Source organism: Enterobacter sp. Acro-832 (genome assembly GCF_011752745.1).
Classification (GTDB): Bacteria; Pseudomonadota; Gammaproteobacteria; order Enterobacterales; family Enterobacteriaceae; genus Enterobacter; species Enterobacter quasiroggenkampii.
Genome location: NZ_VWWX01000005.1, coordinates 229255 through 270301 on the forward strand (window position 1 = coordinate 229255; position 41047 = coordinate 270301).

At 56.2% G+C, this 41047-nt stretch carries 36 protein-coding genes and 1 tRNA gene (1 of these 37 cut by a window edge); 24 read left to right on the forward strand and 13 right to left on the reverse strand.

What is annotated here, in order from left to right; genetic code table 11:
• The 5 genes in view from fimI to sfmF are tightly spaced (at most 34 nt apart) and all read left to right on the forward strand, a layout consistent with a single transcriptional unit that may run on beyond the window.
• Positions 1 to 313 carry the 3' portion of a type 1 fimbrial protein subunit FimI gene (gene fimI, locus F3J31_RS18290; RefSeq protein ID WP_023310642.1) on the forward strand. It extends 233 nt beyond the left edge of the window, so 313 of the gene's 546 nt are visible here — the last part of the coding sequence; the start codon falls outside the window, past its left edge; the stop codon is at positions 311 to 313.
• A 34-nt stretch (positions 314 to 347) separates the two neighbouring features.
• On the forward strand, positions 348 to 1040 hold the full coding sequence (gene fimC, locus F3J31_RS18295; RefSeq protein WP_048030144.1) for a type 1 fimbria chaperone FimC: 693 nt from the start codon (positions 348 to 350) through the stop codon (positions 1038 to 1040).
• Positions 1041 to 1054: 14 nt separating this feature from the next.
• Entirely contained in the window at positions 1055 to 3616 is a 2562-nt protein-coding gene (locus F3J31_RS18300; protein ID WP_167214566.1) for a fimbrial biogenesis usher protein, read from the forward strand.
• On the forward strand, positions 3609 to 4616 hold the full coding sequence (gene fimH / locus F3J31_RS18305; protein WP_045909723.1) for a type 1 fimbria D-mannose specific adhesin FimH: 1008 nt from the start codon (positions 3609 to 3611) through the stop codon (positions 4614 to 4616). The genes F3J31_RS18300 and fimH overlap by 8 nt, the downstream gene beginning before the upstream one ends.
• A gap of 9 nt (positions 4617 to 4625) precedes the next feature.
• Positions 4626 to 5147, forward strand: a complete 522-nt coding sequence (gene sfmF, locus F3J31_RS18310) for a fimbria assembly protein (RefSeq protein ID WP_045909722.1) — start codon at positions 4626 to 4628, stop codon at positions 5145 to 5147.
• 51 nt (positions 5148 to 5198) lie between these two features.
• Here sfmF and fimZ read toward each other — a convergent pair whose 3' ends face one another.
• The 3 genes from fimZ to F3J31_RS18325 form a co-directional block, all read right to left on the reverse strand.
• Positions 5199 to 5831, reverse strand: a complete 633-nt coding sequence (gene fimZ, locus F3J31_RS18315) for a fimbria biosynthesis transcriptional regulator FimZ (RefSeq protein ID WP_008499339.1) — start codon at positions 5829 to 5831, stop codon at positions 5199 to 5201.
• 800 nt (positions 5832 to 6631) lie between these two features.
• On the reverse strand, positions 6632 to 7360 hold the full coding sequence (locus F3J31_RS18320) for a response regulator transcription factor (protein WP_167214569.1): 729 nt from the start codon (positions 7358 to 7360) through the stop codon (positions 6632 to 6634).
• A 24-nt stretch (positions 7361 to 7384) separates the two neighbouring features.
• Positions 7385 to 8083 carry an EAL domain-containing protein gene (locus tag F3J31_RS18325; RefSeq protein ID WP_167214572.1) on the reverse strand — a complete coding sequence of 233 codons (699 nt, stop codon included), beginning with the start codon at positions 8081 to 8083 and terminating at the stop codon, positions 7385 to 7387.
• 278 nt (positions 8084 to 8361) lie between these two features.
• Between F3J31_RS18325 and F3J31_RS18330 the strand changes: the two genes are divergently transcribed.
• The 6 genes from F3J31_RS18330 (at position 8362) to yahO (ending at position 13803) form a co-directional block, all read left to right on the forward strand.
• Positions 8362 to 8438, forward strand: a tRNA-Arg gene (locus tag F3J31_RS18330).
• A gap of 102 nt (positions 8439 to 8540) precedes the next feature.
• A complete protein-coding gene (locus F3J31_RS18335; RefSeq protein ID WP_167214575.1) occupies positions 8541 to 9371 on the forward strand; it encodes a CPBP family intramembrane glutamic endopeptidase in 831 nt (276 codons plus the stop codon).
• Between the two features lie 358 nt (positions 9372 to 9729).
• The gene (locus tag F3J31_RS18340) at positions 9730 to 10746 is read left to right on the forward strand and encodes an iron ABC transporter substrate-binding protein (protein ID WP_048026887.1); all 1017 of its coding nucleotides are present in this window, start codon (positions 9730 to 9732) and stop codon (positions 10744 to 10746) included.
• A gap of 24 nt (positions 10747 to 10770) precedes the next feature.
• A complete protein-coding gene (locus F3J31_RS18345) occupies positions 10771 to 12345 on the forward strand; it encodes an iron ABC transporter permease (RefSeq protein WP_167214578.1) in 1575 nt (524 codons plus the stop codon).
• Position 12346: 1 nt separating this feature from the next.
• Entirely contained in the window at positions 12347 to 13378 is a 1032-nt protein-coding gene (locus F3J31_RS18350; protein WP_048026888.1) for an ABC transporter ATP-binding protein, read from the forward strand.
• A gap of 149 nt (positions 13379 to 13527) precedes the next feature.
• A complete protein-coding gene (gene yahO / locus F3J31_RS18355) occupies positions 13528 to 13803 on the forward strand; it encodes a DUF1471 family periplasmic protein YahO (RefSeq protein ID WP_048225977.1) in 276 nt (91 codons plus the stop codon).
• A gap of 2 nt (positions 13804 to 13805) precedes the next feature.
• On the opposite strand, the gene F3J31_RS18360 is transcribed toward yahO, so the two are convergent.
• The 3 genes from F3J31_RS18360 to F3J31_RS18370 form a co-directional block, all read right to left on the reverse strand.
• On the reverse strand, positions 13806 to 14669 hold the full coding sequence (locus tag F3J31_RS18360) for an EAL domain-containing protein (RefSeq protein WP_048026889.1): 864 nt from the start codon (positions 14667 to 14669) through the stop codon (positions 13806 to 13808).
• Positions 14670 to 14722: 53 nt separating this feature from the next.
• Positions 14723 to 16660 carry a methyl-accepting chemotaxis protein gene (locus tag F3J31_RS18365; RefSeq protein ID WP_167214582.1) on the reverse strand — a complete coding sequence of 646 codons (1938 nt, stop codon included), beginning with the start codon at positions 16658 to 16660 and terminating at the stop codon, positions 14723 to 14725.
• A 129-nt stretch (positions 16661 to 16789) separates the two neighbouring features.
• Positions 16790 to 17230, reverse strand: coding sequence for a winged helix-turn-helix domain-containing protein (locus F3J31_RS18370; protein WP_045416609.1), 441 nt, complete (start codon positions 17228 to 17230; stop codon positions 16790 to 16792).
• A 569-nt stretch (positions 17231 to 17799) separates the two neighbouring features.
• On the opposite strand from F3J31_RS18370, the gene F3J31_RS18375 reads away from it, so the two are divergent.
• From F3J31_RS18375 to pheP, 4 genes are all read left to right on the forward strand, one after another.
• The gene (locus tag F3J31_RS18375) at positions 17800 to 18591 is read left to right on the forward strand and encodes a winged helix-turn-helix domain-containing protein (RefSeq protein ID WP_167214585.1); all 792 of its coding nucleotides are present in this window, start codon (positions 17800 to 17802) and stop codon (positions 18589 to 18591) included.
• Positions 18578 to 19042, forward strand: coding sequence for a hypothetical protein (locus F3J31_RS18380; protein ID WP_045416603.1), 465 nt, complete (start codon positions 18578 to 18580; stop codon positions 19040 to 19042). The genes F3J31_RS18375 and F3J31_RS18380 overlap by 14 nt, the downstream gene beginning before the upstream one ends.
• Positions 19043 to 19208: 166 nt before the next feature.
• Entirely contained in the window at positions 19209 to 21392 is a 2184-nt protein-coding gene (locus F3J31_RS18385) for a TonB-dependent siderophore receptor (RefSeq protein WP_167214588.1), read from the forward strand.
• 103 nt (positions 21393 to 21495) lie between these two features.
• A complete protein-coding gene (gene pheP, locus F3J31_RS18390) occupies positions 21496 to 22884 on the forward strand; it encodes a phenylalanine transporter (RefSeq protein ID WP_045909674.1) in 1389 nt (462 codons plus the stop codon).
• Positions 22885 to 23018: 134 nt separating this feature from the next.
• Here the strand turns inward: pheP and F3J31_RS18395 are convergent, their stop codons facing one another.
• Positions 23019 to 24260: a mechanosensitive ion channel family protein gene (locus F3J31_RS18395; protein ID WP_167214591.1), complete on the reverse strand. Its 1242-nt coding sequence runs from the start codon at positions 24258 to 24260 to the stop codon at positions 23019 to 23021.
• Positions 24261 to 24325: 65 nt separating this feature from the next.
• The gene (locus tag F3J31_RS18400) at positions 24326 to 25762 is read right to left on the reverse strand and encodes an MFS transporter (protein WP_167214594.1); all 1437 of its coding nucleotides are present in this window, start codon (positions 25760 to 25762) and stop codon (positions 24326 to 24328) included.
• A gap of 107 nt (positions 25763 to 25869) precedes the next feature.
• On the opposite strand from F3J31_RS18400, the gene F3J31_RS18405 reads away from it, so the two are divergent.
• The 3 genes from F3J31_RS18405 to F3J31_RS18415 all read left to right on the forward strand — a co-directional run bounded on the left by F3J31_RS18405 (position 25870) and on the right by F3J31_RS18415 (position 27476).
• A complete protein-coding gene (locus tag F3J31_RS18405) occupies positions 25870 to 26739 on the forward strand; it encodes a helix-turn-helix transcriptional regulator (protein WP_045909671.1) in 870 nt (289 codons plus the stop codon).
• A gap of 139 nt (positions 26740 to 26878) precedes the next feature.
• Entirely contained in the window at positions 26879 to 27208 is a 330-nt protein-coding gene (locus tag F3J31_RS18410) for a type II toxin-antitoxin system RelE/ParE family toxin (protein ID WP_048026897.1), read from the forward strand.
• Entirely contained in the window at positions 27189 to 27476 is a 288-nt protein-coding gene (locus F3J31_RS18415) for a helix-turn-helix transcriptional regulator (RefSeq protein ID WP_045909670.1), read from the forward strand. Before F3J31_RS18410 ends, F3J31_RS18415 begins: the two co-directional genes overlap by 20 nt.
• 35 nt (positions 27477 to 27511) lie before the next feature.
• On the opposite strand, the gene nfsB is transcribed toward F3J31_RS18415, so the two are convergent.
• The 3 genes from nfsB to F3J31_RS18430 form a co-directional block, all read right to left on the reverse strand.
• Positions 27512 to 28165, reverse strand: a complete 654-nt coding sequence (nfsB, locus tag F3J31_RS18420) for an oxygen-insensitive NAD(P)H nitroreductase (protein WP_024906901.1) — start codon at positions 28163 to 28165, stop codon at positions 27512 to 27514.
• Between the two features lie 120 nt (positions 28166 to 28285).
• Positions 28286 to 28654, reverse strand: coding sequence for an MmcQ/YjbR family DNA-binding protein (locus F3J31_RS18425; protein WP_023293103.1), 369 nt, complete (start codon positions 28652 to 28654; stop codon positions 28286 to 28288).
• Complete coding sequence (locus F3J31_RS18430) at positions 28644 to 29234, reverse strand: TetR/AcrR family transcriptional regulator (RefSeq protein ID WP_045909668.1); 591 nt, start codon at positions 29232 to 29234, stop codon at positions 28644 to 28646. Before F3J31_RS18430 ends, F3J31_RS18425 begins: the two co-directional genes overlap by 11 nt.
• 190 nt (positions 29235 to 29424) lie before the next feature.
• On the opposite strand from F3J31_RS18430, the gene F3J31_RS18435 reads away from it, so the two are divergent.
• Positions 29425 to 30528 (forward strand): MBL fold metallo-hydrolase, encoded by a 1104-nt coding sequence (locus tag F3J31_RS18435; protein WP_167214596.1) that lies wholly within the window; start codon positions 29425 to 29427, stop codon positions 30526 to 30528.
• Between the two features lie 32 nt (positions 30529 to 30560).
• Entirely contained in the window at positions 30561 to 30902 is a 342-nt protein-coding gene (locus F3J31_RS18440; RefSeq protein WP_010428317.1) for a RamA family antibiotic efflux transcriptional regulator, read from the forward strand.
• Between the two features lie 54 nt (positions 30903 to 30956).
• Here F3J31_RS18440 and F3J31_RS18445 read toward each other — a convergent pair whose 3' ends face one another.
• Entirely contained in the window at positions 30957 to 31205 is a 249-nt protein-coding gene (locus F3J31_RS18445) for a DUF1158 domain-containing protein (RefSeq protein WP_013097677.1), read from the reverse strand.
• Between the two features lie 479 nt (positions 31206 to 31684).
• On the opposite strand from F3J31_RS18445, the gene F3J31_RS18450 reads away from it, so the two are divergent.
• The 3 genes from F3J31_RS18450 (at position 31685) to F3J31_RS18460 (ending at position 38742) form a co-directional block, all read left to right on the forward strand.
• Entirely contained in the window at positions 31685 to 34393 is a 2709-nt protein-coding gene (locus F3J31_RS18450) for a cation-transporting P-type ATPase (RefSeq protein WP_167214599.1), read from the forward strand.
• A gap of 122 nt (positions 34394 to 34515) precedes the next feature.
• The gene (locus F3J31_RS18455; protein WP_167214601.1) at positions 34516 to 35577 is read left to right on the forward strand and encodes an efflux RND transporter periplasmic adaptor subunit; all 1062 of its coding nucleotides are present in this window, start codon (positions 34516 to 34518) and stop codon (positions 35575 to 35577) included.
• Between the two features lie 9 nt (positions 35578 to 35586).
• Entirely contained in the window at positions 35587 to 38742 is a 3156-nt protein-coding gene (locus F3J31_RS18460; protein ID WP_167214604.1) for an efflux RND transporter permease subunit, read from the forward strand.
• On the opposite strand, the gene F3J31_RS18465 is transcribed toward F3J31_RS18460, so the two are convergent.
• Positions 38672 to 39793, reverse strand: coding sequence for a YbdK family carboxylate-amine ligase (locus tag F3J31_RS18465; RefSeq protein ID WP_045416563.1), 1122 nt, complete (start codon positions 39791 to 39793; stop codon positions 38672 to 38674). The two genes, F3J31_RS18460 and F3J31_RS18465, sit on opposite strands and share 71 nt — an antisense overlap.
• A 104-nt stretch (positions 39794 to 39897) precedes the next feature.
• On the opposite strand from F3J31_RS18465, the gene F3J31_RS18470 reads away from it, so the two are divergent.
• Positions 39898 to 40788 (forward strand): oxidoreductase, encoded by an 891-nt coding sequence (locus F3J31_RS18470; protein WP_167214606.1) that lies wholly within the window; start codon positions 39898 to 39900, stop codon positions 40786 to 40788.
• The last annotated feature ends 259 nt before the right edge of the window (positions 40789 to 41047 follow it).

A 41047-nucleotide genomic window follows, 5' to 3' on the forward strand; every position in this document is an offset into this window, starting at 1 on the left:
GTTACTGGACTGCAGCGTTGATGTTTCGCGCACCGTGGGGATCCAGTTTCAGGGCGTTACACCCGCAGAGGATCCGCAGGTCTTTCTGGCGACATCGCGGCCAGGTGAAACGCCTGTCAGCAGCGGCGTCGGGCTGGCGCTCTTTGACGAACAGCAACGTCAGATTATCCCGAATGCCACGGCCGTCAGCTGGCTGCCGATCGATACCCGCGAGCTGGCGTTCCATTTTAGCGCCCGCTATCGGGCTATTTCCGAACACCTCGAGCCAGGCAAAATTCAGTCGGATGTCTGGTTTACGTTGATTTATCCATAACACCTGCGAACACATTATTAAAGGTACGGTTGTGATGAATACCCTAATTAAACCAGGACTTTTTTTATCGTTTATTTTAATGATGGTTTCTGCATGCGCGAATGCATCCGGCGGTATTGCACTGGGAGCCACCCGCGTTATTTATCCCGCAGAGGCGAAGCAAACGTCGCTGGCAATCACCAACAGCAATAAACAGGAACGCTATTTAATTAACGCGTGGATTGAAAATGCAAACGGGCAAAAAGAAAAAACGTTTGCCGTCACGCCGCCCCTGTTTGTTAGCGAGCCGGACAGTGAAAACACGCTGCGCATTATTTACGCCGGTCCTGCGCTGCCTGCCGATCGTGAATCGCTGTTTTACATGAACGTGAAAGCGATCCCGTCAGTGAACAAAGCCAAAACGGAAAACAATAACGTGCTGCAGCTGGCTATCCTCTCGCGCATCAAGCTGTTTGTGCGCCCGAACAACCTGGCGATGCAGCCGGAAGAGGCGCTTTCCCAGCTGCGGTTTGAGCGCGCCGGCAACCATCTCAAAGTCAGCAACGCGTCCCCGTACTACATCACCCTCGTCAATCTTAAGCTGGGCGGTCAGACGCTGGATAACCTGATGGTTGCGCCGAAAAGCGCGGCTCAGCAGGTGCTGCCAGCTGGTGCCAGCGGCACGCTCTCCTGGCAGAGCGTGAATGACTACGGTGCTATCACGCCGGCGCGTAGCGTCAACCTGTGAGCAGAGTCAGGGCGATGAAAAAACACCAGAGACGTTACTGCCCGGTTGCGCTGGCGCTGATGGCTGCGCTCTGGCCACAGGCTGGCTGGAGCGAAAGCTATTTCAACCCGGCCTTTTTGTCCGACGACACCGCCAGCGTGGCGGATTTGTCGCGTTTTGAACAAGGACACCAGCAGGCGCCCGGCGTTTATCGCGTGGATATCTGGCGTAACGATGAATTTATCGGAACTCAGGACGTGCGTTTTGAGCAGGCTGAGAACACGCCGCCGGTGGCGGGCGGGTTATCGCCGTGTATTACGCGGGCGATGCTCGACCGCTTTGGCGTCAACGTCGCGGCGTTTCCCGAGCTGGCGCAGATCCAGGGTGAGACCTGCGTCCCGTTGACCACGGCCATTCCCGGCAGCGAAACGGTATTCAACTTTGCCTCACAGCGTTTGAACGTCAGCCTGCCGCAGGTGGCATTACAGAACAGCGCCCGGGGCTACATTCCGCCTGAACAGTGGGATGAGGGCATTCCCGCCGCGCTGCTGAACTACAGCTTCTCCGGCAACCGGGGCAGCGAAGACGACAGCTATTATCTCAACCTGCAGAGCGGGCTGAACTATGGCGCCTGGCGCTTGCGTAACAACGGCGCATGGCGATACACGCAGACCAACGGGCAGCGACACAGCGAGTGGCAGAATATTGGCACCTGGGCGCAGCGCACCGTGATCCCGCTGAAAAGCGAACTGGTCCTGGGCGACAGCAATACCGGCAATGACGTCTTCGACAGCATGGGGTTCCGCGGCGGACGGCTCTTCTCGTCTGACAGCATGTACCCGGACAGCCTGCAGGGCTACGCGCCCACCGTGCGCGGGATCGCCCGTACGCCCGCCAAAGTGGTGGTCCGTCAGAATGGCTACGTGATCTATCAAAGCTATGTGCAGCCGGGCGCCTTTGCGATTACCGATCTCAACCCCACCTCTTCAAGCGGTGACCTGGAAGTGACGGTAGAAGAGAAAGACGGCACCCAGCAGCGCTATACCGTGCCGTACTCTACCGTGCCGCTTCTGCAGCGCGAAGGGCGCTGGAAGTATGACCTCGTCGCGGGGGATTACCGCAGCGGTAACAGCGATCAGGACACGCCGTTCTTCACCCAGGGCACCCTGATTACCGGACTTGCCAACGGCTTTACGCTCTACGGCGGAACGCAGCTGGCCTCACGCTATACCGCGGTCGCGGTCGGGGCCGGAAAAAACCTGGGCGACTGGGGCGCGGTTTCGCTCGATATCACCCACGCCCGCAGCCAGCTCGCGGACGACAGCAAGCATGAAGGACAGTCCCTGCGCTTCCTCTATGCGAAATCCCTTAACGGCTTCGGCACCAACTTCCAGCTGCTGGGCTACCGCTACTCCACAAAAGGATTTTACACCCTCGATGATGTGGCCTGGCGCTCAATGGAAGGCTATCAGTATGCCGACAGCCAGGATAATGACGGCGTGCCGGACGTGCAGAGTTATCACAACCTGACGTGGAATAAAAAAGGTCGCTTCCAGCTTAACGTATCTCAGTCTCTGGGGGACTACGGCTCGATCTATATCTCCGGCAGCGAGCAGACCTACTGGGGAACCGACGAGTCGAACCTCTGGTACCAGCTGGGCTACGCGGGGGGCGTGAAGGGGATCAACTACTCTGTTTCGTGGTCGTGGAACAAATCCGTCGGGATCGACGGCACCGACCGGATCGCGTCGTTTAACGTCTCCGTGCCGTTCAGTATCTTTACTCGCCAGGGCTATCGCCGGGACAGCGCGATTGACCGCGCCTATGCCACGGCTTCCGCCAGCCGGAACAGCGATGGCGACACGAGCTGGCAAACCGGCGTCAGCGGCACGCTGCTGGAGGACCGCAACCTGAACTACAGCGTGACCCAGGGACACACTAGCACCAACGGCGCAAGCGGAAGCGCCAGCGCCAACTGGCAGGCGACCTACGGCACGTTGGGCGTGGGCTACAACTACAGCGACGATCAGCACGATCTCAACTGGCAGCTCTCCGGCGGGGTCGTCGGCCATGCCGACGGCGTGACCTTCAGCCAGCCGCTGGGCGACACCAACGTGCTGATCAAAGCCCCGGGGGCATCCGGCGTCAGCGTGGAAAACCAGACCGGCGTGAGAACCGACTGGCGAGGCTACGCGGTAATGCCGTATGCCACCGTCTACCGCTATAACCGCGTGGCGCTGGATACCAACACCATGAGCAACAATACCGACATCGAAAACAACGTGAGCAGCGTGGTGCCGACCAAAGGCGCGCTGGTGCGCGCCAGCTTTGATACCCGCATTGGCGTGCGCGCCCTGCTGACGGTGATGCGCGGTAACCAGCCCGTGCCGTTCGGCGCGGTGGTCCGTGAGACCCGGAGCGGTGTCACCAGCATGGTGGGGGACGACGGGCAAATTTACCTGAGCGGGCTGCCGCTGGAAGGCGAACTGCTGATCCAGTGGGGCGACGGGGCGCAGTCCCAGTGTCGCGCGCCTTACAGCTTGCCTGAAAAGAGCCTGCAACAGGCAATCACACTGAAGGGGATTCGCTGTGAATAAAACCCACATCTTTGCCTTGTCGCTTCTGGCGTTACTGCCTGCGACAAACGCATTCGCTACCGTGTGCGTCAATGAAAAGGGCGTGCCGACGGAGGTGCATTACGACCTGACGGATAAATTCAATAGCTCGAATAACCAGATTGGACAGGTCGTGACGCTCAGCGAGAAGTCGCAGTGGGTAGGGGTGAATGCCGTCTGCCCGAAGGGCACCGTCGGGAATACCACCAAGCGTAGCTATGTGACCGACTACCCGGTAACGGGCACGAGCGATGGCTATCAGTATCTGAAGCTTAACGACTATCTGGACGGGGCCATGAAAATCACGGACAGCTATGCTGGCGTGTTTTATCCGCCCAAAAACTATATCCAGATGGGGAGCCACCCTAACGTCTCGAAAAACAAACCGTTTGGCGTGCAGGACTCCAGCCTTGTCTTCCGCCTTAAGGTGACCCGGCGTTTTATTAACATGGTCGTGATCCCGCGCGCCACCATGTTCCGCGTTTACGTCACCACCACCTCCTCCGATCCGCTCACCACGCCGGTCTATACCATTAGCTACAGCGGTACCATCCAGGTGCCGCAAAGCTGCGCCATCAATGCCGGTAACGTGGTGGAGTTTGATTTCGGTGACATTGGCGCCTCCCTGTTCAGCAAGGCGGGTGTAGGTAACAAACCGGAGGGCGTCTCATCGCAAAGCAAAACCATCGCGATCAAATGCACCAACGTGGAGGCGAACGCCATGCTGACGATGCGCGTTGAGGCGGAAAAAGTCTCTGATAATGTGCTGGTGTCGGATAACCCGGACGTCGGGTTTATCATCGCTAACGAGAGCGGGGCGCCGCTGACGCCTAATAACCTGACAAGCAAAATTCCGTTCCGCCTCGACGATAGCGCGCAGGCGCAGGTCGGGATCCGGGTCTGGCCGGTGAGCGTGACGGGCAATAAGCCAGCGGAAGGGCGTTTTACCTCGCGCGGGTATCTGCGTGTGGATTACGACTAAGGAGCCGATATGCGAAACGGGATCCGTTTTATCACCGTGGCGCTTTTTGCGCTTTGCACACAGGCTCAGGCGGATACCGCGCTGGGCGAAATTAACATTCGGCTCTACGGCAATATTGTCGATTTTACCTGCGTTGCCGAGGGGAGCGACAGCGACAAGACCGTTACGCTGGGCACCTGGCCCACGAAACAGCTCAGTACGACCGGGAGCCGCACGCAGCCCATGCCGTTTACGCTGAAGCTGACCGGCTGTCCGCCGGGTGCGGCGTCCATTACGTTTTCGGGCAAAGCCGACGGGAGCAATAACGGTTTGCTGGCGCTGAACGACGCCAGTACAGCGAGCCGTGTCGCGGTAGAGATCAGGGATGCGGATAAAACGCGTCTGGCTCTCCAGCAGGCCAGCCAGCCGGTCTCGGTTGATGCGCAGGGGAATGCAACATTGTCGTTTTATGCCAATTATATTGCCACTGCAGATAACCCTCAGCCCGGACGAGCCGATGCGGATGCCACCTTTATGATTAACTATAATTAGCACTGACCGCACTCCCTGCAGCTCAGATAAGCTGCAGGGAGTGAATTCAGGTTAAAGCAGCTCGTGCGCTTTGGCGTAATCAATTAATTCCACGATGCTTTGCACACCCAGTTTGGAATAAATATTGGATTTATGCGCGCTAATGGTTTTGTTGCTTAATAGTAGCTGTTCAGCAATTTCCTTATTGGATAATCCATTCGCCAGATACCGTAATACCGTGACCTCGCGATTCGATAATGGCATATCGACAGCCATCCCTTTCCCTGAACCCAAATGGTTTATAAAGTTCAGTGTTTCCGACGGGAAAAAGGAATAGCCCATCAGGATCATTTCTACGGCGTTGTAGATCTCACCCAAATCTTTACGTTTACTGACGAAGCCATTTGCCCCGGCGCGAATAGCGCGACCCGCGTAAAATAACTCTGATTTAGACGAGAGGAACAGAACCTTAATGTCTTTGTTTAAGTTTCTGATTCTCTTAAGTAAAGCGAAAGCATCCGTGCCCGTGAGTTCAATGTCAAGGATCACCAGATCGATAGGGTGATTACGGATACAGTCAAGAACTTCATGGCTATCGCCAGACTTGAGCTTGACTGTGATATTCTTATTTTTCTGTAGCAGGACTTCTATCGACATTCTGACGATAGGATGTTCGTCCATAATGATAACGGATGCCGGTTTCATTTTTAATGCCTCAGATTGTTAAAAGCGTTATGCAGAGTTTGGTAAAACTCTCGAAATGCCGGAAGGATATAATGTGCAGATCCCTATACCGTAGTATTTCCCTGGAAAGAGCGAAAGCATCCTTGTTTACGTAATGAAAAGAACTATGCCTCAGCGCGGTCATCTCATTTGGCTGGTGTTGGCAAAAAGGTTTTTCTTATTCAGATTTGGTACGCATCTTATTATACAGGGTAAGTTTTTTCCGAAAACCCTGTAAATTAATATCCGCTTATGGGTTTGTATTATCTTCTGGATCTGAATCGCTATTTTTTTAAATTTAGCGGAAATATCCTGTTATCTCATTTACCGCATATTTTCATCTTTATGTAATAACAAAAAATAACACATATCTCTTTATGTTGATCAATTGTTAACAAAAATACGCATCATTCAGGGGGACAAACCCACGCTGATGAGGACAACAATTGCCCTCGCAGGCCGTCAGACCTTCATCTGAAAGCGCGCAGGTTGACCCGAAGGCCCACATCTCATGCACAGGAGAACATGCTATCCGCTTCGCTTTTTTCTCCTGAGCGTTCCCGCTAACCTGCTTGTTTTTACATCATTATCATCTTGTTAACGCCGTCTGCATTCACTTAACGGATGGAGGAAAGTGCTGCCGTTCGTTCAATTTGTGGCATTTCGCAAGGTTCGCGGCCATAAATTAGGAATAGTTATAATTTCGACTTTATTGTTAAAAATTAACATTTTTGAAACACGAATGGTAAGTAAATTCCTAAAGCGCTTTAGGAAATAAGGGGTTAGGACGTGAGTGTAAACGTGCAGTCTGAGAGGTTATTAAGAAGGTGAAGTAATTCCTGCCGATGACTCAGCCCCAGTTTCACCAGGATGCAGCTGAGACGATAGATAATGCGGCTATAGGGACGATTCTGCATAAGGGCAATCTGACGTAACGTCTTGCCCCGGGAAAGTTCCTGCAGGATCGGCCATTCGTTGCGGGAGAACCAGTCTTTGTCGGAGCCCTGTGGGGGGCGGGTATCCAGCAGGCTGTGCTGGAGTGCTGCGGCGTTCAGCTGGCGTTCGAGCACATGAAAAGGACCCGCCGCTTTGCAGAAGAGGCGAGTGTCGTAATTATCGGCCCGGACTAACAGCCAGGGCGTAAGGAAAGGCGGAAACAGGCTGTGGCGTCTCAACTGATCCAGTTTCTCCAGAAGCCCCGTGGACCGGCTTTCAATATCCACGACCAGACGGGCAGAGGGCCACTGCATCTGCGCGACAAGGGCGTCATCCAGCGTGGCGTAGTCACAGCAGCTGCTCAGCGGGAACTGCCCGTTGAGAAAACCGGTGCGCAGATAGTGATCCTCCGTCACCAGAAGAATAAACGGGGCGTCTGTTTTGCGGGGCTGGCTGATGGACTGGCTCAAGAATTCGAGCCGGTCGAAAAAGGGGGGAGCAAAAGGTGAGCGCGTAAATCCCAGTGCATCACTTCCTGTACGCCGCCGCCGGTAACGGCGCACTGTCATTCGCATGGTCTCCCTCCTGGAAATGGCGTTTTAATCCTCCGGCCATGTCCAGGACGGCCAGTAATATCCCTGGCCGAAGTCTGCGCCTGCCTGCAGTGCCCAGGTACGATCGCGTTCAGTCTCAATACCTTCGATAAGCACTTTCCCGGCAAGCTGAAAGCAAAGGGAAACCAGTTGCCTCAGCGCAGGGGTGTCGCGTAAACGCCAGAATGCTTCCTTATCTATTTTGATGCCGCTTAACGGGAGTCGACAGGATAAAAACGACTGCACTAAGACGTCATCGATGTCATCCAGCCAGATTGCGTGCCCCTGTCTGCTCAGCTGCAGCAGATTCTGAACCACAAGCTGCTTGCGCGCGACAGACAGCGCCAAAAAAGCCGCAGGGTCGACAAACTCAATATTGAGCGGCACGCAGGGGAGTCTGATAAGACGCTGAAAGGACGCAGGCTCTGTCAGGACGGTTATCGGCAGATTAATAAAAAGGTTATGACCGTGCGGCGTATTTTTTAACGTGGCAAGCTGCGCTTCAAGCAGCGTTATCGACCACTCAGCGGACCGATCGCAAAAAAAGTCCTCACTGTGCCGCGTGTCGGCCAGAACGCTAAGGACCTCGACGCCAACCTGGCGCAAGGAGGTAAGGGCGACGATGGGCTCAAGCTTAATGCCGACGATGTCCTGAGATAAGTACTGTAACCGGGGGGGCGTATCGATCAGGTTTTGCGCTGTCACTCCATTGTCCTGTTGTCTGTCAGCCTCCAGGCGGCCGGGATACCTGACTCTAGTGTGACGAGCTGACGTACAGGAAAACAGCAGGCGTTACTTAAATGCAACTAAGCCTTTTCGCAGCGCTAAATTTTACGGTAAAACGGGGATAAATGTTGAGAAAATAGCCGTATTTACAATCGGCTAGCGGTAATTGCTCCTTAAAACGGAAAAGGCATTGACTCACCTGCCATTGACCGTATAATTCTTCGCGTTTCACCGCCGCGAAGTACACGCTTCTCAGTGCGCCCTTAGCTCAGTTGGATAGAGCAACGGCCTTCTAAGCCGTAGGTCGTAGGTTCGAATCCTACAGGGCGTGCCATTTCATTTCATAGAGTTACGCCTCACTCACATCCTCCTGATTTCCGTTTTGGGACATATTTGGGACATCGACCCTAAAATTTATCGGTCATGAAGGACATTTATGTGGTATCTACTCGCAATTTCGCTTGCCGCACTTTCCCTTAATAAAAGCCTGGCTTACCTGCTGCTGGGATTAACGGCATTTCTCGGCTGGAAACAGAGCATTCTTGACGCCCCGGCGCTGCTGGTTATTGCATCAATCGTAATTGGCTGGTCTGTTGTTGAATGGCTACGTAATAAAGATGATAAATATACTTATCTGATTGAAGGCCTGTGCGTGGTCATCGCCGTTGCCCTGGTTATGCATGTGCTCCCGGGCTTCCATAATCCCAAAGTGCTGGATGCTGTCGTCGTTGGTCCGCAAAGCATACCGTTCAGTATGTACTTTAATATGGACAAGGCGGTGGTGCCGTTCTTTTTAATTACGTGCATGCCAACGCTATTCGTAGCAAAACCCCTCTATAAAATTGGCAAGATCAGCTGGGGAATATTGGTACTTGCGGTACCCGCGCTGTTACTTCTGGCTGTAGCGTTGGGCGGGCTGAGAATTGAGCCACATGCGCCAGAATGGTTCGCGCAATTTGCCCTTGCGAATATTTTCTTCGTCTCTTTGGCCGAGGAAGCCCTGTTCAGAGGCTATCTGCAGCAGCGCTTGTCCCGGATCGTTCACCCTGTCGTGGCGTTGTTGATTGCCTCAGTCATCTTTGGGCTGATGCATTATAGCGGCGGTTTACTACTGATTATTTTTGCCAGTCTCTCCGGCATTATTTACGGCCTGGCGTGGATGTGGAGCGGCAGGCTGTGGGTTGCAACGTTATTCCATTTTGGACTGAACTGCGTGCATTTATTGTTCTTCACCTATCCTGTGTATGCCCCTCATGCGGCTATGTAATGCTTTTTAAATGAGTAGCCTAATAAATTTAGCTACCTCCGGATAACCATAAAAAGCCCCCGCAATATCGGGGCTTTTTTATATCTGCCGGGAGCGCGAATAACAGATTTACCTTCGCGCCATAATGAATAGAAGGCTAATGAATTTCGTTGTTGGCAGGCTTAAGGTTTTCTTAATCTAGAAATTATCTCGCATTAAAATTTGGATTTTTATCATTACAAAATCTGCTAAAAAGAAATTTTACACTTTTACGCGTAAACTGGATTGATACTAATTATCATTAGCGTTGTTGTATGCTTTAATCCTGTCCCACAAAGCTATGAGTGGTTACTCCCGTTGGTCTATTAAGGATATGTTCATGAATTCTCGCCTGCTGTCCTGCTTCTCGCTTGCCTTGTTGTCTTCATCCCTTTTCCTTTCCACACAATCGGTTGCCGCCGATAACAACGACGGTATCGTTGTCTATAACGCGCAGCATGAAAACCTGGTGAAGTCGTGGGTTGACGGTTTTACCAAAGAAACCGGGATTAAAGTGACTTTGCGTAATGGTGATGACAGCGAGCTGGGTAACCAGCTGGTTCAGGAAGGCAGCGCATCGCCGGCAGACGTATTCCTGACGGAAAACTCGCCATCCATGGTGCTGGTGGATAACGCTAACCTTTTTGCACCGCTGGATGCCGACACTCTGAAGCAGGTACCGGCAGAGTATCGTCCGGCGCACGGCCGCTGGATCGGCATTGCCGCCCGCAGCACCGTATTCGTCTATAACCCGGCGAAGCTGAGCGAACAGCAGCTGCCTAAATCGCTGATGGATCTGGCGAAACCCGAGTGGAAAGGCCGCTGGGCGGCATCTCCTTCAGGCGCGGATTTCCAGGCCATCGTGAGCGCGATGCTGGCCCTGAAAGGCGAAAAAGCCACCCTGGAATGGCTCAAGGCGATGAAAGCCAACTTCGTTGCCTATAAAGGTAACAGCACGGTGATGAAAGCGGTCAATGCTGGTCAGATTGATGGCGGGGTGATTTATCACTACTACCGCTTTGTCGATCAGTCCAAAACCGGTGAAAACAGCAAAAACACCCAGCTCTACTACTTCAAGCACCAGGATCCGGGCGCGTTCGTAAGCCTTTCCGGCGGTGGCGTGCTGGCGTCCAGCAAACACAAAGCGCAGGCGCAGGCCTTCATCAAATACATTACCGGCAAAGAAGGTCAGGAAAGTCTGCGTACCAACAACGCCTTTGAATACGCCGTGGGTGTGAACGCGGCCTCCAACCCGAAACTGGTTCCGCTGAAAGATCTTGATGCGCCGAAAGTTGAACCTTCAACGCTCAACAGTAAGAAAGTTATCGAGCTGATGACGCAAGCCGGTCTGCTGTGATCCTGAGAGTGAAGTGAACGTCTTATGTCTGGTCTGAGTCTCGACATCGGAAAAAACAGAGTGCAGGAGCCTGCCCGCAGGCGTCCTGCACTGCCGATGGTTGCGTTAGCTGTCTTGTTTTCATTACTGGCGCTTCTGCCTTTGGGTTTTATCATTGCCATTGGCATTGAGACGGGCTGGGAAACGATAAAGGCGCTGGTGTTTCGCCCGCGTGTGGCTGAGCTGCTCAGCAACACGCTGTGGCTGACGGCTTTAGCGGTTCCGCTGTGTATCGTGACGGGCGTGGCGATAGCCTGGCTCACCGAGCGCACACAGCTTGCCGGGCGAGGGATCTGGTCTGCACTGGCGGTCGCCCCGCTGGCGATCCCCGCGTTTGTGCAAAGCTATGCCTGGGTGAGCGTTGTTCCGTCCATGCACGGGCTCTCCGCGGGCGTGTTTCTCTCCGTTCTGGCCTACTATCCCTTTATCTATATGCCGGTTGCGGCGGTGCTGCGCCGCCTTGACCCGACGCTCGAAGATGTGGCCGCATCGCTCGGCACCCCGCCGTGGCGGGTCTTTTTCCGCGTGGTTCTGCCCCAGCTCAAGCTGGCTATCTGCGGCGGCGCGCTGCTGGTGGCGCTGCACCTGCTGGCGGAATATGGCCTGTACGTGATGATCCGCTTTGATACCTTCACCACGGCAATTTATGACCAGTTTCAGTCTACCTTCAGCGGCCCGGCGGCAAACATGCTGGCGGGCGTGCTGGCGTTATGCTGCCTGGCTATCTTAGTGCTGGAAGGCGTGACGCGTGGAAAAGCACGCTACGCGCGCATTGGCGCCGGTGCCGCGCGCGAACAGAAACGCTGGCCGCTGAGGCCTGCGGCTGCCGTGCTGGGGCAGCTGTTTTTCATCGTGCTGATCGTGCTGGCGCTGGGCGTGCCGTTGGTTGTCCTGTGTCGCTGGATTTGGCTCGGCGGTGTGGAAAACTGGATGAGCGCCGATCTCTGGCACTCGCTGCGCCAGACGCTGATGCTCGGCGTGGGCGGCGCGCTGCTGACGACGACGTGCGTGATCCCCATCGCGTGGCTCGGTATCCGCTATCCACACCGTATCTTCCGGATGCTGGAAGGGTGCATCTATATCACCAGTTCGCTGCCGGGCATTGTCACGGCGCTGGCCCTGGTCACCGTCACCATTCACTACGCCCGTCCCATTTACCAGACGGAAATAACCCTGTTCCTTGCCTATCTGCTGATGTTTATGCCCCGTGCGCTCATCAATCTGCGGGCGGGAATTGCGCAGGCACCGGTTGAGCTGGAAAACGTGGCGCGCAGCCTTGGCAGCACGCCCGCGAAGGCGCTCTGGAGCGTCACGATGCGGCTGGCCGCGCCGGGTGCGGCGGCGGGAGCCGCGCTGGTTTTCCTCGGCGTCAGCAACGAGTTGACCGCCACGCTGTTACTCTCTCCCCTGGGCACGCGCACGCTCTCCACCGGATTCTGGGCGCTGACCAGCGAAATTGATTATGTGGCAGCGGCACCTTACGCGATGCTGATGATCCTGATTTCCCTCCCGCTGACCGCCATTCTCTATATGCAGTCGAAGAAAATTGCAGGGCTATGACATGCTTGAATTAACCGCCATTTCTAAATCGTTTGCTGATGTGCAGGTGCTCGACAGCTTAAACCTGAGCGTTGCGCCGGGGAGCAGAACGGCCATTGTCGGGCCGTCGGGGTCAGGGAAAACCACGCTGCTGCGTATTCTTGCCGGGTTTGAGACGCCCGACACCGGACGTATTGTCATGCAGGGAAGAACGCTGTTTGATGAAAACCGTTTTGTCCCAGCCCACCAGCGCGGGATCGGTTTTGTGCCGCAGGAGGGCGCACTGTTCCCGCACCTCAACGTGGCAGACAACATTGCCTGGGGGCTAGACGGGACCCGCCACGAGAAGCGCCAGCGCGTTGAGGCGCTGATGGAGATGGTCTCGCTGGACAGGCAGCTCGCCACGCACTGGCCCCATGAGATTTCCGGCGGACAGCAGCAGCGCGTGGCTCTCGCCCGTGCGCTGGCCCAGCGTCCTTCACTGATGCTGCTGGATGAGCCGTTCTCGGCGCTGGATACCGGCCTGCGCGCGATGACGCGTAAGGCAACGGCCGATCTGCTGGCTGAAGCGGGCGTGGCCTCGATTCTGGTCACCCACGACCAGAACGAAGCATTGTCTTTTGCCACGCAGGTTGCCGTCATGCGTTCCGGACGTTTCACGCAGGTCGGGACGCCTTATGAGGTTTATACCCGTCCCGTTGACGAAGAGACGGCGCTGTTTCTTGGTGATGCGCTAATCCTGCCTGCGCAGCTCACCGCGGGCTACGCCCTGTGCGCCCTGGGTGAGGTGCCCACGGACAACGCACATGCGACAGGGCAGGGCAGAGTGATGCTGCGCCCGGAGCAGCTGAGCGTGACGGCATGTGCCTCACATGAAAGCCCAATCTCCATTCTTGATGTGGATTTTACCGGCCACCTGTCGACGCTCACCCTTGGGCTCGCCGGGCAGCACGAGCCCGTGACCCTGAAGACCGTCAGCCAGCCAGGATGGAACCCGGGCACGGCGGTACGCATTGATATTGCTGGCGCCGCGCGTGTATTCGACTATTCTTAATATTCGTTAGTAATTTCATGCAACGGGTTGTTATAAAACAATTTTCCTGAACCTATGGCATTTCCTGAGATTCTCTACCATGCTCATAAAACCTCACCACAATGCGTGAGGTTTTTCGTAGTTGCTGCTTAATCTCAAGGAAAAAAGTTATGAAAAAGACGACTGCTATTTTGTTGGGAACGGCGTTACTGTTTACGACCAATGCTTTTGCTGCCCAACTGCTGACTAAAAATGAGTTCAAGAAAGTCGAGTCTCAGTATAAAAAAATCGGTACGGTAAGCACTTCAAATGAAGTATCGGTTGATGATGCAAAAAAAGAACTGATTGAGAAAGCCGATAAGAAAGGCGCGGATGTTCTGGTGCTCACCTCAGGGAACACCAACAATAAAATTCACGGTACGGCCAATATCTACAAGAAAAAATAACGTCATTGCAGCCACCCCGTGTTCGGGGTGGTTGTTCGCTCCCCCAGGTTAACTATCCTGACGAGTTCATCGGCCTGAACTGGACGACAGAAATAGTAGCCCTGTAAGAAATCACACTCATTAAGCCGTAAATAGTCCGCCTGATGTTGGGTTTCGACACCTTCTGCGATGATCCGCAGATGCATCTTTTTTGCAAGTTCAATCAGACTCTCCATGAGCCGAAGATCGCCATGCTCTCCGATCTGGCTGACAAACAGTCTGTCAATTTTGATGTACTCAGGATCCAGGGCGTGGATGTAGGCAAGATTTGAATACCCCGTTCCAAAATCGTCCAGCGCAATAGAAATAGGGGAGCGCCGTAATGCTGCAAACCACTCGCTTAATTGCGGCGTGACATGCAGCGGGTGCTTTTCGGTAATCTCAATTATCAGCTGCACGTGGCGGGTAGCAAGCTTTTGTAAAAGCGCCACGGTATCCGATTCAAAACGAGGATCGAGACAGTTCGAGGGACTCAGGTTGAGACTGATGTAAAGTCCCTCAGGAAAAAGATGGATCCGGTGCTGGAGATCGGTAATAACCTGCTGAATCAGATGATGCGTCAGCATAGCAATGAGGTTGTGCTTCTCCGCAAGGGGAATGAAGGTGTCCGGCGCGACGTTACCGTAAAGCGGGTGCTTCCATCTGGCGAGCACTTCAATACCTGCCATCAGCCCCGTCTGGCTGTCGTAGAAGGGCTGATAAACCGGCACGATTTGGTGCTGAGCAATGGCGTCAATTAGCGTTCTTGCCGTTACGTGATAAAAATACGGCGTCAGCAGGGATCGGATGCCTGAGAGCAATGTCGGGTGGCGTTTTATCGTTGTCATTCTCGTGTGTTCTTTAACGTACGGTAGCCCCGGAGGCTACCGTACGGCGGTCATCAGAATTTGACCCAGTCATCCTGGTCGTGGCTCGTGGGACGTTTTATCGCAACAACGGTGGTGCTGCTCGCGTTGTTTGGTCGGCGTTTTTCAGTGCGGGCGGCACTTTCCTTTGATACGCGGAAAATCGATACCACTTTTTCCAGCTGTACGGCCTGATCCTCCAGCGAGCTGGCCGCAGCCGAAGATTCTTCCACCAGGGCGGCGTTCTGCTGGGTAGTGGTATCCATTTCAGCCATCGCCTGTGCAATCTGGGAAATACCGCGGCTCTGTTCTTCGGTAGCGGCAGCAATTTCATTCATGATGTCGCGTACCTGCGCGACAGATGTTTCGATTTTCGTCATCGCATCGCCGGCGCTTTCAACCAGACTAAATCCGGTGTCAACGTGCAACACGGACTCGTTAATCAGGTTTTCAATCTCCTTCGCCGACTGCGCGCTACGTTGGGCAAGCGTACGGACTTCCGCGGCGACCACGGCGAAACCTTTGCCCTGATCGCCCGCGCGGGCAGCTTCAACGGCGGCGTTCAGTGCCAGAATGTTGGTCTGGAAGGCAATGCTGTTAATCACGGTGGTAATCTCTGAAATACGGTGCGAGCTGCTGCGCACGTTTTTCATGGTATCGATCACCTGCAGTGAAATCTGGCTGCCTTCGGTGGCGTTTTGCGCGGCTTCGTCGGCTAACTGTCTGGCGTGAGAGGCGTTCTCCGCGTTCAACGCAACGGTAGAGGTCAACTCTTCCATGCTGGCAGCGGTTTCGACAACGGCTGCAGACTGCTGCTCGGTTCGCGCCGACAGATCCATATTGCCAGCCGCAATTTCAGTTGAGGAACGAGAAACGCTCTCCACGCCATCGCGGACATCATTAATGATATTCTTAAGATTGACGTTCATGGTGGCGACAGCCTGCATCAACAGTCCGGGCTCATCGCGGCGCGTACTGGTCAGCGTACTGGTCAGGTCGCCGCTGGCGATCTGTTCTGCTACGCGCAGGGTCTCATTCAGCGGCCGGGTGATAGAAAGAGTAATACCCATTGCCATAAGGATACCGAGCGCGATCCCAATGGCAGCAACGACGGCCATTTGTATCTGTACGCTATCAACCGTATCGGCAACTTTTTTCTGCTGTAAATTAAACAGCGTCTGGATGGCCTGCGTCAGCGTCATCGCCTTTCCGGTAAGGGTATCGGACAGGGTGGTCTGCAGCGTCCAGACGAGCTTATAATTCGGTAGCGCTTCGGCTACGTTATTCATCGTGTCGAGGCCAGACTGCAGCCAGTTTTTTTGGTCTTCAGACGCAACGGTGAGCAACTGCCCTGTGTAAGACCTCGCTGTCTCCAGACGCGTCAGGATCCCCTTGCTTAGCGCATCCGTAGGGTGCTGCTTATACAGGGTGACCTGCGAATCAATGTCGCTCATAATAAACGCGATCTGAGCGGCGATAAGCGAATGCTGAAGATCAAGGGTACCGCTCTGGCTTAGTTGTGACGCCCGTTCCGAGTTATCGCACAGCCCCTGGGTGTCCAGTTTTTGTTCGCTGAGTTTCTTTTCAGAAAGCGATTGGGTAAACGGGACCAGCGTGGCTACGTAACTCGTTACCGCATTCGCCGTATCGTCGAGCGCTTTTTTCCCTTCCGGCGACCAGCTGAGCGTTTTCATTTCAGACACAATACTCTGCATGCGCTGGGTACCCGCATTGGTCTGGTCGAGATACTTTTGATCAAGCGTATATTGAAAATTGGTTCGCCCCAGGCGGACCTGTGACAGCGCGTTAAACAGGTCGGTTGTATGTCCGTTCTTTTCAACTTTATCCTGAATACTACTCAGGCCAAACAGCCCGGAACCCAGAATAATAATCGTCACGAGCAGGACGGTAAAAAAGCCAAAGAATAACTTCTTACTCACTTTTAAATCGGTAAAGCGGTTAATTATGCTCATATTGAATTCCAGCGTCAGCGAAAGCTAACTTACAGTGCTTTAAAATCATTAACGTAAAAATTGTTTTGAAAATAAGAGAAAAAAAAGCCCCTCGCACGCCAGTGCTCAGGGCAAACACCTGAATTGACATCACTCACTCAGGGTATCTGTCTTCTCCTCTTTTTTAACGGAATGAGTCGGGAGTTCACTCATTCTGTAATAAACGGGGATTACATCCGGATTATTAATGATGTAACCGCGCCCTTTAATATTGTGAATAAAGTCGTCGTTTAGGCCTAAAAGCTTCAATTTATTCTTGAGATTGTGCAGAACCTGCCATAATCGCTGTGTGGAAGGACTCAGGTTGTGTGCCTCCCAGATTTCTTCAAACAGTTCTTCTTTTGAAATAGGCTCTTTTCGGCCATTTATCATCAAATAAAGAAAAAGTCGCAGCATCGTTTCATTGAAATAGATTGACGCGAAAGCGATGCTGTTATCAGTAAGGCTACCAGTGAGTCGGTACAGCCTTCGATTGGCAATATCGAAATGAATGTCATCACCGATCATAAATCCGTATAGACGATAACCCATAACTAAAACCCATATAAATGAAGACGAACACGCATCACTACATATAAGTGCTGAGATAATCCATACCGTTTGTAGGGTGGATTATATGGCTGCTATCAATACTTTCCAATACACATCCCTGTGCGCTATAAGAAACCGGTTCAACATCACTCGCTCATGGTTTATTAGTCGATTTAAGTCATACATAAAGGATAAAACTCCAGTATTACTTATTTATCTTTGTTATTGTTCTAAATTTCTGTGATTGAACGGTGACTCAACATTAAACCGTGAATTTCAAGAAAATTTCAGTTTTTCACTCTGAATGTTCCGCACGACCTGAAGCCTCATGAAGGGGCATCTGGTGAAGGTCAGGTTAGGATTTTTCAATAAAAAAGAGGAGTGAAGTTAAATGATTTATACTGATTAAGCGGAGGTCGCAGCAGGGGGAAAAAAGGATGTGAAAGCGAGATTTGTTTATAAGTACTTGATAAATATTGATTAAAATCTTAATCAGACAAAGTCAACGGACGCGAAAACATAACAATGATGAATGCATTTTACTTTTGTCTTCTGGTCGCAGGCGCGCCATGAAGCCCGTTTTCCTGATCAATCACGTGGTGCTTTTCGAGCCGGACAAGCGTCAGCTTTGTCAACGGGGTAGTTACCCCGAACGCGCTGTTGTTTTGCATGGTCCCGTTAGTGAGTGTCTGCAACAGCTGCTTGAACACAACGGTGAGGTGCTGTCGCAGCGTTATCTCTTTGCTGCTGTCTGGGAAAAGCAAGGTGCGGTCGTCACGACTAATGCCCTTTATCAGACTATCGCGTCTATCCGTAAAGCGCTAAAGACGGCGGGGCTGACAGAAAATATCGTGCAGACTATTCCAAAAGAGGGGTTTAAGTCGGTTGCGCATATTCAGACGGGGTCACTCGACGATTTTATTACGCCCGCAGTATTAGAGACTGTCTCGACGTTGCCCGAGGCACAGCGTACATCTCCACCTTCGGTTAATCACGGGCTTCATTTTTTCCATGGTAAAATGGTGTGGGGCCTGGCCGGATTATTATTTATTGCTTCTTGCCTGGCTCTTATCCATGAAATTAACGCTCAGGGCACCGGACTTGAAGACTATCTTTCCATTGGCAACGTTAACGGCTGTGAAGTCTATTCGTCCTGGCATGATAAAACGAAAAGTGAGCGTATTTTTGCTGCCCTGGAAAAACGTTATCCCATTCACTGTCCTCCTGGGGGGACGGCTCTGATGACGCTAAATCATTTTCAGAATGGTATTTCAGTGCTCGTGTGCGACAGGCTACCCGACGCCGCCGGTGCGCGCTGTGATTCGATTATGTATCTGGAGCAATATCATGAAAATAGATAGCCAGACTGTGCGCTGGGGGATCGTTATCCTGGCTATTGCTGCGCCTATACTTTATGCCGCCTGGCTTCATTATCAGCGAAACAATTTTACCTGCGAGAGCCATTTAACGATAGTCGAGGGCGATTCGACGGTCGATTCTCTCATGTCTTTTTCATTTCAACATGGTTCAGGCGTCTACGACTCAACCGGTGAATATAGTCCGCCAGGACAGCCCACCGTTACCATCAGCAACAAGATTAACTTCAAATATTGGTATGAAGAGGGTAGGGTCATATTGGTTTCCGACGAAACGAATGCCTTGCCCAAAAAAGACGAACCCTTTCGCCATTATATTCCCGATTTTTTCTATTATCGCGACCGCGGTATCAGCCTTGGCATTGTTCAGGTGAACGCCTCCGGCTATCTGTTTAGCTTCGGAAATTCCCCTGCGTTTTACTGTTCGAAAAGCTGAAAGAGAATGCCTCCTTCTTCTTGATCCGTTTTCTCGCTTGAAGTTTACGCATGCTAATACTTGAATCATCAAAGATAATGCGTATAGTTCTCATTTGCATTGCTATCAATACATTCTAAGGCCCGACAACGGGTCATTTTTGCGCGCACTTTCAAATGAGTTAACGATGAACAACACCAACATACACAAAACGCTGCTGGCGCTCGCCGTTGGCGCGGTAACACATTCCGCCTTCGCGGCGGACGATCAAAAAGAAGATACCCTCGTCGTGCAGGCTAAGCCTGCCAGCGAGTTCAAACCCGGTGGCGATCGGCTGGTACCGGCCTTCCTCGACGGACAGGTGGCAAACGGCGGACGGATGGGGATGCTGGGCCAGCAGAACGCCATGGACGTACCGTTCAACATCATCAGCTACACCTCAAAGCTGGTGGAAGATCAGCAGGCGAAAACCATTGCTGACGTAGTCGCCAACGATGCGGGCGTGCAGTTCGTCCAGGGTTTCGGCAACAGCGCGGAAACCTACCGTATCCGTGGTCTGAAGTTCGACGGTGACGACATGACCTTTGGCGGTCTGTCCGGCGTGCTGCCGCGGCAGGTGGTGGATACGCAGATGGTTGAGCGCATTGAGATCTTCAAAGGGGCAAACGCCCTGATGAACGGCGCGGCGAGCTCCGGCGTGGGCGGGATGATCAACCTTGAGCCAAAACATGCGGGCGAACTCCCGCAGGCGAAAGTGGGCGTCGACTACACCTCAGATTCTCAAATTGGCACCACGCTGGATGCGGGCCGTCGCTACGGCGACAACGACCAGTTTGGCGCGCGGGTGAACCTGGTGCACCGCGAAGGGGAAACCGGTATACCGAACGATCGCCGCCGAACCACGCTGCTCTCTACCGGCCTGGATTACAGCGGTGACCGCTTCCGCACCTCGCTGGATCTGGGCTATCAGAAGAAAACCTTCCACGGCAGTCCAACCAGCGTCAACATTTCGGCGGTAGATTTCGTGCCCGAGCCGCCGAAAAACGATCGCAACTTCTCGCAGAAGTGGGCCTACAGCAACATCGAAAATGAGTTCGGGATGTGGCGCAGCGAGTACGACATCACCGACGGCTGGACCGCCTATACCGGACTTGGCGCGCAGCACGCGCACGAGGAAGGGATCTACAGCGCGCCGAAGCTGGTGGATAAAAGCGGTAAGGCAACGGTCAGCCGCCTTGATACCAACCGCATCAGCGATTCCGTCAGCGGCATGGCGGGCATTCGCGGTAATTTCAATACCGGTTTTATCTCGCACAAGGTCAACGTTGGCTATTCGGCGATGACCAAAAACGAAAAAATCGCGTGGAAAATGTCGGCGACGAAGGATAACCCGACGACCAACATCTACCACAACACCGGCGTGGATATGCCGGACAGCAGCAACTTCAACGGTTCAGGCGGGAAGTACAGCGATCCGCTGACCAGCGGACGCACCCGTACCCAGGGCTGGCTGTTGAGCGATACCCTGGGCGTGCTGGACGACAAACTGCTGTTCACCGCTGGCGCACGCCACCAGAAAGTGGTCATTCGCGGGTATAACAAAATTACCGGTGCGGAAAACGCGGCAGACGGCTTCGACGGCAGCCGCTGGATGCCAACCTACGGCGTGGTCTACAAGCCGTGGGAGGGAATCTCCCTCTATGCTAACCATACCGAAGCGCTGCAGCCGGGCAAAACCGCGCCTAATACCGCCACCAACTACGGCCAGAGCACCGGTATCGTTCACTCTAAGCAGAACGAAGTGGGCGTAAAGGCGGACTTTGGCCGCGTAGGCGGATCGCTTGCGCTGTTTGAAATCAAGATGCCGTCGGCGATCCTCGATGACAGCGGCCACTATGGCCTGGATGCTGAACAGCGTAACCGCGGCGTGGAACTGAACATTTTCGGCGAACCCATGCTCGGGATGCGCCTCAACGCCAGCGCCACCTGGCTGCAGGCCGAGCTGACCAAAACCAAAAATGGTGTCAATCAGGGTAACGATGCGATCGGTATTCCGAACTTTTACGCTGTATTGGGTGCAGAGTATGACATCAAGCCGATTGATGGCCTGACGGCGACCGCCCGCGTCAACCACTCCGGTGCGCAGTACGCTGACCTGGCAAACACCAAAAAGCTGGACAGCTACACCACGCTGGATCTGGGGATGCGCTATCGCTTCGCGGTGAACCACAATGCAAACCAGATGACGGTGCGCGCGGGCATCGACAACGTGACCAATGAAAACGACTGGGCCAGCGTGGATGATTCCGGTACCTACATCACGCAGGGCGAACCGCGTACCTTTAAGATCGCGGTTGGCTACGAATTCTAAGCGTTCCATCTCGTTATCCGGGGCAGGGATGCCCCAATCCCTTGCTACCTCCAGCATGAAGTGTTAAAACGTGCCCCTTCTAAAAAAGAGACAGGGGTAGGACGTGAAAGACGCGTCATCCGCTTCAGGCCATGGTAGCGCCGAAGCCTCGTCGGATCAGAATCCGACGCTGCAACGTGGTTTGCAAAATCGACATATTCAGTTAATTGCCCTTGGCGGCGCAATCGGTACCGGGCTCTTTCTCGGCATCGGCCCCGCTATTCAGATGGCGGGCCCGGCGGTGCTGCTGGGTTACGGTATCGCCGGGATTATCGCCTTCCTGATCATGCGCCAGCTCGGCGAGATGGTTGTCGAAGAGCCGGTGTCAGGCTCCTTTGCGCACTTTGCATATAAATACTGGGGCCCGTTTGCCGGCTTCCTGTCCGGCTGGAACTACTGGGTGATGTTCGTGCTGGTGGGGATGGCGGAGCTGACCGCCGCAGGCATCTATATGCAGTACTGGCTGCCGGATGTCCCGACGTGGATCTGGGCGGCGGCCTTCTTCATCATTATTAACGCCGTTAACCTCGTCAACGTCCGCCTGTATGGCGAAACCGAGTTCTGGTTTGCGCTGATCAAGGTGCTGGCGATTATCGGCATGATCGGCTTTGGCCTGTGGCTGCTGTTCTCAGGCCACGGCGGCGAGCGCGCCACGATCGACAACCTGTGGCAGCACGGCGGCTTCCTCGCCACCGGCTGGAAAGGGCTGATCCTCTCCCTGGCGGTGATCATGTTCTCCTTCGGCGGTCTCGAGCTGATTGGCATTACCGCCGCCGAAGCGCGCGACCCGCATAAAAGCATTCCAAAAGCGGTTAACCAGGTGGTGTACCGTATCCTGCTGTTCTACATCGGCTCGCTGGTGGTCTTGCTGGCGCTCTATCCGTGGGTGGAAGTGAAATCCGACAGCAGCCCGTTCGTGATGATTTTCCACGATCTGAACAGCAACGTGGTCGCCTCTGCGCTGAACTTCGTCATTCTGGTGGCGTCGCTGTCGGTCTATAACAGCGGCGTTTACTCCAACAGCCGTATGCTGTTTGGCCTCTCCGTTCAGGGCAACGCACCGCGCTTCTTAACCCGCGTCAGCCGTCGCGGCGTGCCGGTGAACTCCTTGTTACTGTCAGGTGCCATCACGTCGCTGGTGGTGCTGATCAACTACCTGCTGCCGAAAGAGGCCTTTGGCCTGCTGATGGCGCTGGTTGTCGCTACGCTGTTGCTGAACTGGATCATGATCTGCCTGGCGCACCTGCGATTCCGCGCCGCGATGCGCCGCAAGGGGCGCGAAACGCAGTTCAAAGCGCTGCTTTACCCGGCGGGTAACTACCTCTGTATCGCTTTCCTGGGGCTGATTCTGGTGCTGATGTGCACCATGGATGAGATGCGCCTCTCGGCGATGCTGCTGCCGGTGTGGGTGGTGTTCCTGTTTATTGCTTTTAAGCTCTCGCGCAAAAAGTAGCGCGGTTTTCTCCCTCTCCCTGTGGGAGAGGGCACCAGACCACACTTGCCTTCATGCCCGGTGGCGCTTCGCTTACCGGGCCTACAAAATCAAAGTAGGCCGGGTAAGGCGAAGCCGCCACCCGGCAACCCACCTCACCGATGCTGAGGGGTCAACGAGCGAATATCATTCCCCGTCGGCGACTGGTGAATACGCAGACCAAATTCATCCACCACCGCGAAAATATGGTCGAAGATGTCGGCCTGAATCTCCTCATATTCTGCCCAGACCACGGTATTGGTGAAGGCATATATTTCAATCGGCAAGCCATTCGCATCAGGCGCTAGCTGGCGCACCATCAGCGTCATATCTTTGCGAATGCGCGGGTGGTTGCGCAGATATTCGTTCAGGTAGGCGCGGAAGGTGCCGATATTGGTCATCTTGCGCAGGTTTAATACCGATTCCCCTTCACCGTTCTGCTGATTCCACAGATTAATTTCCTCATGACGTGCGGCCAGATAAGGCTTCAGCAGTTTCGCCTGAATGAGCTTCTGCTGTTCCTGCTCGTCGAGGAAATGAATGCTGGTGGTATCAATGTTCAGGCTGCGCTTAATGCGTCGCCCGCCGGAGGCCGACATGCCGCTCCAGTTGATAAAGGCGTCGGAGACCAGCGCCCACGTCGGAATGGTCGTAATCGTATTATCGAAATTGCGCACTTTCACGGTGGTCAGGCCGATGTCCGTCACCGTACCGTTGGCACCGTATTTTGGCATCTCCAGCCAGTCGCCGAGCTTGAGCATGTCGTTGGCAGAAAGCTGAATACCCGCTACAAGCCCGAGTATCGGGTCTTTAAACACCAGCATCAGGACGGCGGCCATGGCACCCAGACCGCTGATCAGAATCGCCGGGGACTGTCCAATCAGCAGGGAGATAATCAGTATCCCCACCAGGATGGCGCTCACCAGCTTGATGCCCTGGAAGATCCCTTTCAGCGGCAGCTGTGACGCGGTAGCCATTTTCTGCGACAGATTGAAAATCACGTCCAGCAGCGAGAAGAAGGAGAGCAGGGCATACACCATCACCCACAGCTTCGCGCAGGTGGTGAGTATTTCCGCTGCTTCGCTGCCCTTTTGCAGCCACAGTACCGCCTGGACGTTGACGATTATCCCCTGCAGGGTAAAGGCCAGACGGTGAAATAATTTATTCTGAGTGATGATCTGCAGCCATAAATGGCTGCTGGCCTGCGCGCGCTTTTCGAATGCGCGAAGTACCCCTTTGTGTAGAATAAAATGAACGATGATGGCGGTAAGAAAAATAATACCAAAGATAATCACTAAAGAGGTGGTGTGATTAATTTCAATGCCTAACTCTTCAACCTGAGAAATCAATTCCTGCATAACGTCTCCTGTATTTTTGCAGCCCCATAATGGCGGCTGCGGATCTATTATGCAAATTCACGAACTTATTTGGCGGCCTGGCAGACCTTTACCACCGGCAGGCACAGGCGATGGCGGATGCGCAGCGTCGCCAGAGCCAGCACCACCATCATGGCTGTTTCCACCATGAGGAAGACGTTAACCGCCTGGGTGTAATCCCCGTGATGGTTTTGAAGCGCATGCAGCAAAATGGCGCCAAAAATAGCCGGGCCAAGACCCAGCGCGGCCTGCTGCAGGGTGCTTAAAATAGCGCTCGCGGCTCCCGCGTCGTCAGGCTGAATGTCGCGCATCCCGATGCGATAGAAACTGTTCACGATCAGCGCCTGCCCGTAGCCCACCAGTCCGGTCGCCGGTGCCAGCGTCAGGGTGGTATTCTCCATGCCCCAAACGCGGAACGTGGCGATCAGCGTCAGCAGGCCGGTAATCTGGATCGCCAGACCCGTCAGCAGGATGGTGCTGGTGCTGTAGCGGGCAATCAGCCGAGGTGCGAACCACGCCGAAACAAAGTAGGTCACGCCCAGGGCGATAAAACTGTTCCCGGACTGCCACGGCGCCATACCCAGACCGGTTTGCATGGTCAGGGCCATACAGAACATAAACCCGGACCAGACGCTGAAAAAGAGCATCGCAATGAGAATGCCAAAGCGCACGCTGCGAAGCGCAAGCAGGCGCGGCGGGATCAACGGGTGGGCATTCTCACGCTCTTTTTTGCGCGCATTCAGCGCCATCAGCCAGGCCAGCGGGACAAGGGCGAGCAGCATCGTCTTCAGCGGCCAGGACCAGTGCCACTGCGGGCCGAGCGCCATCGGGAACAGCAGGCAGCAAAGCATGATGGCCAGCAACACGGTACCCGGCCAGTCGATGCGTGACGGCGTCTCGCGACGGGTTTCCGGTACGAAGCGGCGGCTTAGCGCCAGCACCACCAGACAAATCGGCACGTTGATAAAGAAGGCGTTACGCCAGCCCAGTCCGGCGATATCCGCCGATACCAGCCAGCCGCCGCCCATCTGCCCGACGATAAACGCAATCCCGCCGATGCCGCCGAACAGGCTGATGGCTTTTGCATGCGCCGTACCTTTGAGCGTCACGTGCAGCGTGGCAAGAATTTGCGGCATGATCAGTGCGGCACCCGCGCCCTGAACGATGCGCGCGGCGAGCAGCTGTTCAATGTTCCCTGCCATTCCGCACAGCAGCGAGGCCAGGCCAAAGCTCGCCACACCCCACATGAACAGACGGCGACGGCCGAAATTATCCCCCAGCTTGCTGCCGAGCGCGAGGCAGACGGCAAAGGCCACGCCGTAGAGCGCGACGATGAGCTCCAGTTCGGTAGCGGTAGCGTGCAGTGAATGGGTAATGGCGTCCAGCGCCACGTTGGTGATTGAGGTATCAATCATCGGCAGCATCTGGCCGGTTAACAGCAATATCAGGCCAGCGCGACCCGGTGAAACAACTGACGTATTCATGGTAACTCCATTGCGTCATTCAACAGATGGTCGTAGCATCTACCATCAGATAAACGGGTACCAGTTCTTGCTTATACTGGTACTGGCACTACTATGCAGGGGGATTTATGGCGCTGATGTCTGAACCCGTCGTCTCACTTCAGGATGACACCCGAAAACAGCTCGGGGCATTTTTACGTGCCCGGCGTGAAAGCCTCGATCCGCAGCGTCTCGGCTTGCCGCGCAGCGGTCGTCGCCGCACGCCGGGTCTGCGCCGGGAAGAGGTGGCGATGCTTGCTGACGTGGGCGTGACCTGGTACACCTGGCTTGAGCAGGGCAGGGACGTCAATCCGTCCAGCGCGGTGATGGCGGCCGTGGCAAAAGCGCTGCAATGCACCCCGACCGAGGCCCGGCACCTGTTTGTGTTAGCGGGTTTGCCGCCGGGTGAAGCACCGCAGGCGGTCTGCTGTGAAGGCATCAGCGAAGGCACCCGACGCCTGCTGGATACGCTGATGCCGAAACCCGCGAGCATTCAAAAACCGAACTTTGATATCGTGGCGTGGAACGACAGCTTCGGGCACTTGATGGGCGTCGATTTCAATGACATCCCTCCCGAAGATCGCAACTGTATTTATCTGTTCCTCACGCATCCGGCGTGGCGCGCGCGCCTCGGCAGACGCGACGACGTGCTTCCCATCTTTGTCTCCTATTTCCGGGCGGCGATGGCCGAACACCGGGGTGACCCACTATGGGAGGCCAAACTGGCGCGCTTCTTCGCGGTGTCCGAAGAGTTCAAAACTCTGTGGCACCAGCGCAACGACGTGCGCGGCGTGGAGAATCAGCTCAAGCTGTTTACCCATCCCGAGCTGGGGGATTTTACGCTGCAGCAGATGTACTGGTATTCCGCGCCGCGAAACGGATCGCGGCTGCTGGTGTATCTGCCGGTGGATGAAGCGGGAGAGCGGGCGATGGAGTGGCTGGCGGCGCAGGGAAAGTAAGTTTTTTGCGAGGGGCTTTCATGTAATCAAAGCGGTTCCGGTTCTGTCTGTTAAAAACGGGTAAGGTGGGACACGAAAAGCTAAATTAGCCTTTAATGCAAATTGCCTTATATGCTAATATTCTCAGGGATGAAATATCGTGTTCAGACTTATCGTTCATGAGGCGGTAAGGGAAGAGATTCTCTCACTGCCTGCTGGGGTGCAGGCGAAGCTGATTCGACAGCTTGATAAATTACGCACCAATCCGACAGTACTGAGAGAACCTGACAGCAAACCCTTACCCTATGGTTTGTTTGAAATCAGAACCGTCGGGCTGATCCACACTCGTGGGATCTACGTTTATCAGCGGGAAAAGACAATTTTTCTGCTGCGGGTATTTATCAAGAAAACGCAAAAAACACCCTCTGCTGAACTCCGTCTGGCATTGAAACGACAACAGGAGATGTTGGATGAGCAAAAAGATTATTGACTGGGATGAGCTCAGAGCGGAACTGTTAAGCAATTCAGAAGTGCAGGCTTCTTTTGATGCAGAAGAGCGCAAGGAACGCCTGCGAGAGATGCTGGCGCAATGGCGAGACCATGCTGGCCTGACGCGCGCGCAGGTGGCTGAGCGGATGGGCGTCAGCGCACCCACGGTATCCAGAATGGAAGCGAATATTACCCGGGCAAGCCTTGATACGTTAACGCGTTATGCGCTGGTGTGTGGGATTAAACACCCGCAGATTACGCTTTATTGAAACAGGCACGCCGGAACCCAGCGTGCCAGGAGGGATTAGCACTCGGTCACAATCGTGCTCAGCGGCAGGCGAGATTTCGGCAGCGTGGCGTTGAAATCTTCCACGCTGTGATGCCCAACCGGCACCACCACCAGGCTGGTGAAGCCCTTCTCTTTCAGGCCAAACTCTTCGTCGAGGATCGCGGCGTCGAAACCTTCGATCGGTACCGCGTCCAGGCCCATTGCGCCCACGCCCAGCAGGAAGTTGCCGACGTTCAGGTAAACCTGCTTCGCCATCCATTGGTCGTCATCTTTCAGATCCACGCGGTGCATGTCGGCGAAATAGGTGCGGCCCTTATGGTTCGCGGCTTTGGCTTCCGGGGTGTTGAAGCGACCGTCGGCTTCTTCCTGATCGACAACGCGCTCCAGCCAGGCATCGTCCATCGCGGTTTTCGCGCAGAACACCACCACGTGAGAGGCATCCAGCATTTTGCGTTCATTGAACACATAGGTGCCTGCCGCGGATTTCGCCACGCGCGCTTTTCCTTCCTCGGTGCTGGCCACAATGAAGTGCCACGGTTGGGAGTTGGTGCTGGACGGGCTGTACTGCAGCAGGGTTTTGATTTTTTCCGCTTCTTCAGCGGTCAGTTTTTTGCTTGCGTCGAACGCCTTGGTGGAGTGGCGTTTCAGCGCAACAGAAATGATATCCATAACAACTCCTGATGATGAAATTCGCCCGCGTGCGGGCGCGAAAGATGAGCAGATTACAGCGGGACGGGGAAAAAGATAAGGGCAATTCGAGCGTTTAATCTGTTCGTCTAAGACGAACAATCAGACCGGCCGGATCCACTTCTGGTCTTTTTTCGGCAGTTTATCCACCACCAGATGCCACGAATCATTGATGAGATCGGTAACCAGTTCCGGCGTCACGTCGTCCGTACCGTAAAGAGAGATCCAGTGCTTTTTGTTGAGGTGATAGCCCGGTTCAACGCCGCGATAAATCTGCTGATTTAACAGCGATTTCTCCGGGTCTGACTTCAGGCTGACGTGCGGCCGCCCGTGTGCGACGGCCACAATCATGAAAATTTTTCCACCCACTTTAAACACGTCAAACTCCGGCCCAAACGGCCAGCAGTGTTCGGTGAACGGCAGTTCAAGCGCCACGCGTTTTGCATGCTCCTGCAACGTTTTACTGTCCATCGCTCTCTTCCTGGGCAAGCCCGCGCCACATCACCTCAAAGCCGAGCGCTTTAAACTCAACGGCGCGGGACGGATCGCGGGTGGCAAATTCCATCGTACTTTCGGCCAGCGATAAGAAAAGCGCATCGCCAAATGTTTTAAATTCATCAGACATAAACACCTGACGCACCGAACGGCGGCAGAGTTCATGCAGCTCCGGAAACATCTCTTTCACCGCCTGTTCCGTTTCGACGCTCAGCTTTTCACTGACGCCAATCTGGCGGATCGCCGCATGCGCAACGGGGTTACGAATACCCCAGTCCACATAGCTGTTCCAGATATTGCGGGTATGTTCTTTAGGCAGCGTGATGGTGCGATCGAGGTTTGCCAGCATGGTCTGGCAGAGATCCTGCTTCAGATGCAGATAGAGGGCATTCAGCAGATCGTCTTTCGTAGCAAAGTAGCGGAACAGGGTGCCTTCGGCGACGCCCGCCTTACGGGCAATGAGCGCCGTTGAGGCGGCAATGCCTGACTGTGCAAACGCCGCCGTTGCGGCTTCCAGTAAGGCCTGTTTTTTATCTTCACTCTTCGGACGTGCCACTAAATTTTTCCTCCTGTCAATTATAAAAACCCTGATTGAAACACGTGCTTTGACACGCTGCAACGCGGAATGTCAAAGATCGAAAACGTCTTGACGACTTTATCATCATATCTATAATGAGTGCTTACTCACTCATAATCAAGTTTACCCTGCGCACGCTATCGGATGGGGCGCGTTTTCGGGTCAGGATATGAAAAAACCTCTCTTCATCTGCGTGGTGTTAATCATGATTATTGCTTCAGCCGCGAGTTTACCGTTTGTTCTGAATGCCGGATTCGGCCAGCCGCCGCAGGGTGAACGCCTCACCGAAGTGGAGGCCTCCCCACAGTATCGCGAGGGGAAATTCCACAATACGCTGCCGACACCGGGATATAACGGTGACAAAAATATGCTGGTCGCGATGTGGGAGTTTCTGACTAAAAAAACCGAAAACGCCCGCCCGACCCAGCCGCTGCCGCTGGTGAAAACCGATCTTGCGAGCCTGCCGCTGGAGCAGGACACCCTGGTGTGGCTCGGTCACTCTTCGTGGTATCTGCAGCTCGCGGGCAAACGCATCCTGATTGACCCGGTTCTTGGCAACTATGCCGCGCCGTTCTCGTTCCTCAATAAGGCCTTTGCCGGGGAGTATCCGTGGTGTGCTGAACGCATGCCGGAGATCGACCTGCTGATTATCTCGCACGATCACTACGATCATCTGGATTACGCCACTATCAAGGCGCTACTGCCGAAGGTGAAGCGGGTGGTGACGCCGCTGGGCGTGGGATCCCACCTGCGCTACTGGGGGATGAAGCCCGAGATTATTGACGAGCGCGACTGGAACCAGTCGGTACGCATCAGCGATGAATTGACGGTGCACGTTCTGCCAGCGCGTCACTTCTCCGGTCGCGGCATCAAACGCGATCGCACCCTGTGGGGCAGCTTCATGTTCGTCACGCCAGAGCAGAAGGTTTACTACAGCGGGGATTCCGGTTACGGCCCGCACTTCAGGGCCATCGGTGAACAGTTTGGCGAAGTGGACGTCGCCATCATGGAAAACGGCCAGTACGACCAGGACTGGAAGTACATCCACATGCTGCCGGAGGAAACGGCGCAGGCCTCGGCGGATCTGAACGCGAAAGCCGTGGTGCCCGGGCATAACGGACGCTTCGTGCTGGCGAAACACGCCTGGAACGATCCGCTGATCCAGCTGGCAAAAGCCAGCAAGGATAAAAATTATCGGTTGCTGACGCCGGAACTGGGCGAGCCCGTCCGGGTAAGCGACAGCGCACAAACCTTTCGTGCGTGGTGGGAATAATGTTTAAGCGAGAAGCAGAGGGGGACAGCAGTATGACCATTTCCGCTCAAGTCATCGACACTATCGTCGAATGGATCGACGACAATCTGCACCAGCCATTACGAATAGAAGAGATTGCCCGCCACGCGGGTTACTCGAAATGGCACCTGCAGCGGCTGTTTATGCAGTACAAAGGGGAGAGTCTGGGGCGTTATATTCGTGAACGTAAGCTGCTGCTGGCGGCGCGCGATCTGCGAGAATCCGACGCCCGGGTGTACGACATCTGCCTGCGTTACGGGTTTGACTCGCAGCAGACGTTTACCCGTATCTTCACCCGTACGTTCAACCAGCCGCCGGGTGCGTACCGTAAAGAGAACCATAGCCAGACACATTAACCTGTCGCGTGTAGGCCGGGTAAGGCGTAGCCGCCACCCGGCTTTTTTATGGGCTCAGGACGCGAGTGAAAACCAGCGTCGCCAGACGAAACGCAGCACGAAGAATTCAATCGCCCCGAGCAGTAAAAACCACACGCAGAACAGAATGGTATAGAGCTGGTTAAGATCGACCATGTGAAAGGTCTGAACCAGTTTCTGCGCCAGCACCAGCCCAAGCGAAGGCGCCGGGAGCAGCAGGCACGAAAGCAGGGCCAGTAATAAAATGCCGCCTGCGGTGAGCAGCGATTCTAGCGGGTGTTTCATCGTAATGTTAATCGTCAGTTAAAAATGTCATTGTCCGGCATTCTGTAACGTAAAGCAATATCAGCCCCGCTGACCTTTTTGAATAAAACAAAGACATTATTACTGCGCACAAATAACAACATACGACCCGGCGTTTATATTAATATCGCGTTGTGTAAATAAACGTCCGCATCAGGAAAATAATTTTACAAATGTATAGGTGCTATAACCAATTAACGTGGCAATAACAATGGCCGCGATAACGTATAACACCAGTCTGCGCCCGCGATAAATACCCCACATGGTTCCCCCTTGTTTAGTTTTGGTTTAGAAATATTTTGTAAAAATCAGGTCATCGAAATAGTTTTAATCAGTTTTGAATAACCGAGAAGTCATTATATTGCGGTAGATCAATTTTACCCGCAAGACTTTAAAATGAATTTATTTAAGCCCGAAAGGAATTCAGGCTTCTGTTCACCGGAAATTGAAGGAAAAATACGATGACTGAAAAAAAAGTGATTCCGAACGTGCCGCCTTCCGGCGGGCTGGCATACCAGCAGACCGTAGAGCAGGTGCTTGCACACGCGCAGAGCCAGGCCAGCGGTCTGGACCGTGCAGAGGCGCAGGCGCGTCTGCAAAAAACAGGGCCGAACGCGCTGCCGGAGAAAAAAGGCAAACCCGCCTGGCTGCGTTTCCTGGCCCATTTTAATGATGTGCTGATTTATGTCCTGCTGGCCGCCGCCGTATTAACGGCAGTAATGGGCCACTGGGTTGATACGCTGGTTATTTTGGGCGTGGCGGTAATCAATGCCTTAATTGGTCATATTCAGGAAAGCAACGCGGAAAAATCCCTGAAGAGTATTCGTAATATGCTCGCCAGCGAGGCGCGCGTTATTCGTAACGGCAACCATGAAACAATCCCCACAACTGAAATAGTCCCGGGCGATATTATTGTATTACGCGCGGGGGATCGTATTCCGGCGGATATACGTTTAATTGAAGCGCATAATTTACGCGTGGAAGAGGCGATTCTGACCGGTGAATCCACCGTGGTGGATAAACACGTTAATCCGCTGAGCGGCGAATTACCGCTGGGCGATCGCACCAATATGGTCTTCTCCGGGACGACCGTCAGCGCGGGCGGCGGCATCGGTGTGGTCACCGCGACCGGTCAGGATACGGAACTCGGCCACATCAACCAGATGATGGCGGGTATCGAGAAGCACCGTACGCCGCTGCTGGTGCAGATGGACAAGCTGGGTAAAGCGATCTTCGCGATTATTCTGGCGATGATGGCCGCGCTGTTTGTCTTCAGCCTGGCGTTCCGCGAGATCCCGATGGGTGAGCTCCTGCTCTCCCTGATTAGCCTGGCGGTGGCTTCCGTACCGGAAGGTCTGCCGGCCATTATCTCCATCATCCTCTCCCTGGGCGTGCAGGCGATGGCGCGCAAGCGGGCGATTATCCGCAAGCTGCCGACGGTTGAAACGCTCGGCGCGATGACCGTGGTCTGTTCGGATAAAACCGGTACCCTGACCATGAACGAGATGACGGTCAAAGCCATCATCACCGCCGACGCCTGCTACCGCGTGGACGGCAACAGCTACGAGCCGGTGGGTAACATCTACCTGGAAGGCAGCGACGAGCCGGTGCAGATCCAGCCGGGCACCGTGCTGGAGCAGTACCTGCGCACCATCGACCTGTGTAACGACAGCCAGCTGATTCAGGACGATCGCGGGCTGTGGGGTATCACCGGCGGCCCAACCGAGGGCGCGCTGAAGGTGCTGGCGGCGAAAGCCAGCCTTGAGCCGGTGATGACCGCGCTGGTTAACAAGATCCCGTTCGACTCGCAGTACAAGTACATGAGCACCCACTACCAGATTGGCGGTGAGGAGCAGATCCTGATCACCGGCGCGCCGGACGTCATTTTCGCCCTCTGTGCGCAGCAGCAGACCCGTCACGGTGCAGAAGCCTTCAACCGCACGTACTGGGAAAGTGAGATGGAGCGCTATGCGCGTCAGGGGCTGCGCATGGTCGCCGCGGCGTTCAAACCAGCGAACGGCGAGCAGGAACTGACGCACGATGACCTCAGCCACGGCCTGATCTTCCTCGGCATCGCCGGGATGATGGATCCGCCGCGCCCGGAAGCCATTGACGCGATTAACGCCTGCCAGCAGGCGGGGATCCGCGTGAAGATGATCACCGGCGATCACCCGCAGACGGCAATGAGCATCGGGCAGATGCTGGGGATCAGCAACAGCGAGCAGGCGGTTACCGGCTACGAGCTGGAGAAGATGGACGACGCCGAGCTGGCGGAAGCCGCGGTGAAGTATGACATCTTCGCCCGTACCAGCCCGGAGCATAAGCTGCGCCTGGTGAAAGCGCTGCAGGACAAAGGCGAAATCGTCGGCATGACCGGCGACGGCGTGAACGATGCCCCGGCGCTGCGTCAGGCGGACGTGGGTATTGCGATGGGCATTAAGGGCACGGAAGTGACCAAAGAGGCGGCGGACATGGTCCTGACGGACGATAACTTCGCCACCATCGCCAGCGCGGTGAAAGAGGGGCGTCGCGTTTACGACAACCTGAAGAAGACCATCCTGTTCATCATGCCGACCAACCTGGCGCAGGGGCTGCTGATTGTGATTGCGCTGCTGGCGGGGAACATCATTCCGCTGACGCCGGTGCTGATTCTGTGGATGAACATGGCCACCTCCGCCACGCTCTCCTTCGGCCTGGCCTTTGAGGCCGCCGAGCGCAACATCATGCGCCGTCCGCCGCGTCAGACCGGGCAGCACGTGATGGACGCCTACGCCGTCTGGCGCGTGGCCTTCGTCGGCACCATGATTGCCATCGCCGCCTTTGCGCTGGAAGCCTGGCTGGCCCCGCGCGGCCACAGCGCGGAGTTCATCCGCACCGTGCTGCTGCAGATGCTGGTCTGCGCCCAGTGGGTATACATGATTAACTGCCGCAACACCGAAGGGTTCTCCCTAAACCGCGGCCTGCTGGCGAACAAAGGGATCTGGCTGGTGACGGGCGTGCTGTTCCTGCTCCAGGCGGCGATTATCTACCTGCCGTTTATGCAGATGCTGTTCGGCACCGAAGCCCTGCCGCTGCGCTACTGGTTTGTGACCCTGGCCGTTGCAGGCGTGATGTTCTTCGTCGTCGAAATCGAGAAGCGACTGACCCGCAGGTTCCGTAAGGCTGCATAACGAAAACCTTACCCCTCACCCTAACCCTCTCCCCACAGGGGAGAGGGGACCGCCCGGTTTTCTCCCTCGCCCCTTTGGGGAGAGGGCCGGGGTGAGGGGAGAAACAACGCTGAGGTACTCCCATGAAACTCCCGGTCCTGTTAGCACTTCTTGTCAGTACCCTGCAACCCGCATTCGCCGCCATTCCCGTTCGCGTCGCCACCGTGGAGCAAACCGCCCACGCCGCCGAGCGCCAGATCCCGGGGCGCATCGAAGCTATTCACACCGTTGAGCTACGGGCGCGAACGGAAGGCGCGATTGCCAAAATCCACTTCCGCGACGGGCAGTACGTGAAAAAAGGCGACGTGCTGTTTGAGCTGGACGACGCCGAGCCGCGCGCCGCCCTGCGCCTGGCGCAGGCCGAAGTGAAAAGCGCCGAAGCCACGCTGCGCCAGGCGCAGCAGCAGCTTTCCCGCTTTGAAAGTCTCGGCAGCAGCAACGCCATCAGCCGTCACGACGTGGACAACGCCCGCATGCAGCGCGACGTCGCCAGTGCTGCTCTCGAGCAGGCGAAGGCCCGGCTCGAAGCCCGCAACGTCACCCTGAGCTACACCCGCATCACCTCGCCGATTGACGGCCGCGTGGGGCACAGCAGCTTCCACGTAGGCAGCCTGGTGAATCCTGCCAGCGGCGTGTTGGTGGAGGTGGTGCAGCTTGACCCGATCCGCATCGCCTTTGCGCTGGAGGAGGGGGCGTTTGCCGCCAAAGCCGGACAGCATGCGGATATCAACGCCATGAAGCGTGCCTGGCAGGCGCTGATCGACAGCAACGGCCAGCGCGTCAGCGGCGAGCTGACATCAGTGGATAACCGCGTTGACCCGCGTACCGCCAGCGTGATGCTGCGCGCCGAGTTTGCCAATCCCCGCCATCAGCTGCTGCCCGGCGGCAATGTGAACGTGTTTTTGCGCCCGGCAAGCGAACAGCCGGTGCTGACCCTGCCTGCCGCCGCGGTCCAGCAGAACGGCGACGGCTACTTTGCCTGGGTCGTTAATGCCGACGGCAACGTCGAAATGCGCCCGCTGAACGTGGCTGGTCAGATTAGCCAGCAGTTCCAGATCACCTCTGGCGTGAAGCCCGGTGAGCGAGCGATTACTGACGGCGCGCAGCGCGTGCAGCCAGGCGCTGCTGTCCAGATACTGAATTAAGGAGCCATCATGCTGACGTTTTTCATCAAACGCCCGCGCTTCGCGATGGTGATTGCGCTGGTCATCACCCTGCTGGGGGCCATTGCGCTGAGGATTATCCCGGTGGAGCAGTACCCGCAGATCACGCCGCCGGTGGTGAACGTCTCTGCCAGCTGGCCCGGTGCCAGCTCCGCTGACGTGGCGGAGGCCATCGCCACGCCGCTGGAGACGCAGCTGAACGGCGTGGACCATATGCTTTACATGGAGTCCACCAGTTCGGACGAAGGCACTTACAGCCTGAACATTACCTTTGCGGCGGGCACCGATCCGGATCTCGCGGCCATCGATGTGCAAAACCGCGTGGCGCAGGCCGTGGCGCAGCTGCCGACCGAGGCGCAGCAAAACGGCGTGCAGGTGCGCAAGCGGGCCACCAACCTGATGATGGGGGTAAGTCTTTACTCACCGAATAACACCCACACGCCGTTGTTCGTCAGCAATTATGCCAGCACCCAGGTGCGCGAGGCGCTGTCGCGTCTGCCCGGCGTGGGGCAGGTGCAGATGTTCGGCGCGCGCGACTACAGCATGCGCATCTGGCTGCGCCCGGACCGCATGAACGCCCTGAACGTCACCACCGATGACGTGGCGCAGGCGCTGCGTGAGCAGAACGTACAGGGCGCTGCGGGTCAGGTGGGCACCCCGCCGGTGTTTAACGGCCAGCAGCAGATCCTGACCATCAACGGGCTGGGGCGCTTAAGCCAGGCCGAAGAGTTTGCCGACATCATCATCCGCGCCGGGGAGATGGGCCAGCTGGTGCGCCTGAAGGACGTCGCCACCATCGAGCTCGGCTCGCGCAGCTACAGCTCCGGCGCGCAGCTGAACGGGCACGACTCCGCCTATTTGGGTATCTACCCGACGCCGTCCGCCAACGCCCTGCGCGTCGCCGATGCGGTACGCGCGGAGCTGGAACGCCTCTCAACGCGCTTCCCGGACGACCTGGTTTATGAGGTGAAATTCGACACCACCTCTTTTGTCGCCGCGACCATTAAAGAGATCGGCGTCTCGCTGGCACTGACGATGCTGGCGGTGGTGGTGGTCGTTTCCCTGTTCCTGCAGAGCTGGCGCGCGACGCTGATTGTCGCCCTCGCCATTCCGGTGTCGCTGGTGGGCACCTTCGCGGTGCTCTACACGCTGGGCTACTCCGCCAACACCCTCAGCCTGTTTGCCATTATTCTGGCGCTGACCATGGTGGTGGATGACGCCATCGTGGTGGTGGAGAGCGTTGAAACGCTGATGGCGGAAGGGCAGAGCCGCACGGCGGCAACCGCGCTGGCGCTGCGCCAGATTGCCGGGCCGGTGATTGCGACGACGCTGGTGCTGCTGGCGGTATTTGTGCCGGTGGCGCTGCTGCCGGGGATTGTCGGCGAACTCTACCGCCAGTTCGCGGTGACGCTCTCCACCGCCGTGACGCTCTCAAGCCTGGTGGCGCTGACCCTGACGCCCGCGCTGTGCGCGATGCTGCTGCGTCCGCGCCCGGAGAAACCTGCGGCCATTTATCGCGCCTTCAACCGCGGGCTGGATGCCACGCGCTGTTTCTACACCCGCCTCGTGCATGTCTTAAACCTGCGTCCGTGGCTGGCGCTGCTTGCCACCGCAGGCGCGGCGGCAGTCGTGCTGTTCAGCTTTATGTCGATGCCAAAAGGCTTCCTGCCGCAGGAGGACCAGGGCTACTTCTTCGCCAGCGTTCAGCTGCCGGAAGCGGCTTCGCTGGAGCGCACCGAAGCGGTGATGACCACCGCGCGGGAGCTGATCGCCCAAAATCCGGCGGTGGAGGACGTCATTCAGGTCTCCGGATTTAACATCCTCAACGGCACCAGCGCCTCCAACGGCGGGTTTATCTCCATCATGCTGAAGGACTGGAGCGCGCGTCCGCCGCTGGAGGAGGTGATGGGCACCCTGCAGCGCCAGCTGCTGGCCCTGCCGGAAGCGACCATCATGACCTTCGCGCCGCCGACGCTGCCGGGGCTGGGCAACGCCTCCGGCTTTGACCTGCGCATCCAGGCCCAGGCGGGGCAGAGCCCGGCGGAGCTGGAGCGCGTCACCCGCGAGGTGCTGGCGAAAGCCAACCAGCACCCGCAGCTGAGCCGCGTGTTTACCACCTGGAGTAGCAACGTGCCGCAGCTGACGCTGACCGTTGACCGCGAGCGCGCCGCCCGTCTTGACGTGCCGGTGTCGCGCATCTTCAGCAGCCTGCAAACCGCCTTTGGCGGCACGCGCGCCGGGGATTTCAGCATCAACAACCGCGTCTACCACGTGGTGATGCAGAACGAGATGCAGTGGCGCGAGCGCGCAGAGCAGATCAGCGAGCTGTTCGTGCGCAGCAACAGCGGCGAGCGGGTGCGCCTGAGCAACCTCGTCACCATCACACCGACGGTCGGCGCGCCGTTCCTGCAGCAGTACAACCAGTTCCCGTCCGTGTCGGTGAGCGGCTCGGCAGCGGCTGGGGTGAGCAGCAGCACCGCGATGGCGGCGATGGGTGAGATCCTGGCGGAAAGCCTGCCGGCTGGCTACGACTACGCCTGGAGCGGCATGTCGTACCAGGAGCAGCAGACCGGCAATCAGGCGATCTGGATCGTGCTGGCGGCGGTGGTGATGGCATGGCTGTTCCTCGTCGCCCAGTACGAGAGCTGGACGCTCCCCGCAAGCGTGATGCTCTCGGTGCTGTTTGCCATCGGCGGGGCGCTGGTCTGGCTGTGGATGGCCGGATACGCCAACGACGTGTACGTGCAGATTGGTCTGGTATTGCTGATCGCGTTAGCGGCCAAGAACGCGATTCTTATCGTCGAGTTCGCCCGCGCACGGCGTATGGACGGAATGGCGATTGTCGATGCCGCGCGGGAAGGGGCCTCGCGCCGCTTCCGGGCGGTGATGATGACCGCCGTGTCGTTCATTATCGGCGTTTTGCCGATGATGCTGGCGACCGGCGCAGGCGCCCAGAGCCGCCGCATCATCGGCACCACGGTCTTCAGCGGCATGCTGGTAGCGACCGTGGTGGGGATTCTGTTCATCCCGGCCCTGTTCGTGCTGTTCCAGCGCCTGCGGGAGTGGGGTCACGGCCTTACGGACTCGTCGCCCACAGCTCGCAGTGCTTCTGCACCAGAGAAATCAGCGAGCCGCCGTCGGCGATAAAGTCCCGCATGCGCTGCGCCTCGCTCTTGCCCTGCTTTAACAGCAGGGCAATTTCATTGATTGCGCTTGTCGCGCCGAGCTTCTCGGCCGACGGCGCCACCTGCTCCAGCAGCCAGGCGATATCTTCCGCCACGGTTTTGTGCTCGCCGGTGTGCACGTCCGTCAGGATCCCCTCCAGCCCGTAGCGACACGCCTGAAAACGGTTAAAACGGTAGAGCAGAAAATCCTTTTCCTGATGCTTATACGGCCGCGTGGTCAGCAGCCAGTGCGACGTGGCCTGAATCAGCCCGGCGATGTTAATCGCGTGGCCGAGCGTCAGCGGCGTATCCATCACCCGCACCTCCACGGTGCCAAAATGCGGGCTGGGGCGAATATCCCAGTGCAGATCTTTGATGCTGTCGATCATGCTGGTGGCGCTCAGGCGGCGGAACAGCCCTTCGAACTCCTGCCAGCTGTTGACCCACGGCATCTGTCCGTTATCCGGGAACCCGGAGAAGATGTTGAGCCGCGACGAGGAGAACTTCGTGTCCGTGCCCTGCATGTACGGCGAGGCGGCCGCCAGGGCGATAAAATGCGGCACGAAGCGCGACAGGCCGTGCAGCAGGTAAATCGCGTCATCCCCGGTCCGGCAGCCGACGTGCACGTGCTGGCCGAACACCGTCGCCTGCAAAATCAGGTAGCCAAAGCGCTCCAGCGTGACGTTATAGCGCTCATCGTCGCACACCTCCTGACGCTGCCATTTCTGGAACGGATGCGTCCCCCCGCCGCAGATCTGAATGTGCTGCTCCGCCGCCGCGCGCAGGATGCTCTGCTGCATCACCGAGAACTGCGCCGCCGCCTGATCGATGGTCTGACACACGCCGGTGGCGATTTCGAGCATGCTTTCGGTGATGTCGTGTTTGACTTCACCGCCTTTGATGTCGTCTTTGACGGCGGCGATGAGCGCGGAGGAGTCCTGGCTGAGATCGTACCCCGGCGGGTTAACCACCTGCAGTTCGAGCTCGATGCCAAGGGTGAACGGTTCAGAGGATTTAAAATCAGGTAAAGGCATGGCGCACTCCGTTGTCTGTGAATGTTGAGTATAGACAACGGGTGTGGCGCGCTCGCCTCAGGGTGGTATAACTGATAGCAGGCTTAGCAAAAGGGGAGTGACTCATGTCTGACTATCCAACCATTGCGCTGATTGGTCCCGGTGCGATTGGCACCACCATTGCCGCGGTGCTGCATGACGCTGGCCGCACGCCGCTGCTCTGCGGACGCACCGCGCATCCGGAATTACGCCTGCGTCACGACGAGGGGGAAACGGTGGTGCCCGGTCCGGTATTCACCGATCCGACGGCCATCACGCGCCCCGTTGACCTTGTGTTTATCGCGGTAAAAACGACGCAAAATGCCGACAGCGCCGGGTGGCTGCGCGCCCTTTGCGATGAAAATACCGTGGTCTGCGCGCTGCAAAATGGCGTAGAGCAGAAGGCGCAGCTTGAGCCTTGGGTCAGTGGCGCAACGGTGCTGCCGTCGGTGGTCTGGTTCCCGGCGCAGCGCGAGCCGGATGCCTCCGTCTGGCTACGGGCGAAGCCGCGCCTGACGCTGCCGGACGTGCCGCAGGCGCAGCGGGTGGTGGAGGCGCTTCGCGGTACGCGCTGTGAAGTTGAACTCTCGGCTGATTTCCCCACCGTCGCCTGGCGCAAGCTGCTGCAAAACGCGGTCGCCGGGCTCATGGTGCTCGCTAACCGCCGCGCCGGGATGTTCAGGCGCGAGGATATCAGCGAGCTTGCGCTGGCCTACCTGCGCGAGGGGCTTACTGTCGCCCGCGCCGAAGGGGCGAAGCTGGCCGATGACGTGGCGCAGGAGATTCTGGCGAACTTTCAGCGCGCGCCAGTGGATTTGGGTACGTCGATTCTCGCTGACCGTCAGGCGGATCGCCCGATGGAGTGGGATATCCGCAACGGCGTGATCCAGCGCTACGGCCGCAAACACGGCATTGCGGTGCCCATCAGCGACGTGGTGGTGCCGCTGCTGGCGGCGGGGAGCGAGGGGCCGGGTTAACGGCCGCTGTTTTTCCGTTCGGCAAAGTAATGGGCGGGGCGCGCTGCCCATCGCTTTTCTGAACATGGTGATAAACGCCTTCATACCTGAGAGTGGCGGTGGGTCGATAGAGAGAAAGGGAGATGAATATGAATGTCCGCTCTGTGCCAGATGCGGACGTCGAGGAGAATGTTATTTTGATGCGAAATATTTGCGTAATATTTTTTCTAATAACGAGAAAACGACCGTCACCCTTTTGGGAGTAATCAGCTGGTAAGGC

Coding starts and splice junctions, on each gene's coding strand:
- fimC (WP_048030144.1), top strand. CDS start 348: ATGAATACCCTAATTAAACCAGGACTTTTTTTATCGTTTATTTTAATG.
- F3J31_RS18300 (WP_167214566.1), top strand. CDS start 1,055: ATGAAAAAACACCAGAGACGTTACTGCCCGGTTGCGCTGGCGCTGATG.
- sfmF (WP_045909722.1), top strand. CDS start 4,626: ATGCGAAACGGGATCCGTTTTATCACCGTGGCGCTTTTTGCGCTTTGC.
- fimZ (WP_008499339.1), bottom strand. CDS start 5,831: ATGAAACCGGCATCCGTTATCATTATGGACGAACATCCTATCGTCAGA.
- F3J31_RS18320 (WP_167214569.1), bottom strand. CDS start 7,360: ATGCGAATGACAGTGCGCCGTTACCGGCGGCGGCGTACAGGAAGTGAT.
- F3J31_RS18335 (WP_167214575.1), top strand. CDS start 8,541: ATGTGGTATCTACTCGCAATTTCGCTTGCCGCACTTTCCCTTAATAAA.
- F3J31_RS18340 (WP_048026887.1), top strand. CDS start 9,730: ATGAATTCTCGCCTGCTGTCCTGCTTCTCGCTTGCCTTGTTGTCTTCA.
- F3J31_RS18345 (WP_167214578.1), top strand. CDS start 10,771: ATGTCTGGTCTGAGTCTCGACATCGGAAAAAACAGAGTGCAGGAGCCT.
- F3J31_RS18350 (WP_048026888.1), top strand. CDS start 12,347: ATGCTTGAATTAACCGCCATTTCTAAATCGTTTGCTGATGTGCAGGTG.
- yahO (WP_048225977.1), top strand. CDS start 13,528: ATGAAAAAGACGACTGCTATTTTGTTGGGAACGGCGTTACTGTTTACG.
- F3J31_RS18360 (WP_048026889.1), bottom strand. CDS start 14,669: ATGACAACGATAAAACGCCACCCGACATTGCTCTCAGGCATCCGATCC.
- F3J31_RS18365 (WP_167214582.1), bottom strand. CDS start 16,660: ATGAGCATAATTAACCGCTTTACCGATTTAAAAGTGAGTAAGAAGTTA.
- F3J31_RS18370 (WP_045416609.1), bottom strand. CDS start 17,230: ATGGGTTATCGTCTATACGGATTTATGATCGGTGATGACATTCATTTC.
- F3J31_RS18375 (WP_167214585.1), top strand. CDS start 17,800: ATGAAGCCCGTTTTCCTGATCAATCACGTGGTGCTTTTCGAGCCGGAC.
- F3J31_RS18380 (WP_045416603.1), top strand. CDS start 18,578: ATGAAAATAGATAGCCAGACTGTGCGCTGGGGGATCGTTATCCTGGCT.
- F3J31_RS18385 (WP_167214588.1), top strand. CDS start 19,209: ATGAACAACACCAACATACACAAAACGCTGCTGGCGCTCGCCGTTGGC.
- F3J31_RS18395 (WP_167214591.1), bottom strand. CDS start 24,260: ATGCAGGAATTGATTTCTCAGGTTGAAGAGTTAGGCATTGAAATTAAT.
- F3J31_RS18400 (WP_167214594.1), bottom strand. CDS start 25,762: ATGAATACGTCAGTTGTTTCACCGGGTCGCGCTGGCCTGATATTGCTG.
- F3J31_RS18405 (WP_045909671.1), top strand. CDS start 25,870: ATGGCGCTGATGTCTGAACCCGTCGTCTCACTTCAGGATGACACCCGA.
- F3J31_RS18415 (WP_045909670.1), top strand. CDS start 27,189: ATGAGCAAAAAGATTATTGACTGGGATGAGCTCAGAGCGGAACTGTTA.
- nfsB (WP_024906901.1), bottom strand. CDS start 28,165: ATGGATATCATTTCTGTTGCGCTGAAACGCCACTCCACCAAGGCGTTC.
- F3J31_RS18425 (WP_023293103.1), bottom strand. CDS start 28,654: ATGGACAGTAAAACGTTGCAGGAGCATGCAAAACGCGTGGCGCTTGAA.
- F3J31_RS18435 (WP_167214596.1), top strand. CDS start 29,425: ATGAAAAAACCTCTCTTCATCTGCGTGGTGTTAATCATGATTATTGCT.
- F3J31_RS18440 (WP_010428317.1), top strand. CDS start 30,561: ATGACCATTTCCGCTCAAGTCATCGACACTATCGTCGAATGGATCGAC.
- F3J31_RS18445 (WP_013097677.1), bottom strand. CDS start 31,205: ATGAAACACCCGCTAGAATCGCTGCTCACCGCAGGCGGCATTTTATTA.
- F3J31_RS18450 (WP_167214599.1), top strand. CDS start 31,685: ATGACTGAAAAAAAAGTGATTCCGAACGTGCCGCCTTCCGGCGGGCTG.
- F3J31_RS18455 (WP_167214601.1), top strand. CDS start 34,516: ATGAAACTCCCGGTCCTGTTAGCACTTCTTGTCAGTACCCTGCAACCC.
- F3J31_RS18460 (WP_167214604.1), top strand. CDS start 35,587: ATGCTGACGTTTTTCATCAAACGCCCGCGCTTCGCGATGGTGATTGCG.
- F3J31_RS18465 (WP_045416563.1), bottom strand. CDS start 39,793: ATGCCTTTACCTGATTTTAAATCCTCTGAACCGTTCACCCTTGGCATC.
- F3J31_RS18470 (WP_167214606.1), top strand. CDS start 39,898: ATGTCTGACTATCCAACCATTGCGCTGATTGGTCCCGGTGCGATTGGC.